Origin of the sequence: Streptomyces sp. ISL-43 (genome assembly GCF_018614195.1) — a bacterium.
Lineage (GTDB): Bacteria > Actinomycetota > Actinomycetes > Streptomycetales > Streptomycetaceae > Streptomyces.
This window is the reverse complement of sequence record NZ_JAGGOT010000029.1, coordinates 57672-114039: the sequence shown is the minus strand read 5'-3', so window position 1 is coordinate 114039 and position 56368 is coordinate 57672. Positions and strand designations below refer to the sequence as shown.

The following is a 56368-nucleotide window of genomic DNA, read 5'->3' as shown; positions in this document are numbered from 1 at the left end:
GCCCCGACGCCGGCGGGCTCGGCGTCATCGGCACCCTGGACCGGGCCTTCCTGCGCGGGATCGACGCCACGTCACTGACCGGCTCCGTGCCCACGGTCACCTTCGCGGTCTTCCACATGTCCTTCGCGATCGTCACCGTGGCCCTGATCGCCGGTTCCATCGCGGGACGCGCCAAGATGAGCGGCTGGATCGCCTTCGTCATCGCCTGGACCCTGCTGGTCTACATCCCCATGGCGCACTGGGTGTTCGACCCGGCCGGCTGGGTCGCCGAGCAGCTCGGCGCCGTCGACTTCTCCGGCGGCACGGTCGTGGAGATCGGCTCGGGCGCCGCCGGTCTCGCCCTCGCCATCGTCGCGGGCAAGCGGGCGGACTTCGAGCGCCAGGACATCCGGCCGCACAACCTGCCGCTCGTGGTCATCGGGCTGTCGCTGATGTGGTTCGGCTGGTTCGGCTTCAACACCGGTTCCTCGCTGGGGACCCCGGGCGGGGCCGCGATGGCCTTCCTCAACAGCCAGCTCGCGGCGGGCGCGGCGATGGCCGGCTGGGCGGTCACCAGCTGGTGGCGCACCCGGCGGGTCGGGCTGCTCGACATGTGCATGGGCGCCGTCACCGGCCTGGTCGCCATGACCCCGCTGGCCGGCGGGGTGAGTCCGGTGTGGGCCACCGTCATCGGTTTTCTCGCCGGTCTGACCTGCGCGTTCGCGATCAGCTGGAAGTACCGGCTCGGGGTGGATGACACCCTGGACGTCGTGGGCATCCACGGCTGGGGCGGCATCGTCGGCATGGTCATGGCCGGACTGTGCGCGACCGGAACCCTGACGGGCCACAAGGGCCTCTTCTACGGGGGCTCCTGGGACCTGCTCGGCAAGCAGCTCACCGCCACGGTGGTGCTCGGCCTGTTCTCGTTCGCGATGACCGCGCTGATCGGCAGGGTCATCGAGGCCACCATCGGGCTGCGCCAGCCCGGCGGAATGGTGGAGAAGGAACAGGCGTACTCCGAGGTCCTCTACGACAACCTCAAGGAGCTGACGACCGGCGACAGCCGGGCCCCGGGGAAGCACGAGGAACCGGAGAGCGCCTCCGCCCTGGTGGCCCGGCTGCGAGAGGTCCTGGTGAGCGCCCGGGCAAGCGGCGGCGAGTAGCGACCCGCGCCCGCACGGCGAAGACTCACCGAGCGCCCGCTTCGCCGCACCGGACTCCGTCGTCGAGGACGTACGGATCGACGTACAGGTCTTCGGTCCGAGGAGCGCGGACTCTGGTACCCCCGCACCCCGGCTCGGCGCCGGGGTGCGGGTGGTTCGCCCACCAGTCCGTCCCGGTCCCCTTCGCCGATCCCTACCTCACGCGCGGCGGGCGGGCTCGGCCCCGGTCAGCCGGTGAAGCCCAGGTCGCTCAGTGCCTTCTCGATCCGGGAGCGGTGCTGCTCCTCCCAGTCGTCCAGGGACTCCCCGGCCTCCTTGGCCAGCTTGGCCTGCGCGGTGAGGAGGATCTCCTCCTGGCGGGCGGCGGGGGTGACCACGATGCCCTCCTCGTCGGCGACCACGATGTCGCCGGGGTGCACGGTCACACCGCCGACCCGGACCGGGTCGCCGAGCGAGCCGATCCTCTCCTTCGTCCCCGGGATCGGGATGACACCCCGGGAGAAGACGGGGAAGCCCGCCTCGCGCACCTCGCCGAGGTCGCGGATGACCCCGTCGACCACGAACGCGGCGATGCCCCGGCGCTGGGCGACGGCACACACGTTTCCGCCGGCCAGGGCGTGGTCCACGTCGCCCGACTCCACGACGACGACCGAGCCGGGCTCCGCGCGGTAGATGGCGGCGTGCAGCATCAGGTTGTCGCCGGGCTCACAGCGCACGGTGTAAGCGGGCCCCGCGACGCGCGGCGAGTCCCACAGCGGGCGGATGCCGATGTCCATGACCTGCGCGCGGCCCAGGAGGTCGGCGAGGATGGTGGGCGGGACGTCCTTGAATGCGCTGTTCACATCGATCCTTACTCTTCCGGCTCGTCCGGGCCGCGACGGCTTCAGCGCCGGTCGCCGCTGTCGACCAGTACCTGGAGCAGCTTCCGCAGCGTCGTACTGGAGACGTGCATGGTGTAGGGGAGGTAGACGACCTCGACCCCCACCTCCGCGAAGTCGCGCTCCCATTGGGCGCCGCGGAGGGTTCCCTTCCAGTCCTCGCCCTTGAACAGGCGGTGGAAGCCGACCTGCCGCCAGGCCTCCATCTTTTCGAGCGTGGTGTCGACGACGGCCTCGTCGACGTATTTGACCGAGCTCACGATCTCCAGCCGCTCGTGGAGCGGTACGACCGGGGCGTGCCCCTTGTGGCCCGCTACCTCGTCGGTCAGTACGCCCGCCACGAGGTGGTCGCACTGGCCGCGGGCGTGCCTGAGGAGGTTCACGTGTCCGATGTGGAAGAGGTCGAACACGCCGGACGCATAGCCGACAACGCGAGACACGACACTCCCCCAGACCAGGATGACCTCCCCGAAGGCACGGGGCACCGCGATCGTAAGGCACGGTGGCGGCGACGGCACACAGTCGGTCCGGGGGTGGATCGACAGCGCCGTCCGCTATCCGGAATCTTGGTTCCGGTGAGCGCGCCGGCCGTGCCGGCCGACTCCTCGGGTGCGCCTCGGCCCTCCGCCGGCCGGGGTTCTGACACCCTGGGAGCATGGACGCACCCACCCGTGGCGCATGGCTCCGCGCCGGAATCAGCCGTGACAGCGGCCCGCTCCTGGAGACCGGGCACGTCGTGTGGATCCAGTCCGGCGCCTGCTACGCGGACAGCCGCGGATTCGCCGGGACGACCTCGTACGACGGCGAGCAGGTCACCTTCCACCACGACGTCGGCGAGCCCGGCCACGACGTCGCGACCCTGCGCGCCGAGGGCACCCGCATGATCGAGACCGGCACCAACCTCGACGGCAGCACCTTCCTCGAGGTCTGGACACCGCTGCCCGGCAGCGGCGGCCCGGACGGGTCCTGGACCACCGCCGGCACCCAGACCGTCCGGGTGGGCGACCAGGTCGTGCACGTCGACGCCGGCGGCCGCGGGACGCACTTCGTCCTCACCGAGGACTGACGACCGACGACAGGCTCCGGCCGCGCCGGGCCGAGCGAGCGGCTCAGAACGGCTTGGTCGGGAGGTACTTGCCGTCCAGGGTGATGACCGCGCGCTCGCCGCCCTCGGGGTCGGCGACCTTCTTCACGTCGAGCTTGAAGTTGATCGCGCTGATGATGCCGTCACCGAACTCCTCGTGGACCAGGGCCTTCAGCGTGGTGCCGTACACCTGGAGCATCTCGTGGAACCGGTAGATCGTCGGGTCCGTGGGGATGGAGCCGGGGAGGGAACCGCGGGTCGGGATGGTCTGCAGCAGCAGCGCGGCGTCGTCGCCCAGCCCCAGGATCCCGGCCGCGGCCTCGGCGGCGTCGGCGGGCAGCGGGTGCTGGCCCAGCAGGGCCGCGGTGACGAAGGCGACCGACAGGCCGGTCGGCTCGGCGATCTGCCGCCAGGTGAGGTCCTTGCGGGTCTTGGCCTCGACCGCGGCGATGGCCAGTGCCTGGCGGGCGGTGGGGTCGAACTGGGCGTGCGCCATGGGAGGTTTCCTTCTCTTACGTACTGACGGGGGGGGAGGTTGTTGCGTTCCGGTGGGGGCCGAACGCCGACGGGGGCTGGAGGTCAGCCCGCGTGGACGGGAGCGCGGCCGGCGGCGGTGGGAGCGAGCTCGGCGACCGTGCCGGTGGCGATGTCGTAGACCCAGCCGTGCAGGGTGACCGCCCCGGCGGCCAGGGCGCGGGCCACCGAGGGGTGCGTGGCCAGGTTCGCCAGCTGCGCCGCGACGTTGTCCCGCACCAGCGCGCTCACCCTGTCCTCGGATTCGACCGCGGCGGGGACAAGGGCGCTGTCGGGACCCGTGGGACCGGTGGGAGCCGTACCGGCCCGCGAGGCGCCCGCGTTGCGGAGCCAGTGTGCGACGGCCGGCAGGGCGGCGAGGTCGTGGCCCTCGGCCAGGGCGGTCATGGCGCCGCAGGCGGAGTGCCCGCAGACCACGACGTCGCTCACACCCAGGACGGCGACGGCGTACTCGATGCCGGCCGCGACCCCGTCGGAGCCGGGGGCGTAGGCGGGGACGAGGTTGCCCGCGGTACGGATGACGAACAGCTCACCCGGCTCGCGCTGGGTGATCAGCTCCGGCACGACGCGGGCGTCGGAGCAGCTGATGAACAGCGTGGTCGGGCTGTGCGTGGTCGCCAGGTGGGCGAAGAGCTCCGCCTTGGCCGGGAAGACGTCCTGCTGAAAGCGTGCGACGCCCTCGCTGAGGTCATTCATGGTCACTCCCTTCGTGGGTTCCGACCCCGTGGGGCCGACGTGTTCCACCATGCATGAGCTGCACTCATAGAGTCCAAGTCGCAGAATCCATGATCGCTATCGATGTCATCTATAGTCGGATCCATGGCACCGGAACTCCGTCACCTGCGCTATCTGCTCGCCGTGGCCGAGCACGCGAGCTTCACCCGCGCCGCCGAAGAGCTGCACATCTCGCAGCCCACCCTGTCCCAGCAGATCAAGCAGCTCGAACGGACGGTGGGGGTCCAGCTGCTGGACCGCACGGGCCGCTCGGTCCGGCTCACCGACGCCGGCGCGGTCTACGCCCGCCACGCCCGCCGCGCGCTACGGGACCTGGCCGCCGCCGAACGCGCCGTACTCGACGTCCACGACCTCTCGACCGGCACCCTGCGGCTCGCGATGACCCCCACCTTCACCGCGTACCTCATCGGCCCGCTGACCGAGCTGCTGTACGCACGCCATCCCGGAATCTCCCTGGACGTCAAGGAATTGACTCAGGATCAGATCGAGAACGCGCTACTGGCCGACGCCCTCGACCTGGGCATCGCCTTCAGCGGTCCCCACCTGCCCGGCATCACCGGCATCGAGTTGTTCACCGAGACCCTCGGCCTCGTCGTGGGCACCCCCCACCCCCAGGCGGGACGCACCGGGCCGCTCCCCCTGGCCGAGCTCGCCGACCATCCGCTCGCCCTGCTCAGCGGGGACTTCGTCACCCGCGCCCACATCGACGCGCACTTCGCCGCACACCGCGTGCGGCCCCGCATCGCGGTGGAGGCCAACTCCATCAACGCCCTCACCGAGATCGTCCAGCGCGCCCCGCTCGCCACCGTCCTTCCCGACGCGATCACCCACACCCACGCCCACCTCCACCCCGTCCCCCTCGAACCCGCCCTCCCCCCGCGCACCGTCACGCTGCTGCGCCGCGAAAGCAGCTACCAGAGCGCGGCGGCCCGCGCCTTCACCGCCCTCGTCCGCGAGTGGTCGGCCGCCGCCGGGACCGAAGCCTGAGCCCGCGCCCGTACCCGTACCCGTACGGGAAGACGGCCGCCGGCACGACGCGCTAGGCGCCCTTCAGCCGGCGGACCATCTCCTCGGAGACGCGTCGTTGCAGTTCGGCCAGCTGTTCCGGGGTGTAGGCGGTGAGGTCGCCGGGGTCTGCCGGGCTCGCGGGGTTCTCGGTCTTCTGTTTCTGCTTCTCCTGCTCCCTGCGCTGGAGTTCGCGCTCCTCCGGCGAGCCGGGCGCCGCGTACGCGCACCGGATGAGCGCTCCGTCGGCGGCCTTCAGGCAGGTCGCCTCGCGGCCGTCCACCTGGCCCCTGCCCTCCACCCGGTAGCGGATGTTCTGCTCGCTGCCGACCGTGGCGGTCCACGTGCTGCCGCCGGTGGGAACGACCTCGAACACCCTGTCGTCGTTGTAGCAGCAGACGTCCCGGTACTCCGCCTTGATCAGTGCGACGAGCGCCTTCGGCGACGACCACGTCGGACTGAGCCGGTGGACGGTCATCGGGGCGAGCCCGCCGCCCTGGTGGCGGGTCGGCACGGTCGATACGGCCACGACCGAGCTTGCCTCCCCCTGCGGGGTGAGGGGGGTGACGTACGCGCTGCGCCCGCTCGTGTCGCGGTACTGCAGGGTGAACTCCGACTCGTTGCCCTCGTTGGCACCGTCCTCGGACTCGTCCCAGCCGCTGCGCTCGAACCACCAGTCGGCGAAACTCCCGACCGCCGCGGTTCCCTCCCGCTGCCGGGCCGCGAGGCTCAGCGGATACGACGGGCCGGGCACCGCGGCCGTGTCGGTGGTGATCGTGAGTCTTCCGGTCCGTCCGTCGTAGAGCGCGAGTCCGGCGGGCCGTTCGGTCACCACCAGGACTCCGGTCTGGCGTTTCAGCGGGACGACCACGATCGGTGTGCCGTCCTCGCAGGTCACGTAGGCGTCGCCGGCGTCGAAGCGCACCCACCGCTTCAGCGCCGAGATCTTCCGGCCGAGGTTGTGGTTGAACCAGCCGCCGATCCGCGCGTCCGCCACCTCCACGTCGAACGAACAACGCTGCTGCGTACGGCTGTTGCCACCGAGCGGAATGTCCTGCACGAGGCCGACCTCGTATCCCGACAGCCAGCCGCGCCGTTCGACCAGGGTCGCGAACCGGTCCGAGTCCGGGAGGTAGGTGATGTCGGAGATCTCGCCGGTGACGTCACCCAGGTGGGGGGCGGCCTGCGCCTTGCCGACCACGTAGGGCGCCCTGGCCGCGAGCTCGGGCACCGCCTCGGTCACGATCCGCACGTCGTGCATGTACTCCCGGTCCTGGAGGTACGCGCCGTACACCAGCCACCAGACCGCCATGCCCAGGCCGAGGACTCCGCACAGCCATCCGAGGGCCACCGCCGCGCCGCCACCGCCGGCGTCGCGCCCCTTCCCGCGGATCCGTTTCACCAGCAGCCACAGCAGTGTGACGAGGCAGGCCCCCAGCAAGGGCGCGGCCAGCCACGAGAAGAGGTTGCGCGTCTCCCAGACCACGATGGTGGTGTAGTACGAGGCGTACCAGAGGACACAGCCCGCCAGAAGTACGGGTAACCCCACCCGCAGTGCCCGACCCATCCGCGCCCCCCGACGTCAGCCTGCCAAGGTCTGTACCCCGCCCCGGGACGGGTCAGACACGCCAAGCGGCACGGGGTTGCACACGTTCGGCCGGCCCCCGGCGGCCTGGTCGGCCGCCGGGGGCTGAGGCGCTCCGAGGGTCAGAGCCCGCCGGTGGACAGCAGCTGGTTCGGGCTGGTCTTGCTGACGTCGGTCAGAAGGTCCTTGGTGGCCTCGGATTCGATGAACTCGGCGATCTCCGACGGGACCGCCGCGGTGTGCGCGGCCTTGTAGAGGGCGACGACTGCGGCCACGTGCGGGGCGGCCATGGATGTGCCGTTCAGGGCGAGGGAGCCGCCGCCGAGCTTCGCCGAGACGATGGCCTCGCCGGGGGCGTAGACGGAGACGCACGCGCCGTAGTTGGAGAAGAACGCCTCCTCGTCCCACTGATTGCTCGCCGCCACCGTCAGCACACGGGACGCGGAGGCCGGGGAGACGAAGCACGCGTCCTTCGAGGCGTTGCCCGCCGCGATGACCGGCAGCACACCGGCGTCGGACAGGGCGTTCGCGGCGTCGTTCACGGCCTCGGACTTGTCCCCGCCGAGCGAGCCGTTCAGGACGGCGGGCTGCTTGGCGTTCTTGGCCACCCAGTCCAGGCCCGCGATGACCTGCGAGACCTCCCCTCCGCCGTCACAGCCGAGCACGCGGACGCTGACCAGGCTGACCTTGCGCGCCACCCCGTACGTCCTGCCGCCCACCGTGCCCGCGACGTGAGTGCCGTGGCCGTTGCAGTCCTGCCCCTTCGCCAGGGCGTCGACGGCGTCGTAGCCGAGGGTGGCGCGTCCCCCGAACTCCTCGTGGGCGTAGTCGATGCCGGTGTCGAGGATGTACGCCGTCACTCCGGCGCCGTTGCCCTCGGTGCTGAAGTCGTTGTCGAGCGGCAGGTTCTTCTGGTTGATCCGGTCCAGTCCCCAGGACGCGGACGGGGCCCGGGTCCCGGGCGCGGTGGCCTGCATCGGCGTGGCCTGGAACTTCGCGTCCTCCTCCACCGACTTCACCCCCAGGCTGTTGCGGACGATCGTCAGCTGGAGCGGAGTCATCGGTACCGCGAAGCCGTTCAACACGGAGCCGTAGACGAACGACGGCGTCAGTCCAAGCTTCTGCGCGGCCTTGGCCGCGTCCACCCCCTTCTCCAGGGTCACGATGTACTTGCCGGGCACCGCTTTCGAGGAGGTGTGCAGCGGCGCCGGGGTCGGTTCCGGGGCCGCGGCGGAGGCCGTACCGGCCGCGATCGGGGTCACGGTGATGAGGGCGGCGGTGGCCAGACGTGCGAGCAGGCGCATGAAAAGAGCTCCCTGAGGGGGACGGAGGGTCGGCATGGGTGAGCCGCCCCGCCACGGCTGGTGCCTGTGCGGGGGCGGCCCTCGTTCCATCGGTGCCGCCTCCGGCGCGGCTTCAACCGCCGACCCCGCCTGGCCGATCGTCCGACCATCGGGGTCGGGACGCCCTGTCGCACAAGCGGCAGAAAGGGTTATCCCCTCCGCCGTCAGGGCGTGGCCTGCTCCGCACGGCCCTGTGACCACCCCGACAAGATCACCCGTATGGACCGGTTCCCGCCGGCCGACGCCAGCAGCATCATCGCGCGGCGGTGCGCACCGAGCTGGTGCTGCTCCGGCGCACGATCTGCCGCAGTCGTTGCCCCCCTGGTCGGTCAGTCTGCGTACTCGTACCGGTTCCGCCATCGCTTCTCCCCTGCTGCTTGGACCAGCCACGTCCGAGCCTGGCGCGCGACTCGCTTAGCATCTTCTGCCATGAGCGATTCGGGGCCTCTTCTTGACTGGCTGCAGAACTGGTACGCGCAGCAGTGCGACGGCGAGTGGGAGCACGAGTGGGGCTTGAAGATTGCCACGCTCGACAATCCCGGTTGGACCATCGAGATCGATCTGGAGGAGACGGACCTGGAGGGACGCGAGTACCCCCGCCAGGACGTCAACCGCAGCACGCAGGACTGGGTCTGGGCCTGGACCGCTGAGAAGACCTTCCACGCCGCGTGCGGCCCCGGCAACCTCGCCGAGGCCCTCACTCTGTTTCGTACCTGGGCCACCTCGACCGCTCTCTGAGCAGGCGCAGAACCAACCTCTGGATCCAGACCCGAGTGGAAGAGCCGAGCCCGCAGGAGATGGAACGCCGCCTCGGCGATCCGGCGTATGCCAAAGCGATGGAGTACGTCCAAAGCGCCGACTTCTTCCCGGGCCGGGCCTCTCCGTCCGGGAGCAGGACCATGAAGTCGTCCCGCTCGTGATCGTCCGTGTCCCGTTGCCCGCGCTCGCGGAGCGAGGCGAGGGAGCGCGGCCTCTTCCGCAACCCCTGCGATCTCGTACGCACGGTCGGACGTACCGCCGCAAGGGCCGGGTCCGTCGGATGACGGGCCCGGCCCTTTCGGTCGTCGGTCGGTCGGATGTGGTGTGGTCCGTCAGACGCGGTCGGCCGCGATCAGGACGTACTGGAAAGAGCCGTCCTTGTAGGAGTTGATGAACGCCTCCTCGATGCCGGTGACCAGGCGGGACGTGGCCCGCAGCTCCCAGTAGGGCAGGGTCTCGGGAGTCAGGTCGATGACGGCCTGCGGTACGAGGCGGTTGTCGGCCATGGCGCGCAGGTACTCCCGGCGGGAGTGGATGTTGCACTCGAAGTGCGCGTTGATCTGGGAGACCCACTTGGAGGGCTGGCCGTAACGCGGGTTCCAGCAGCCGGTGATGGTGGCGTAGCGGCCGCCGACCTCGAGGATCCGGGAGTGCTCGGCGAAGAGGTCGTGCAGGTCCACGTACATGCTCGACTCGTTGTTCCACGAGGCCGCGGCCTGCCCGGTCTCGAAGGGCGTGCCGAGCATGTTGCAGACGCTGGCGCGGACGTGGTCCGCGATGCCGAGCTCGCGGGCGCGCTGGTTGGCGAAGTCGGCCTGCTTGGCCGACAGGGTGACGCCCTCGACCTTGCATCCGAAGCGCTGGTGGGCCATGACCATCGAGCCGCCGCGGCCGCAGCCGGCGTCCACGAGCGTATCGTCCTGCCCGATGGTGCCGAGGTGGTCCAGGAGGAGTTCGGCCTGTGCCGACTCCAGCCGGTGGAGCTCGGCGACCAGCTTCTTCTCGGATTCGCTGTCGTCGGCGTCGCCGAGGGCGGAGTGGTCGACGTCGCCGATGCCGTAGTGGTGGTGGTAAAGGCCGTCGACGTCGCCGAGGCGCAGGTTCACGGGCCTGGCCTCGTTGTTCCAGTAACGGGCGATGTCCCCCTGGTAGGGCGTCGCCGGGCCCGGGATGATCACGGAATTGCCGGCAGAGGTCACGGTGGTGGTGAGATCGGTGCTAGTCACGGATAAGTCCATCCTTACCAGAAGTCGGGCAGGCTGTAGCGATAGGTGTTGGTCTGGTGCCAGTAGTGGTTGCCGTCGACCCACACGGCCACTCCCCGCAGGAAGCGCAGCACGCTCGGGACGGGACAGGCGGCGGCCACGGCGGCGGCTTCGGCCTCGAAGGCGTGCATGAGGTCGTTGTGGACCTCGACCGCCTTCAGGTAGGCCTCCTTGTCGGAGGTCCCCTCGCGTTCGGCGATCACCACGGGCAGGTTCATGTGCCGTCCGGGGGCGGCGAGTTCCTTGGTGTACGAGTACAGGTCGTTGACGATGGTGGTGGCGTTCCCGGCGAGCGCGATGACCCGCTGCACGTCGGGCCGGGCGTGCAGGTCCGCCGGGAGTTCGTAGCCGCCGACGGTGTCGGTGATGGTGGGACAGGGGCGGAAGTTGTTGAACTGGCGCATCGACAGGTACTCCCACACCTCGGGGGCGTACTCCGTCTGGGCCCAGGCCGCTTCGGCCAGGTACCCGAGGTGCAGACGGGCCATGTCGTGCCGGAACCGGTCGGCCTGGGAGGGGGTGGACTGCCGGACGAAGTACTCCATGGCGGAGCGGTAGGCGCGCCGGGGCGCGTCCGAGTGGAGCGACCGCTCCCACTCCGGGTGGTACTCCTTCGTCGTGTGCAGGGGGTCGAGTGCGGTGTGCGCCAGCAGCAGGCGCCCGCCGAGTCCGATGGGCGAGCCGCCGTGGTCCTCGCAGTAGCAGTCGTCGACGGCGTTCTCGGCGACCATCAGCCGTGTGGCGAGCATCAGGTGCTCGGCGGTGGGGGCGTCCGGATGGCAGGCGACCATGTAGCGCCCGACGGAGAAGCCGTCGAACTGGTCCTCCCAGTCCTCGGGGTACAGCTCGACCTCGTCCAGCGCCCATGCCTTGATCCTGCGGCTGACCTCCTCCACCCGGACCGGGTCGGGCTCCGGGATCGGGTGGTAGTAGAGGCCCGGGATCGGATTTCCCGCTGCCGGCGGCGCCGGCGCCGCGGGTTCCACGGGCGCCGGCGGGTCCTCGTCCCGGGCCCAGTGCAGGCTCTCCGTGCCCAGACCGCTCGGGCCGCGCAGGATCCGTCGCAGGGCGGGGCGCGGCTGCCCGACCGCGACAGCGGCCTCGCCCGCCTGCCGCGCGACGTCGCCACCGGGGGCGCCGCCGGGTACGAGGACCTCTACGGGGACCTCTACCGGTACGGCCCGTGCGGGAAAGGCGGGCCCGGACGGCAGGGCGGACAGGCCGCGGGAGGCATGGGCGAGGGCGTTGCCGAGGACGTGGGCCCCGAAGTGGGCCGCGGCGCCAGGCAGGCTCGACTGCAGAGGGGAAGGCCCGGGATCGGGCATCCGTGACTCCTTGGTGAGGTGGGTGGGCTGTCCCGGATCCCGGGCATGCTCGGCAGGCCCGGGAAGGTCCGGGCGGTCGTGGCCGGCGCGGCGATCCCGGCCGTCACGACCGTCACGACCGTCACGACCACAGGGCGGGTCCTCTAGTGCTGCGACCGGAAAGGTCTACCGGGTCGCGGCGCCCGGCACGGCACCTCGCCGCGTTGTCGGACCACGGAAGTACGTCCAGTACGAGCCGCGGCCCTCCGCCTTGCGTTGCACCGCACCGAACACCGCGACCCGGCAAACCTTCCCGGCCACAGCACTAGTCGCTCCTGCGGGCGATCTGCACGTTCTCCAGCACGCCGAGCGCGTCGGGCACGAGGATCGCGGCGGAGTAGTAGGTGGTGACCAGGTAGGAGATGATCGACTTCTCGTCGATGCCCATGAAGCGCACCGACAGGCCCGGCTCGTACTCCTCCGGCAGACCGGTCTGGCGCAGCCCGATCACGCCCTGGTTGTCCTCGCCGGTTCGCATGGCGAGGATCGAGCTGGTGTTCTCCTTGCTGATGGGGATCTTGTTGCAGGGCAGGATCGGAACCCCGCGCCAGGCCGGGACCTGCTGCCCGCCGACGTCGACGTGGTCCGGGTAGAGCCCGCGGGCGTTCATCTCACGACCGATCGCCGCGATCGTCCGGGGGTGGGCGAGGAAGAGCTTGGTGCCACGGCGGCGGCAGAGCAGCTCGTCGAGGTCGTCCGGCGTGGGCGGGCCGGAGTGGGTCTGGATCCGCTGCTTGAAGGCGGCGTTGTGGAGCAGGCCGAACTCCCGGTTGTTGACCAGCTCGTGCTCTTGCCGCTCGCGCAGCGCCTCGATGGTGAGCCTGAGCTGCTCCTCCGTCTGGTTCATCGGCCCGTTGTAGAGGTCGGCGACCCTCGTGTGGACCCGCAGCACGGTCTGCGCGATGGAGAGTTCGTACTCGCGCGGCTTGGATTCGTAGTCGACGAAGGTACCCGGCAGCTCGGCCTCGCCGGTGTGGCCGGCCGACATCGCGATCTCGGCCTCACCGTGCCGGTTCTGCCGCTGCAGGGGAAGGGAGCTGAACTGCTCGATGTGGGCCTGGAGGTGCGGGGCCGAGGACAGGACGGCGGCGAAGTCGCCGCGGGAGAGCGTGAGCAGGGTGCCGGCGGTCTCGGCGGTGGCGGTGTAGTCCCACCTGGCGTCGGCGTCCAGCAGGGCGTTCTCACCGAACCGGTCGCCGTCCGCGAGCACCGCGACGGTGACGTCGTCGCCGTACTTTCCGATGGACGTCTGGCTGATCCGGCCGTGGGCGATCAGGTGGATCTGCTCGGCGGGGGTACCGCGCTCGACCACCACCTCGCCGACACGGAAGTCGCGCTGGACGCACCGGCCGGCGATCGCCGTCAGCACCTCGTCGTCGTCGAAGCCGCGCAGCAGGGCCAGTTCGCCGAGCTCGCGGGGGATGACCTGGACGTGGGCACCGTCCTGGACGAACTCGATGCGCCCGTCGCCGACGGTGTAGCTCAGCCGGCGGTTGACCCGGTAGGCGCCGCCCTTGGTCTCCACCCACGGGAGCATCCGCAGCAGCCAGCGGGAGGTGATCTCCTGCATCTGCGGGGCGGACTTGGTCGTGGTGGCGAGGTTGCGGGCGGCCGAGGTGCCGAGGCTGGACTGCCGAGGGGGCTCCAGCTGGGCTTCCGGGCTGGTGTCAACGGTCATCGGGCGAGCTCTCCTTCTTAAGGGCGGTGATCGGCGTGCGTGCGCGTCACGGTGCGAGAGGAAAAAGAGGGCGAAATCCGGGAATCCGTCCAGATCCGGGGGAACAGTAACGGCCGAAAGACCTTGTTGATCTTGAAAAAACGTTTTCGTTGCTTCGTTCCAGTGATCTTGTGCGTGCCGGGGTTTGACTGGGCGACCGACGACTTCCGGCCTGGTCGAGACCGGTCCGGTGTGGTTTCCGAGGCGCTCGCCAGGGGGCTGGAAGACTCGGTCCATGAACCCAGCCGCAGAGTCGCGGTCCGCCGGCGAAGCGTGGTCGCGCCGCGCGTGGGGGGACCTGTTCGCGATCCTGTCGGAGGCCGACCGGCACCAGCCGCTCGATCCCGACGACCTGGAGCGGCTCGCGCTCGCCGCGCACCTGACCGGGAGGGATCCCGAGAGCGACGACCTGTGGACGAGGGCCCACCACGCGTGGCTGACCCGCGGCGATGTGCCGCGGGCCGTCCGCTGCGTGTTCTGGCTGGGGCTGAACCTGGCGCTCGGCGGGAAGTGGGCCCGTAGCGCCGGCTGGATGGCGCGGGCGCGGCGGCTCCTCGACGACGCCGCGCAGCCCGACTGCGTCGAAGAGGGGTACCACCTGGCCCTGACGGGGCTCCAGAGCTATCTCGCGGGGGACGCCGAGAACGCCCGGGCCGTGTCCGAGCGGGCACTGCGCTCGCGACGCGGTTCGAGGATCCGGACCTGATGAATTTCGCCATGGTCGCCATCGGCGAGAGCCTGATCCGGCTCGGGCGGACCGGGGAAGGGGTCCGGCTGCTGGACGAGGCCATGGTCGGGGTGACGGCGGGCGAGGTGTCCCCGGTGGTGTCCGGACTCGCCTACCGTGCCGTGATCGCGGCCTGCCACGAGGTCTTCGACCTGCTTCGGGCCCGGGAGTGGACGGCCGAGCTGTCCCGGTGGTGCTCGGCGCAGCAGGAGCTGGTGCCGTACCGCGGCATCTGCCTGGCCCATCGGGTCGAGATCATGCGTCTGCACGGGGACTGGACGGACGCCCTGGACGAGGCGAACCGCGTGTGCGGTGGATGCGCTCGGTACCGGCGGCGCAGTCCGCCGACGCCGCCTACTACCAATACGGCGAGCTCCACCAGCTGCGCGGGGAGCGCGACGAGGCGGAGCGGGCCTACGGGGAGGCCGGCAGGCTCGGTCACACCGCACAGCCGGGAATCGCGCTGTCCCTGCTCGCGGCCGGGGCCGGGGAAGCCGCCGAGCGCGCCATCCGCACCGCACTCGACTCCGCCGGCGACCGGGCCTCCAGGTGCCGGATCCTGCCGGCGTACGTGGAGGTCATGCTCGCCGCGGACAAGGTCGAGGAAGCCCGCACCGCCGCGGAGGAACTGGCCGCGGCCGCCGAGGCCTTGAATTCCCCCCTGCTGGACGCGGTCAGCGGACAGGCGAGGGGCGCCGTGCTCCTGGCGTCCGGTGAGGCGCGCGGCGCCCAAGCGGTGCTCGGCCATGCGGTGGCGACGTTCCTGGACCTCGACGCGCCCTACGACGCCGCCCGGACCCGCCTGCTCATCGGCCTGTCGTGCCGGGAGACCGGTGACGAGATCACCGCACGGCTGGAGATCGAGGCCGCCACATCGGTCTTCCGGGAGCTGGGGGCCGTACCGGACCTGATCCGCGCCGAGGAGCTCGCGCTCAGGGCCACGCCCAGGACGGCGGGCCTGCTCACGGCCCGGGAGATGGAGGTGCTGCGGCACGTGGCGGTGGGCAAGTCGAACCGGGCCGTGGCGGACGACCTGTTCCTGAGCGAGAAGACGGTCGCCCGTCACCTCGGCAACATCTTCACCAAGCTCGCAGTGTCATCGCGTGCCGCGGCCACGGCATACGCGCACAAGCACGGCCTCGTCTGACGGCCCGGGAAGAATTACCCACGTCCAGGAGTGGACGTTCTGCGGACGCGGAGCGGCCCGCCCGCCGCCTAGCGTTTCTCCGTACCAACCCTTCGGTGCCGAGTGACAGCAGGTGACGTCATGACGAACCAGAACTACGACGCCATCGTGGTCGGGGCACGGTGCGCCGGCGCACCGACCGCGATGCTTTTGGCCCGCCGGGGCTACCGGGTGCTCGTCGTCGACAGGGCCGCCTTCCCGAGCGACACGGTTTCCACCCACCTCATCCACCCGCCCGGCGTCGCCGCCCTGGACAGGCGGGGACTGCTCTCCCAGGTGGTCGGGAGCGGCTGTCCGCCGATCGACACCTACCGCTTCGACTTCGGCCCCCTCACCATCGAGGGCTCGCCGGCCGGCGCCGGGTTCCAGGCCGCGTACGCCCCGCGACGTACTGTCCTGGACAAGATCCTCGCCGACGCCGCCCGGGAGTCCGGGGCAGAGGTGCGCGAGGGCTTCACCGTGGAGGACCTCGTGATCGAGGGCGACACCGTGACGGGAATCAGGGGGCACGGCGCCGGCGGGAGGAGCGTCACGGAGTACGCCCGCGTCGTCGTCGGCGCGGACGGCATCCGCTCGCTCGTCGCGAAGGCCGTCGGCGCCGTCGCGTACGCCGAGAAGCCGAAGCTCCAGTGCAGCTACTACTCGTACTGGACGGGACTGCCGATGAACGGCCGGTTCGAGACCTATGTCAGGCCCGACCGGGCCTTCGCCACGTGGCCCACGAAGGACGGCCGGACGGTGGTCATCTGCGGGCTGCCGATGCGCGACTTCGAGGCCAACCGGCCGGACGTCGAGGCCGACTACCTGGCCACCATGGCGCTGGTGCCCTCGTTCGCCGAGCGGGCCGCGTCGGCCACGCGCGTGGAGCGCATCGTGGGCATGGGGGTCCCCAACTTCTTCCGCAGGCCGTACGGCCCCGGCTGGGCACTGGTCGGCGACGCCGGCTACCTCAAGGACTTCATCACCGCACAGGGCATCCAGGACGCCTTCCGCGACGCGGAACTGTGTGCACGGGCACTCGATCAGACCTTCACCGGCAGGCGGTCCTTCGACACGGCCATGAAGGAGTACCAGGAGAGCAGGGACGGGCAGGTCATGCCGATGTACGAGTTCACCGCCCAGCTCGCCTCGATGGACCCGCCGCCGGCGGAGCTGCAGCAGCTGCTCGGTGCGGTGTCGCACAGCCGTCCGGCCATGGACGCGTTCGCCAGGATGGCGGCGGGCGTCACCTCGCCCGCGGAGTTCTTCTCGGACGGAAACCTGGAACGGCTCCTCAGGTGACCGGCTCGGGGGCCGGTACGGGCCCGGGCAGCGGGCCTGGCTGCGGGTACGGATCCGGTCGCGGGCCCGGCGACGGTTGCGGATCGGGTTCGGGCTGCGGTGGTGCCGGCGGCACCGGGTCGGGCCCGCCGGGAGCGGGCACGGGACCCGGCAGCGGTCCGGGCTGCGGCCCGGGCCCCGGACCGGGCGCCGGGGTGGGGTTGGGAGGCACGGGGTCGTTGGGCGGGGTGCCCATGGCCTCTAAGTTTAAATTCCTGGGGAACGCGGGCACCGCACGCGGGGTGGGGATCGGCGGCGGTTCGGGCATCGGGTCGGGTCCGGGGACGGGCCTGGGAACCGGCCTCGGCGTGTGGGGGTCGTTGGGGAAGGGGTGCGTGGGGGGCGCCGGCCTGCGGCCCTGCGGATCCCGCGGGAACGGGTTGGCGGGCGGCCCGGCCTTGATGTTCGTCATGAGTGGGTCCCTTGACTCGTAGGGGTACCCCCGGTGTCGATGGAGCGCCTGCCCGCTCCTGGGCGGCCGAATCCCCCTCGTCCCTCGGGGCGGGTACCGCGAGCGGAAGTGCGGGTCCGGTCAGCGGTCGTCGCTCTCCCGGTCGGGGCGGCGGCCCCGGGGATGGGGATGTATCTGCTCCTCGCGTCCGATGCCGGGGCGCTGCCGTTTGGCCGAGTGCCCTTCGAGGTCACGCCCGCCGGAGTCCTGCCGGTCGGTGTCCTGCCGGTCTTCGACGACGGCCCGGTCCGCTTCCCGTCGGGCCTCCTCGTCACCGCTCTCTCCGATCGCCTGCGACGGTGTGCTCCGCGGGTGGCGACCCGATCGGCCGTGCTCGCTCATGGCTCACTCCCTCGATCGTCCTGCCCCCTCCCGACCGCCTACCCCGCTCGGCCGCGCCCAGACACCCGGACGACCCGGCCCGGCCGGGTCACTCCTCGCGCCGGCGCGAGGAGTGATGCCCCCCTGCTCCGGGCAGGCACGTCTGAGGGGTTTGCTGGAAGGACGGTGAGCGCGATGGCACGTCCAGTCTGGGCGGGAGTCCTGAGCTTCGGGCTGGTCAGCCTGCCCGTCGGCCTCTACACGGCCACCGACAGCCACACGATCCACTTCCACCAGCTCCAGCGCGGCACGTCCGACCGGATCCGCAACCGACGGGTCAACGAACGCACCGGCAAGGAGGTCGACCTCTCCGACATCGTGAAGGGCTACGACGACGGCGACGAGTACGTTCTCGTCGAGCCCGAGGAGCTGGACGACATCGCCCCCGGGCGCTCACGGGCCCTCGACATCACCGGATTCGTCGATCTCGAAGACGTCGATCCGATCTTCTTCGACAAGACGTACTACCTCGCGCCCAAGGGCAAGGAGTACGCCAAGGTCTACAGCCTCCTGGAGCAGGCCCTCGACAAGGCCGGGAAGGCCGGCATCGCCACGTTCGTCATGCGCCAGCACGAGTACCTCGTCGCGGTCAAGGCGGAGAACCAGCTGCTCGCCTGCCACACGCTGCACTGGGCCGACGAGATCCGCGACCCCCGCAAGGAGATCGGCTCCCTGCCCGGAAGGGCGAAGTCCTCGGCGAAGGAGGTGCGAATGGCCGAGCAGCTCATCGACGCGCTGAGCGCGGGGCCCCGGCGAAGAAGCGGCTCGCGGCCGGCCGCGATGACCTGCGCGAGCTGACGAAGGCCGAGCTCTACAAGAGGGCCACCGCCGCGAAACTCCCCGGCCGTTCCACCATGACCCACGATCAACTCGTCGACGCGCTCACCGGGGCGTCTTCGGCCCCGGCGAAGGCGGCTGCCTGATTCCGCCGCTCCGCCGCCCGGCTCCGCCGCACTCATCGGGTCCGGGAGGTTTCGAGGGCACCGTACGGGTTACGCGCACCGGTATCGGAAGTTGTCCGCCGAGCGAACGGTGAGGTACTCCGTGACGCGTCCCGACCTGCACATCCCAGGGGGAGTCTCCCCACCGGCGCGGCCGAGCCACCCCGCCCCGGACGACGACCCGCTTCCGAAGGACCACACCCAGGCGATCCTGGAGACCACCAAACACGTGGCGGCGCTGCTCAAGGGCTCCGGGCTGCCCTTCGCGCTCGCCGGCAGCGTGGCCGCCTTCGCCCACGGGCTGCCGGCCCGCTTCCAGCACGACACGGACTTCTGTGTGCGGCCCGAGGACGCCGAGGCGGCGATCAAGGCCCTGGAGGCCGGCGGCATCACGATGCGCCGCGCTCCGGAGGACTGGCTGGTCAAGGGCAGTTCGGGCGGGGAGGAGATCGACCTGATCTTCGAACTGGCCCGGCGTCCGGTGAGCACGGAACTCCTGGAGCGGGCGACCGTCAAGGCGGTGGACTCGGTCTGGATGCCGGTCCTCGCCCCCACCGACCTCATGGACAGCCGCCTCGCCGCGCTCTGCGAGCACTACTGCGACTTCGGCGACCTGTTGCCCATGGCCCGGATGCTGCGCGAGCAGATCGACTGGGAGCGGCTGGACCGGGACCACCGCTCGGCCCCGCTGCCCGACGCCTTTCTCCACTTGCTGGAACGGCTCCGCGTCATCGACCGCGAGGAAAGCACGGAGGTCGGGCCATGACATCCGCCGAGAGCATCGAGTACCGCATCGAGCACCTGCGCGACCGGCTGGCCCGCGAGGACGTCGCCGAGCTCGGCCTGCGGATCGACACGCGCGGGGCCCGGGCCGTCGTCCGGGGTCGCGTGGCCGACGAGGAGTGCCGCGAGGCCGTCCTGCGGATCGCCGGGGAGGAGCTGGCCGGCGCGGACTGGTACGCGGACCTCACGGTGAGCCACCACGGGGCTCCCGACCACACCGAGGAGCTGTCGTGATCCGCGTCGCGGCCGTCGGGGACATCCACCTCGGCCCGGACAGCGCCGGACTGCTGCGGCCCGCCTTCGACACCCTCGGCGACTGCGCGGACCTGCTGCTCCTGGCCGGTGACCTGACCCGGCACGGCACCGCGCGGGAGGCCCGGGTGGTGGCCGGCGAGGTGGCAGCGCTGGCGGTCCCCGTGGTCGCGGTACTCGGAAACCACGACTACCAGAGCAACCAGGAGGAGGCCGTCGCCCGGGAGCTGACCGACGCGGGGGTGCACGTCCTGGAGGGTGACGGCGTGGTCCTCGATCTCGGCGGGACGAGGGTCGGAGTCGCGGGCACGAAGGGCTTCTGCGGAGGCTTCGCCGGCCGCAGCGGCAGCGAGTTCGGCGAACCGGAGATGAAGGCGTTCATGCGCTACAGCCGTACCCGCGCCGAAGGGCTCGCGAAGGCGCTGCGCGAACTCCAGGACGGCGGCAGCACGCTGCGCATCGCGCTCACGCACTACGCTCCCGTCCCGGACACCGTCGCCGGCGAGCCGCCGGAGATCTACCCGTTCCTCGGCAGCTACCACTTGGCGGAGGCGATCGACGAGGCCGGAGCGGACTTCGCCGTGCACGGGCACGCCCACCTCGGCACCGAGCACGGCATGACGGCGGGCGGTGTCCACGTCCGGAACGTGGCGATGGCCGTCATCGACCGTGCCTTCGCCGTGTACCACCTCTCCCCGGCCCTTCGGTGAGTACGCGGCCCCTCGGTGAGTACGCGGGCCTTCGGTGAGGAACGCGGACGTGAATGGTCTTGCCGCCGCTCGGGCGTACCCGCGCCCTTTCTGGGGAGACGCCTGAGGGACGGTGACACCGGCGGGGCGGTGTTCGAGCAGCCGCCCGCCCGGCCGCCTTCCCGGCCCGGGACCGTCGCCGCGCACAGAGAGGCATGAGCCATGACCGAGGAAGAGATGTGGGGCTACCACCAGGACGCGGGATACCAACAGGGGATCGACCTCGTCGGCTACAAGGTCGAGGCCACCGACGGCAGCATCGGAAAGATCGACAAGCACTCCGAGGACGTCGGCGCTTCCCACCTCGTGGTCGACACCGGTGTCTGGATCTTCGGTAAGCACGTACTGCTCCCGGCCGGCACGATCAAGCGCATCGACACGGCCGAAGAGAAGGTCTACGTCAACCGGAGCAAGGACCAGATCAAGAACGCCCCCGAGTTCGACGAGGCCAAGTACGGCGGCGGGCCCAGCTATCTGGAGCAGTTCGCCCGGTACTACAACCAGCCCCACATGTGAGCCCATGAGCACCGCGGGCGAGGGAGCCGCAAGCCACGTCCACGTCGGGGGCCTGTCGTGAGCTACGTGAGCGCCGGCGGCGCGTACACGCGTGACAGCCGCTACATCACCACCCGGATCACCGCCGACGGACGCGAGGGATTCCCCGTCGAACCGGGCCGCTACCGGCTGGTGGTCAGCCGGGCCTGCCCGTGGGCCGGGCGGGCGGTCATCGTACGACGGCTCCTGGGACTGGAGACCGCGCTGCCGATGGCCGTGGCCGGTCCGACCCATGACGAGCGCAGCTGGAGCTTCGACCTGGACCCGGGCGGCCGCGACCCCGTCCTCGGCATCGCGTTGCTCCGGGACGCCTACCTCGCCCGCGACCCCGGTGACGACCGGGGCGTCACGGTGCCGGCGATCGTCGACGTGGCCACCGGCGAGGTGGTGACCAACGACTTCGCGCGGATGACGATCGACATGTCGCTGGAATGGGCGGCGCACCACCGTGCGGGTGCCCCCGCGCTCTACCCGCGGGCACTGCGGCCGGAGATCGACGCCGTGGACGAGGTGGTCTACGGCGACGTGAACAACGGCGTCTACCAGGCCGGGTTCGCCGGATCCCAGGAGGCGTACGCCTCGGCGTACACACGCCTGTTCACCCGCCTCGACCTGCTCACCGAGCGTCTCAGGACGTCCCGTTACCTCGTCGGTGACACCATCACCGAGGCGGACGTGCGGCTGTTCACGACGCTCGTACGCTTCGACGCCGTGTACCACGGCCACTTCAAGTGCAACCGGCAGAAGCTTTCCGAGATGCCGGTCCTCTGGGGCTACGCGCGGGACCTGTTCCAGACTCCCGGATTCGGCGACACGGTCGACTTCGACCACATCAAGCGCCACTACTACCTGGTCCACCAGGACATCAACCCGACGGGCGTCGTGCCCGCCGGCCCGGACCCGTCGGGCCGGCTCGCCCCCCACGACCGGGCGTCGCTCGCCGGCCGCCCCTTCGGCGACGGGACCGCGCCCGGGCCGGTCGCGCCCGGGGAGGCCGTACCGGCCGGACACACACCGCTCGGGCGGACGTGAAGTAAGCGGAGGCAGAGCCTCCGAATCACACATTCCGGCGCCGGAACCGGGCAGAAGGCGCTTGGGAGATCAGATCGGAGAGAATCATGATCGCACTCGGAATCGTCCTGTTGATCGTCGGCTACCTCCTCGGAATCTCGATCCTGTGGACCCTCGGAATCATCCTGGTCGTCATAGGCGTCGTCCTGTGGATCCTCGGCTCCGTCGGACACGCGGTCGGAGGACGGCGCCACTATTGGTAGGCGCACCGCGTCCCTTGGCGAGCCGGCGGAACACACCGCCGGCTCGCCTCTTCGCGTCGGACCGAGCCGGCGCAGAGGGGCCACCCCTCGACGGTTGCCGCTCGGCCGATCGGGTAGCCGCTTCGATGACATCCACGAACGCTCCCTGGGGAGGCGGTTTCATGATCCAGGTATCGATACCGCTGATCCCCGCGGACGACGGCATGCTGCTGATCCCCGCCGATCACGTCACCGCCCTGCTGCGCCGCCTCGCGGGCGACTGGCTGGAGACGACGGACGCCGGAGAGATGCGCGGCGACGAGCAGACCGTCCTGGACCTGGCGGGCGTGCTGACCGAGCTCGCCGATCAGATCGACGTCGAATGCATCGGCTTCACGTCCGCCCCGAATCTGCAGGGCGACCGTTAGGGCGGCGGTCCTGGGCTGCTCCCGCCACCTGACCGTCCGGACGCGCTCCACTACGGGTCGCGGCGGGCCCGCGAGTACCGTGGGAGAGGCCCGGGTCGCATGAGGCGAATGAGGTTGGTCGGCGTGTCGACATCAAGTCACGAGACATTCGGTGCACCGTGCTGGGTCAGTCTCATGACCCGCGACCTCGGTGCCGCTCAGGAGTTCTACGGAGCGGTCCTCGGCTGGGATTTCCGCCCGGGCCGCCTAGGAGACGGCTACTGTGTCGGTTTCCTCGACGGGGTCCCGGTGGCCGGCCTCGGTGCCCTGGACCAGGCGCTCTCCATCCCGGTGGCCTGGACACCGTATTTCGCCGTCGACGACGCCGATGTCGCGGCCGCGCGGATCCGCGAACGCAGCGGAACCGTCGCCGTCGGCCCCCTCTCCTTCGGCACCGGCCGGGTGGCGCTCGCCTCCGACCGCGACGGGGCGGCCTTCGGGATCTGGCAGGGAAGCTCCATCCCCGACTGGGGTATCGGCGACGAGGCCGCTCCCGCCTGGCTGGAGCTGCGCACCAGGAACGCCTTCGACGCCGCCATCTTCTACGGCGAGGTCCTGGAGTGGGCCTGTGACCACGCCGGCTGCTGCGAGGTCGCCTACGCCGAGGAGGACGACCGCATCCTGCTGCGCCACGCGAACCAGACGGTGGCCCGCCTGCGCGGCGGGGCCCTGGCCGAGGCCCCCGACCCGCACGTCCGGCCCCGCTGGGACGTCCACTTCCGGGTCCCCGACCTCGAAACCGCCGTGAAGACCGCGATCACACTGGGCGGCAGCAGCCTCTCCGGCGCGGACCCCGATCCCCTCACCCGCGAGGTCACCTTGCGGGACGCCGACGGCGCCGTGTTCGCCATCGCGGGTCCGGACGGGCCCGGACCCTCCTCCTGACCGGCTTTCGCCATGCTGCGGCGCCGCGGTGCGGTTAGCCGCCGAAGCGGAAGGCGAAGGCGGACGCCGGAGGAGAGGGGCTTCGTGATGGACGGGTCCGAGCTCTCCCGGCAGGAGCGGATGACTCTCGACGGCATCGTGAGGAGTCCGCCCTGCGCGCCCACCTGCCGCCGCGGGCCGGGTCGGGGATCGTGGGGGCATGAAGCCGCAGTCGGACACCTGGGCGGCGGGGGACGCCTACGAGCGGTACATGGGCCGGTGGAGCCGGCTGGTCGCGGACGGGTTCGTGACCTGGCTCGAATGCGCGGACGGCCTGCGTTGGCTGGACGTGGGCTGCGGTACGGGGGCGTTGACCGCGATGGTGGCCGCCCGGTGCCGGCCCCGGAAGGTACTGGGGCTGGACCGGTCCGCCGGGTTCGTGACCACGGCGCGGGCCGCGGCTCCCGCTCCGGCGTGCTTCGCCGTGGCCGACGGGCTGTCGCTGCCGGCGCGCGACGCGGTGTGCGACGTGGCCGTCAGCGGCCTGGCGCTCAACTTCTTCCCCGCCCCGGGTGCGGCGGTGGCCGAGGCGTCCCGCGTCGTGCGGCCGGACGGGCTGGTCGCCGCGTACGTGTGGGACTACGCGGAGGGCATGGGGTTCCTGCGCCACTTCTGGGATGCCGTGATCGCGGTGGACCCGTCCGCCGCCGCCGTGGACGAGGGCCGCCGGTTCCCGGTGTGCCGTCCGGATCCGCTCCGGTCGCTCTGGACGGGGGCGGGGCTCGTCGACGTGGACGTCGTCCCGGTCGAGGTGGCCACCGTCTTCTCCGGCTTCGCCGACCTGTGGGAGCCGTTCCTGGCCGGGCAGGGCCCCGCCCCCGGCTACGTCGCCGCCCTCGCCCCCGCCGCCCGGGACCGCTTGCGTGACGCGCTCCGCGCGAGCGTGCCGACGCGGGCGGACGGGTCGATCGCGCTCACCGCCCGCGCGTGGGCGGTCCGGGGCCGGAGGCCGCTCCGCGCCGGCACCTGACGGCGCCGGGTGCGCGATACCGGTTTCCGAGTGTGCGATCCGGTTGCCCGGGATGAGGCGGCGGGCGGCCCTCCGGGCTCGGCCGCAAGCCCGGGCCCTTTGGACAGAGGCGTCAGGCCGGGTGGCCGGGCTCCAGGTCCCGCACGTCGCTGTACCGGAGCAGCGCGGGCACCGTGCCCTCGGGGGGTCCGCATCCCCCGGCGGGCGCAAGCAGGAAGCCCACGTGGTCCCCGCCCTCGATCCGCTGCTCTATCCGGCCGGTGAACCAGGTCCGGACCTCGGTCAGTACCGGCCCTCCCGCCCCGCCCTGACGCCAGTCGACGCGCGCGAACTTGTCCACGCGGTCGCCGCTCTCGCCCCCGAAGAGTTCCGCGAGCTCCCGCTGCCCGTGGCCCAACGCGTGCACGGTGAGGTACGAGGCTCCGCGCGCGACCCGGTAGGTGTGGTTGGCGACGGACAGCCAGACCACGAACCGGGGCGGGTGGATCGAGCACTGCGAGGCGAACCCCACCAGGCAGCCCGCCCGCTCACCTCCGGCCGCGGCGGTGACGACGTACATCGGGCCGTCGTACACGCCGTCCAGGACATCGGGCTCTGCCATGGCGACTCCTCGTGACCTCGGCGGCCCGGCGCCCGATCGGTACCGGTGCCATCCGGCGACTACCCGCACACCGGCGGGGGAACCCGGCTGCGTGATCCCCGCCGGAACGGGCAGGCGCGGGATGCGGCGTGAACGCCGCAGGGCGTTCGCCCGGGGTTCGAAGGACGGCCACAGGGCCTGACAGCCGGGTGATTCGTCCCAATTGCGGCCTGCCGATCGCTGACGCATGGTGGTCAGCAGTACCCCCTCAGGAAGGAACGACCTCGTCATGAGCAAGGCAAAGGCAAAGGCGAAGCAGCTCAAGGGAAAGCTCAAGGAGAGCGCCGGCAGCGCGATGGACGACAAGCGCATGCAGGCGGAGGGCCGCGCCGAGGAGATGGGCGGCAAGGCCGAGGAGATGATGTCGAAGACCGAGGACAAGGCGAAGAAGGCCAAGGGCCGGCTCTGAGGATCCGCTGATCCACCCGGAGCCCGGTTCCGCGCGACCGCGCGTCCGAACCGGGCTCCGGGGCGGAGCAGGTCCACTCCCGGCCGCACGAGGACGGGCAGGCCGGCCTTTTCACGAGGCCGGCCGTACGAGTCCACGGGGGGCCGGGACGAAGGAGCCAGATGCCCGAGCAGCAGGATCCCGCCCAGCAGCCCCCCTCGGGCCCGCCCCCGGAGACGGTCGTGGTCCGCCTGACGGGCGAGATGGACATCGGCCGGGTCTCCGAAGTGCGCGCCCTGCTGCTCGAAGCGGTGACCCGCGCCGAGGGACCCGCCGAGACCGTCGTGGACCTCAGCGGCCTCACGTTCTGCGACTCCGCCGGGCTCAACGTCCTGCTCCGGGCCCGCCTGCAGGCCGTCGAGTCCGGTCACACCCTGCGTCTGGCCGCCCCGAGCGGCCAGATGCTGCGCTTGCTGGAGGTGACCGGATCCCTCGGTCTCTTCCCCATCGACCCGGAACCGCCCGCCTGACACCGATGCCCGTGGTGTAGTCACCCACATGGCCGGGTGCAGTCGGCGCGGCGGCAGTAGAAGCGTGCGGGTCGCCGCTCCCGCGGCCCCGCGCACGGCGTGTGCGACACGGCCCTCCCTCGCGGGTCCCCGCAGCACGGCTCCGGCCAGGGCCACCGCCAGGCCCGCCGGCCGGACACTTCCACCGTGCGGGTTTGGTGGCGTGCGAGGGGGTAGGCGCGAAATGTGTCGGGATACGAAACATGTGAAGGGGGTGTGTGATGCCGACGGCGGACGATGGCCGTTTCGCGGTCGAAGTACGGCCCGTCGGGGGTGCCACCGTCCTGGCGTTGGCCGGTGAGCTCGACCACGACACCGCCGAGCCCTTGCGGGAGGCTCTCGAAGCCGCCCGGGCAGGCGGAAGGCAGCGGCTGCTCGTCGACTTCAGCCGGCTGGAGTTCTGCGATTCCACGGGTTTGAACGTGTTGCTGCACAACCGGCTCGCGATCCAGGAATCGGGTGGCAGCCTTGAACTGATCGGCCTCCATCAGCCGATCGAGCGCATGTTCCACATCACAGGTGCGGACGGGCTCTTCCCGCTCCACCCCGATGTGGAGGCGGCGCTGGCGACACACCAGCGCGCGTAGCGGAGGAGCAGCGATGAGCGAGCGCCGGCAACCGGAGCGGACCCGGCGCCTGGTTCTGCACGACACCACGGATGCCGTCAGCCAGTGCCGTGACTTCACCCGCCGGGCCCTGACCGAGTGGCAATGGCTGCCGGGGGCCGGGAGCGGGAGCGGCGGCGCGTACGAGACCGCCGACGACGCCCTGCTGCTGGTGTCCGAGGTGGTGGCCAACGCCTGCATGCACGCGGGCGGGCCCAGCTCGCTCCTGCTGCGCTGCACGGGTGATCGGCTGCGCATCGAGGTCACCGACGCAAGTCCGGTCGCGCCGACCGTCAGGCATCCCTCCGACCCGGCCCGGCCCGGAGGCCATGGGCTGCTCATCGTGGAGCGGCTGGCCCGGGAGTGGGGCTCGGAGCCGGTGGACGGCGGGAAGTGCGTATGGGTGGAGCTCGACGCGCCGCCGGTCCTGCGGCAGGGCGACGGGACGCTCTCCGGGTGGCGGGACGGGTTCCCGCACCCCGCCTGAGCCCGGCCGCACCACCGAGCCGCGCCCCCGCCCCCCTGAGCCCCGCCCCCTGACGCCCGGACCCGGGATTCCGGTCAGCCCGCTGCCGAGTCCGCCCGCGCCCTCGCGTCCTCGTGCCGGTGTTCGTGCCGGTGTTCGTGCCGGTCTTCGTGCTGGTCTTCGCCCTGGTCCTCGTCGGCGTCCTCGTGGGCGTCCGTGAGCATTCCGGCCCGCAGCCTGGACATGATCCGGGCCAGCAGCCGCGAGACGTGCATCTGGGAGAGGCCGAGCCGGTCGCCTATCTCGGCCTGGGTCAGCTCCTCGCCGAAGCGCAGCGAGAGGATCAGCCGGTCTCGGTCGCCGAGCGTGGCGAGCAGCGGTTTCAGCGTCTCCAGGCATTCGATGCGGTCGTACGCGTCCTCCTCCGCCCCGAGCGGCCGCTCGCGGGGACCGGTGTCCGCCTCCTGGCCCACCGGGGCGTCCAGGGATCCGGCGGTATAGCCGTTGGCCGCCTGGAGGCCTTCGGCCAGTGCGGCGGTGCTGATCCCGAGGCGCTGCGCGAGCTCGCGGTCGGTCGGCCGCCGCCCCAGGCTCTGTTCCAGGGCGTCGTACGTCTTGGCGATGTCGAGCCGGAGCTCCTGGAGGCGCCGCGGAACCTTCACGGACCAGCTGGTGTCCCGGAAGAACCGCTTCATCTCGCCGGTGATGGTGGGGATGGCGAACGTGGTGAACTCGACCCCGCGCTCGACGTCGTACCGGTTGATGGCCTTGATCAGGCCGATCGTGCCGACCTGGACGATGTCTTCCAGTGGCTCGGAACGGTTGCGGAACCGCCGCGCCGCGTACTTCACCAGGCTGAGGTTCAGCTCGACGAGCGTGTTGCGCACGTACGAGTACTCGGGCGTCCCCTCGTGCAGCCGGTTCAGGCGCCGGAAGAGCGCGACGGACAGGGTCCGCGCCTCGGCCGTGCCGACCGCGAGCGGATCCTCGGGGACATCTGGCAGGTCGGGCACCTCGGAGACGTCGGGAATCTCGGCGTAGGGCTCGGCAAGGAGCGGATCCGCGGTGCCGCGAGAAACGGGTGACATGAGCTTCCTCCGACGGGTGTATGGCTTCCGGCCGGCCCGGTCGGGCGGCGGGAACCGTCGTGGTCTTCCCGAGGGGATATTCCCCACGCGGGGCCGTCTGACCCTTCTCATGGCACAGTGGATCGCAGTGAGGTCAGATATGAATGATTCCGACCAAATACTGGAAAAGCTGCTGGCCGGGCTCACCGCAGTACGGGACGGGGATCTCAGCACCCGGCTCCCCGACGACGCCGCCGGCCTCCCCGGCGAGATCGTGGCCGTCTACAACGGAATGGTCGACCAGCTGTCCCTCGTCACGTCCGAGGTCACCCGGGTGGCCCAGGAGGTCGGGGGCCAAGGCCTGCTCGGCGGACACGCCCGGGTCCCCCGCACCGGCGGCGTCTGGCGGGAGGTGACCACCGGCGTCAACAGCATGGCCGACAACCTCACCTCGCAGGTGCGCAACATCGCGCAGGTCGCCACGGCCGTCGCCCGGGGCGACCTCACGCAGAAGATCCGGGTGGACGCGAGCGGTGAGATCCTCGAACTCAAGGACACGATCAACACCATGGTCGACCGGCTCTCGGCCTTCGCCGAGGAGGTCAGCCGGGTCGCCTTCGAGGTCGGCACCGAGGGGAACCTCGGCGGTCAGGCGACCGTCCGGGGGGTCTCGGGCACCTGGAAGGACCTCACCGACAACGTCAACTCCATGGCCACCAACCTCACCAACCAGGTGCGCAACATCGCGCAGGTCACCACGGCCGTCGCCCGCGGCGACCTCACGCGCAAGATCGACGTGGACGCCCGTGGCGAGATCCTGGAGCTCAAGACCACCATCAACACGATGGTCGACCAGCTGTCCTCCTTCGCCGCCGAGGTCACCCGTGTGGCCCGCGAGGTCGGCAGCGAGGGCCGGCTCGGCGGCCAGGCCGAGGTCGAGGGCGTCTCGGGCACCTGGAAGCGGCTGACCGAGAACGTCAACGAACTGGCCGGCAACCTCACGCGGCAGGTACGCGCCATCGCCGAGGTGACCAGCGCGGTCGCCGAGGGCGACCTGACCCGCTCGATCACCGTGGAGGCCCCGGGCGAGGTCGGGGAGCTCAGGGACAACATCAACGCCATGGTCGAGTCGCTGCGCGCCACCACCCGGGCCAACGAGGACCAGGAGTGGCTGGCGTCCAGTCTCGCGGGGGTCTCCCGGCGGATCCAGGGCATCCGCGAACTCCCCGCCGTGGCCCGCCTGTTGATGCGGGAGGTACCGCCGCTGGTGGATGCCCAGTACGGCAGCTTCTTCCTGGCCCAGGAGCGGTCCGACGGCATCGAGCTGGTGGCGATCGCCACCTACGGGCTGCCCGACGCCCCCGACGCGGGCCCCCGCCGGTTCCGGATCGGCCAGTCCCTGGTCGGCGAGGCCGCCGCCGGCCGGCGCGCGATCATCGTCGACGACCTCCCGCCCGGCTACGCGGTCATCGCCTCCGGCACCGGAGCCGCCGACGCGACCACCCTGGTCGTCCTGCCGATCGTCGCCGAGGACCAGGTGCTGGGCGCCGTGGAGCTCGCCTCCGTCCACCCGCTGCACCCCCTGCACCGGGACTTCCTCGAGCAGTTCACCGAGATGCTCGGCGTCAACGTCAGATCACTGATAGCGAACGCCCGCACCGACGAACTACTGGAACGCTCCCAGGATTTGACGGCCGAACTGCGCTCCCGCTCGCAGGAACTCCAGCACGGACAGCAGGAACTGCAGCGCTCCAACGCCGAACTGAAGGAACAGGCGGCCCTGCTGGCGGAACGCAACCGGGACATCGAGAGCAAGAACCTGGAGATCGAGCAGGCCCGCCAGGAACTGGAGACCCGGGCCCAGCAGTTGTCCCGCACCTCGATGTACAAATCGGAGTTCCTGGCCAACATGAGCCACGAACTGCGCACTCCGCTGAACAGCCTGCTGATCCTCGCCCAGCTCCTCTCGCAGAACCCGGAAGGAAACCTGACGGAGAAGCAGGTCGACTACGCGACCGTCATCCACTCGGCGGGATCCGATCTGCTCCAGCTGATCAACGACATCCTCGACCTCTCCAAGGTCGAGGCCGGGAAGATGGACGTGCACACGGAAACGGTGTCGCTGCGCCGGCTGCTCGACTACGTGGACGCCGCCTTCCGGCCGGTCGCCGACGAACGCGGGCTGGAGTTCACGGTGGCCGCCGCCCCGGCCGTGCCCGACGACCTGACCACCGACGAGGCCCGGCTGCGCCAGGTCCTGCGCAACCTGCTCTCGAACGCCCTGAAGTTCACCGAGACCGGCAGGGTCTCCCTGCGCGTGACCCTGGCGGCCCCCGACGAACTGCCGGCCACGCTGAAGGAGAGCGGCCCGGTGGTCGCCTTCCAGGTGATCGACACCGGAATCGGCATCCCCGCCGACCGGCTGGAGTCCGTGTTCGGGGCCTTCCGGCAGGGTGACGCGACGACCTCGCGCGCCTACGGCGGTACGGGCCTCGGGCTGTCCATCAGCCGTGAGGTCGCCCGGCTGCTGGGTGGGGTGATCGTCGCGCAGAGCACGGAAGGCCAGGGCAGCCGCTTCGCGCTGTACCTCCCCGTGCGCGACGGCCGGGCCCCGGCCGCCTCCGTCGCCGCGGAGGCGCCGCTGTCCGCGGGCAGGCCGGGCGAGCCGATGCCCGATCTGGGCGGGCGGACCGTGCTGGTGGTCGACGACGACGCCCGCAACGTCTTCGCCCTCACCGCCATGCTCCAGACCGCGGGCCTGCGCGTCCTGGCCGCCGACAACGGCGAGACCGGCATCACGCTGCTGGCCGGCCGCGGGGACGTGGACCTCGTGGTGATGGACCTGATGATGGCCGGGCTCGACGGGTACGCGGCCACCCGCACCATCCGCCGGATGCCCGGCTACAGCGACGTACCCGTCATCGTGGTCACCGCCAAGGCCATGCCGGACGACCGCGCGGAGGCCCTCGCCGCGGGAGCGACCGACTACGTGACCAAACCGGTGGACCCGCAGAACCTGATCGCCGTCATCCGCGCCTGCCTCGCCGAGCGCGAGAGCGGCCCCCGCCCCGGCCGGGAACCCGACCGCGACCGCTGAGTCAGGGCTCCCGTCCGGCGACCCGTACGACCACCAGGCTCGTGTCGTCGTCGGTGTCCCCGCTCACCTCCGCCATCAGCCGCTCGGCCTGCTCGTCCGGCTCGGCGGCCGCAAGCCGCTGCGCCGCCCCCCGCAGTACCGCCAGGCTCTCGTCCAGCCCGGAGTGCCGTCGCTCGATCAGACCGTCCGTGTAAAGGAGCAGCGTGTCGCCCGGGCGCAGCCGGGTGACCTTCTCCTCGTACCGGGCTCCGGGCAGGGCCCCCAGCAGGATGTTGTGCGGGCTCTCCAGGAAAAGGGCCCGCCCGTCGCGCAGCAGCAGCGGCGGCGGGTGCCCGGCGCCGGTCCAGCACAGCGTGTGGTCGGCCGGGTCGTACAGGCCGCACAGGGCGGTGGCGGTGGGCTGGCCGGACGTGTGCAGGGCCACCTCGTTGAGGCACTCCATGAGCCGGCCCGGGGTGCACCCGGTGAAGGCCAGGCCGCGCAGCGCGTTGCGCAGCGCCACCATGCCGTTCGCGGCGTCGATGCCGTGCCCGGCGATGTCCCCGACGGTCAGCAGTACCCGTCCGCTGGGCAGCGGCTGTACGTCGTACCAGTCCCCGCCGACCCGGTACTCCTGGGCCGCCGGCCGGTAGCGGGCCGCGATCCGCAGTCCGGGGGTGGCCTCCAGCGCGGGCGCCTCCGGCACGATCGCCTCCTGCAACTGCCGGACGACCTGGTTGCGCAGCTCCGCCTCCGCGTGGGCGGCGTTGAGCCGGTCGAAGCTGGCGGTCAGTGCCATTTCGGTGCGGTACTGGGCGGAGACGTCCTGGTACACGCCTGCCAGGCCGGTCAGCACCCCGGCGTTGAGGACGGGCTCGGCCGCGATGCGCACGTGGCGCACGCCGCCGTCCTCGCGGACGACCCGTACCAGCGCGTGCGCCCCCTCGTGCCGCTCCGTGAGGGCGGACATCAGATCGCGCAGCGCGCCGGTGTCGTCCGGGTGCAGCCGTGCGGCGAGCAGGCGCAGGGGCACGGGCTCCTGCGTGTGGTCCATGCCGAAGATGGAGTAGGCCTTCTCGCTCCACAGGGAGCGGCCCGTCAGCAGATCGTCGTCGAAGGAGGCCAGCTGCTCCAGCCGGCCCAGTACGCGGGCGAGGACCGGGCTGTCGTCGGCGCAGTCCCACAGGACCGCGCTGCGGGAGCGGCCCAGCGGCAGGACCTGGACGTGCGCCATGGAACCGGGCGCCGACAGCGGCGATTGCGGCCCCCGCACGGGCAGGCTCTGCTCGTACCGCGGCCCCGCTCCGGTCGCCGCGGCCGAGAGCATCCGGACGAGGCCCTCATGGGCGTACGGGAACACCTGCGCGACCGGCCGCCCGACCGGGTCGCGCACCGCGCCGAGGGCCCGGCGGGCCGCGCTGTTCACGTACTCGACGACTTCGAGGCCTTTGGCGGGCTCCTGCTCCGCGCCCAGGACGACCGCGGCGGGCTGCTGGAGCAGATCGAGCAGCCCCGCCACGATGCGCGGGCCCCCCGGCTCCTCCGCGTCCCAGTCCAGGACGCGGGCCGCGGGCTCGCACAGTTCGACCAGGGCCCCGCGCAGCGGCTCCTCCAGCGGGTCGGGCCCGTCCCAGGTGGCCAGCAGCAGCCCGGCGACCCGCCCCTGGTCCCGTACGGGCATCAGCGCGCGGGCGCCGTCCGCGGCGGCCCCGGGAAGCCGCGGCCGGCCCGCGGGGGTGCCCTCGGGCAGCCAGACGGGTGTGCCGCCCGCCATCGCCTCGTGCAGCGTGCCGCCGGCCTCCGGCGGGACCCACTGCCAGTGCACGGCCTCCTGGCGGCTGGCCCCGGCCTGCCCGACGAGGGCCAGGCAGCCGCTCTCCGTGAGCCGCCAGAGGAACACCGAGCGCACGCCGAGAGGCCGCAGTCCCCCCTCCAGCAGCGTATCGACGGCCTCGCCGGCGCTGTCGGCGGCCAGGGCGGCCGCGGTGCTGCGGCGTGCCCGCCGGGCATGGGAAGCCGTCGGGACCTGACCTTCGGGGGCGGCGACGACGACGGCACCGACGGCGGCGTTGACGATGTCGGCGGCCAGGTCCACCGCTCCCAGCCCCGTCGAGACGGCCAGCCTCAGCAGGTGGTCCGCGGCTTCGGCGGGCGTGGTGGCCAGCTGAACGGTCAGGACGCCGGTGGCGAGATCGAGCAGCCGCCGCCGGGCCCGGTCGTGCTGCATGGCGCCGACCTCGGCGGTGAGGGCGGTGACGGCTTCGGCCAGGGCGTTGTCGCCCGGCCCGTGACCCGGTCCGGGTCGGGGTGGTCCGGACGCACCGGTGTCAGGGGTCGTCATGTCGGCCCATGCCCCTCGATGTGGGCACACATACCCATACTTCGGATTCTACGGTTCACCCGCGGCCGGTGGCCCAAGCCGTCTACGCCGTCTCTTTCGCGTCCGGGACATGGATGTCCAGGACGCAGATGTCGTCGCGGCTACTCGTGCACAGGGCGGCGAGCGTCCGGGCGAGTGTTTCACCGCCGCCCTCGCGCAGGAGTCGCAGGGTGGCCGCGGCGAGCCGTTCGAGTCCGATCTCGATGTCCTCGCCCGGTTCTTCCACGAGTCCGTCGGTGTAGAGCAGCAGGTGGTCGCCGGGCAGGAGGTCGAGGACGGCCTGCCCGTACGAGGCATCGAAGGTGGCGCCGAGGAGCCTGCCCTGCGGCTGATCGAGGAAGTTCGCCCGGTCGCCCCGGATCAGCAAGGGGGGCAAGTGTCCTGCCCGTACCCAGATCAGGCGCCGGTCCCAGGGCTGGTAGCGGGCCATGACCATGGTGGCGGTGGCGGTGGCGGCCGGGTCCGAAGCGGTGTGGAGCAGGAGGGAGTTGAGCCGGCGCAGGACGTCGGGGAGGGCCGAGCCGGTGACGGTCATGCCCTTCGTGGTGAACCGCAGCTGGGCCATGGTGCCCACGGCGGCCAGACCGTGGCCGGCCACGTCTCCGACGACGAACAGGGCGCTCTTGTCGGGGAGTTCGATGGCGCTGTACCAGTCGCCGCCGACGTTGATCCCCCTGTCGGCGGGGACGTAGGCGACGTCGATGCACAGGCCGGCCAGTTCCAAGGACTGCTCGGGGATCGGCAGCAGGGTGTCCTGGAGGCGGGCGGCGAGCGCCCGTTCGGCCTGGAGCATGCCCCGCTGGAGGAGTACGGCGCGCTCGCTCTCGAGCAGCGCGAGCTCGGCCGCACGCTGCGCGCTGAGGTCCTGGAAGAAGCCGTGCACCTCGACCGGGGTGCCGTCGGCGTCCGTCTGGGCCTCGGCGACGATCCGCAGGTGGCGGACGCCGTGCACGGTGGCGATCCGGAACGGCTGGTCGATCGGCTCCCCCTCCCTCAAGAGCCACTGGACGGCCGTGCCCAGGCTCGGAAGGTCGTCGGGGAGAAGGTGCTGCGGCAGTTCCTCCAACGACATCGGCCCCTCGCGGGGATCGCGGTCGAAGATGGCGTAGACCTGATCGGACCAGGTGATGGTGTCCGTGGCCAGGTTCCAGCCGGCCCAGCCGAGGTTGCCCAGGCGCTGCATGTCGGCCAGCCGCCGCGCCTCGCGCTCGCTGGTGTCGTGGCGGATCCAGGACACGACCAGGTGGTCTCCCAGTCTGGACGCCCGGACCGAGTAGACGGACTGGTGGGGAACGCCGGAGAGCACCTCCTCGTAAGTGAAGGGCTCTCCCTCGTACCCGGTTCCCGTGGTGAGCGTCTCCAGGTACCCCTCCCACAGCGCGGTGCCCGCCACGGTCGGGTACGTCTCCAGGATCCGGCGGCCCACGAGCTCCTTGCCGCGCCGCCCGGCCACGTCCACCGACTCGGGCGCGGCCGCGTCGATACGGTAGTCCTCCACCTCGCCGGTCTCCGAGCGCAGCGGTGTGAGCAGGATCGCGGATCCGACCAGCGCTTCCAGGATCCGCTGGACGGATGCCACCTCGGCGCTGTCCCGGGCCCCCTCGTCGGCGGCGTCGCGGGGCCGCTCCGGCGTCGCCAGCGGACCTTGGCACAGCCGGGCGGCCTGGCGCAGCAGCGCCCGGGTGTCGGCGGCGAAGGGGCCCGGCCGTGCGCGCAGGAACCCGATGGCCGCCTTCGCGGGTCCGTCGCCGGGTACGGGCAGCCAGGCGCGGGCGGGCCACCGGTCCGGCGGGTCCCCGATCAGCAGGTAGCGCCGGGCGTCCTGCTCCGGGTCCTCGAGCCACAGGGCCCGGCGCCCGGCGATCGCCTCGTGGGCGGCGACACCGCTGAGCGGGGGGACGTGGCGCCACCGCTCGGCCAGCGCCTCGCCGATGCCCGCGTGGCCGGTCAGCTCCAGGCTTCCGGCGGCGGTCAGAGAGTAGATCATCACCGCGTCCACGCCGGCGGCGCCGCCGAACACGCTCCGCAGCAGCTCCGCGATGTCGTCGCCGCCGTGTGTCGCCGTCAGGCCGGCGGCGAGCCGGGCCAGGAGCGGACGCAGTGCGGCGTCGGCGTCGCGGCGGCCGACGAGATAGCGCCGGCGGCTGAAGGCCGAGCCGGCCGGCTCCTTCCGGTCTCCCGTGGGCGCGGTGGTGGGCGGGGAGGGTCCGTCGGTCGCGGGCGGCGGGTGGGGGCGGACCTGCCCCAGGGCGATCCAGCACTCCTCCAGGACGGTGTGGCCCCGCACGCCGGCTCGGTCGAGGAGCATCTCGTACGCCGCTTCGGCGGAGACTCCCGCCCGGGCCATCAGGACACCCTTGGCCCGTTCGACGACGGCCGCGGTCGCGGCGATGCCCTCCAGATCGATGACTTCCGATCGCAGTCTGGCCACCACCTTGGCGAGCGCCAGCACCTCGGGTGCGGCGCCCTCACCCACCGGCGCGGCATCGCCCTTCACCCTTCGAGCATGGCACGCCCCTTCCCCACCCGCCTAGGTCGCGTCGGCCCCACCGCCGACCCACCGCCGGCCGGCGCGGACGAGAGGGCTGCCGGACGCCGGGTTAGGCTCGGAACAGGCCGCGAAGGGGATGGTTCCATGTGCCGATGGCTCGCCTACTCGGGTTCACCGATGCTGCTCGACGCCGTGCTCTACCGTCCGGAGCACTCACTGATCAACCAGAGCCTGCACGCCCGGATGGGCGTCGAGACGACGAACGGCGACGGCTTCGGCATCGGCTGGTACAGCGGGAACGGTGACGGCACACCGGCCGTCTTCCGGGACATCGCCCCGGCCTGGAACAACCGCAACCTGCGCGAGCTGGCTGCGCACGTCCGCTCGCACCTGTTCTTCGCGCACGTGCGCGCCTCGACGGGATCGGCCGTCCAGCAGACCAACTGCCACCCGTTCCGTCACGGCCGGTGGCTGTGGATGCACAACGGGGCCATCGCCGACTTCCACCGGCTGCAGCGAGACCTGTGCCTGGCCGTCGACCCGGCGCTCTTCCCGTACATCGAAGGGTCCACCGACTCCGAAGTGATGTTCTACCTGGCGGTCACCTTCGGGCTCGACCAGGACGTCCCCGGCGCGGTGGCCAGGATGGCCGGGCTCGTCGAGCGGCTCGGCAAGGAGCACGGTGTCGAGCACCCCCTCCAGATGACGTGTGCGGTCAGCGACGGCGAGCGGGTCTGGGCCTTCCGCTATTCCAGCCAGGGCGCGTCCCGGTCACTCTTCTACAGCAGCCGTGCGGACACCGTCCGCCACCTCCACCCGGAAGTGGACTTTCTCCGCGAGATCTCCGACGAGTCCCGCATCGTGGTCTCCGAGCCGCTCGGAGACCTGCCCGGCGTGTGGAACGAGCTTCCCGAGGCCACGTACGTGGTGATCCCCTCAACCCTGGAGAAGGACTACCTCCCCTTCGTTCCCGAATTCGCCTGAGGCTTGGATCGGGAACTCCGCTGACGGCTTCGTCCCCGAGCCCCGCCGACGGCTCCGTCCCGGGGCCTACTGACGGCCCGCCCCCTGCGTGAGCGGCGATCCGAGGGGTATGCGCCCTTCAGCAGCGAGTCCCAAGCCGAGCACGTGATCGACCGCCCGATCCAGCACGCGATCGACCCTCGCGACCGGCCACGATGGACGGAGGGGCCCACCGATGTCACTGACCGTATCCCCACGTTCCGCCGGACGTGACGGCGCAGCCCGCGCATCAGCCGCGCCGCTGGAGGACGGCCCCGGCCGGGTCTCGGCGCTGACGATGGGCGTCGAGGAGGAGTTCCTGCTCGTCGACCGCCGCAGCCGGGCCCCGGTGGGGCGTGGACCCCGCGTCATAGAAGCCGCCGCGCGGACGCTCGGCCCGCTGGTGCAGGCGGAGTTCTTCACCGCCCAGGTGGAGGTGTGCACCGATCCCACGGCGAGCCCCGCCGACCTCAGGGCGCAGCTGGCCCGGTTGCGGGCCGAGGTGATCCGCGCCGCGGCCGCCGAGGAATGCCTGCTGCTCGCCACCGGAACCCCGGTCATACCGCCGGAGCGTCCCTTGACGATCACCCCCGACGAGCGGTACCGGAGGATGGCTTCGCGCTTCGCGTCGGTCCTCGGTGACTACGACCAGGTGGTGTGCGGATGCCACGTCCACATCGGGGTGAGCAGCCGGGCCGAGGCCCTCGACCTCGCCAACCGGATGCGCCCGTGGCTGCCCTCGCTCCAGGCGATCGCCGCCAACTCCCCCTTCAACCGGGGCAGGGACTCCGGCTACGCCAGCTGGCGAGCCGTCGAGCACGCGCGCTGGCCCACCGTGGGCCCCTCCCCGATCCTCGACGAGGCGGCGTACGAACGCTTCGCCGACGAGCTCGTCCGCAGCGGAGCCGTGCTCGACCGGCGGATGATCTACTGGTACGCCCGCCCGTCCGAGCACGTGCCGACCGTGGAGATCCGCGTCGCCGACGTGAACGCCCGGATCGACACCGTCGTCCTCCTGGCCGTTCTCGTACGGGGCCTCGCGGCCACCCTGCGCACGGAGGCGGCCGACGGCAGCCCGACCCCGCAACCGCGGCCGGCGAGGCTCCGCGAAGCCCACCGGCGCGCGGCCGCCCACGGCCTGGACGGCGACGGCCTCGACCCGGTCAGCGGTGCCTCCCTGCCGGCATGGGCCCTGGTCGCCCGGCTACGGGAACGGGTGGCCCCGGGGCTCGCCGCCTCGGGCGACCTGGGCCTGGTCGACTCCCTCCTCGACCGTGTCCGAACCGACGGCATCGGGGCGGCGCAGCAGAGGGCCGCCCACCGGAGTCACGGGCGGCTGAGCCATGTGGTGGACAGCCTCGCGGAAGCCGTGGCCGCAGCCTGACCTGTACGGCGAACGCCCCCGGCCCACCCCTGATTGAGACGTGTGTGACGGGGCAGGCGCCGGGGGTGCGCGCGATCCCTCGCGCACCGGCCCCGTGGACGCGCACGGGAAGGAACTCCGAGGTGAAGCGCATGGAACGGAGCACCGAACCGCGGCCCGACGGCCCCGGGCCCACGCCCGAGAGCCCGGATCCGATACCCCGCGATCCCGGACCCCCGAGTCCCGGACCCGGCGGACCCGACCCCCTGGGTCCCGACCCCGCGCCCCACGACCCTCCGGCTCCCGACCAGCCCTCGCCCAGCGAACGGCCGGTGGTGCCGGAACCCCCCGACTGAAGGAGGCGAAATCGGTGCGCATCGCCTTTCTGACCGCGCCCCAAGGCGTGGAGGAGATCGAACTCACGGAACCCTGGAAGGCCGTGGAGGAGGCCGGCTGGAGTCCGCAGCTGGTCTCGACGGCACCCGGGCGGGTCCGCGCGTACCGCCATCTCGAAAAGGCGGGCAGCTACCCCGTCGATCACGTCCTCGCGGAAGACGGCTCGGACGCCTTCGACGCGCTCGTCCTGCCCGGAGGGGTCGCCAACCCCGACGCGCTGCGCATGAACGAGCGGGCCGTGGCCTTCACCCGCAGCTTCTTCGAAGCGGGCAAGCCCGTCGCGGCGATCTGCCACGCCCCGTGGATGCTCGTGGAGGCGGACGTCGTCCGCGGCCGCACGCTGACCTCGTGGCCGAGCCTGGCCACCGACATCCGCAATGCCGGGGGCACCTGGGTGGACGAGCCCGTACAAGTCTGCGACGCGGCGCCCGCGACGCTCGTCACCAGCCGGAAGCCGGACGACCTCGACGCCTTCTGCACGGCGCTCGTCAAGGAGTTCCGCACCGGGCAGGCCTGACGGGCCGGCACACCGGTTCCGGACCGGGGCCGACCGGGACCGACCGGGGCGGGGCGGGGCGGGGCGGGGCGGGGCCGCCAGGCGTACCCGGGCGTTCCAGCGGGCAGGCGCCTTCCCGCACGGATCAGGCCTTGGATCGGAGGAGAACCATGAACCGGACCGAGCGGCCGAGGGACCACGGGGGATCCCGGGAGACCGAGGACCCCTGGCAGCATCTCCAGCAGGTCCTGCGTGCGATGGACCGCCTGCTGGAGGTTTCGCCTGCCGGCCCCTCCCGACGCGGTGAACCGACTGGTCCCGGTCCAGGGGAGCGAGGCAAGGCAGGCATGAGATGACCGCCACGAAGGTGTCCGACCACATCCTCGAACGACTGCGCGCCTGGGGGGTCGCCCATGTCTTCGGCTGCCCCGGCGAGGGCATCGACGGGCTCCTCGCGGCCTGGGCCCGGGCGGGCGACGAGCCGCGCTTCGTACGGGCCCCGCACGAGAAGTCGGCGTCCCTCGAGGCGGTCGGCTACGCCAAGTTCTCCGGCCACGTCGGGGTCTGCGCGGTCGCGTCCGGTCCGGGCGCCACCCATCTCCTGAACGGGCTGTACGACGCGCGGCTCGACCACGTCCCGGTCGTGGCCATCATCGGGCAGCCCGGGGGCGGCACCGTGGGCGGTGCCCACCAGCAGGAGGCGGAACTGCGGCGGCTGTTCGAGGACGTGGCCGCCGCCGGCTCGGAGACGGTCAGGGTGCCCGGACAACTGCCGGACGTGCTCGACCGGGCGATCCGGACCGCCTACGCCGATCGCGCGCCGACCGCGGTCATCGTCCCGGCCGACGTGCAGGACCTCGCCTATCCTCCGACCGGCCAGGCCCACAAGCTGGTCCCGTCGAGCCTCGACGCGAGCGGCGGGGCCCCCGTGCCGGACGACCGGTCCGTCGTGCGGGCGGCCGAGATCCTGAACGCCGGTGACCGGGTGGCCCTCCTGATCGGCCAGGGCGCCGCCCAAGCCGCCGCCGAGGTCGCCGAGACGGCGGAGCTGCTCGGCGCGGGAGTGGCGAAGTCCCTGCTCGGCAAGGACGCCCTGTCGGACCTCCTGCCGTACGTCACCGGCTGCATCGGCCCGCTGGGAACCCGGCCCTCGTACGAGCTGATGCGGGACTGCGACACGCTGCTCACCATCGGCTCCGGCTTCCCGTACTCGGAGTTCCTTCCCCCGTACGGGCAGGCGCGGGCCGTGCGGATCGACATCGACCCCCATCCGGTCGGACCGCGCTATCCGTACGAGGTCGACCTGGTCGGCGACGCCGCCGCCACACTTCGCGCGTTGCGGGACCTGCTCCGCCCCGTCGGGGACCGCTCCTGGCAGGACGGCGTCGTCCGGGGCGTGCGGCGGTGGAGGACGGCCATGGCGCGCCAGGCCGGACTCGGCGGCAATCCCGTCAACCCCGCGTACGTGGCGCACACGTTGGACCCGCTCCTCCCCGCGGACGCGATGATCACCGTCGACTCCGGTCCCGTCGCGACCTGGTACGCCCGGCACCTCACGATGCGCGACGGCATGCGCGGCACGCTGTCCGGCACCCTGGCCACCACGGGCTGCGCGGTCCCCTACGCCATGGGCGCGAAGTTCGCGCACCCCGACCGGCCCGCGGTCGCGCTGGTCGACGACGGGGAGATGCGGGCGAACGGGCTCACGGAGCTGGCCGCCATCGCCGAACACGCCGGCGAATGGACGGATCCCCGCCTGATCGTGGCGGTGTGGAACAACCGGGACCCCTACGCGGACTTCGCGCGCTCGCTGGGCATGGCCGGGATCCACGTGACCGACCCGGGCCGGGTCGAGGACGCCTGGCGGGCCGCCCTGTCTGCCGACGGCCCGACGGTCCTGGACTTCCGTACCGACCCGGCGGTGTCGCCGATTCCGCCGCACGCCTCCTGGGACCGCTTCGAGACGACGGCCGGCTCGGCCCGCGCGGGAGCCACGACCTAGTCCAGCTCGAAGCCGAGTTGCGAACCCAACTCCCCGAACCCCGATCCCGCCGCGACGCGCCGGGAGGCGAGCGGGCGGGCACGCCATTGCGGCAGCCGTCCGGCCGCGAGCGTGTGCGAGACCGCCGCCGAACCCGTCGACCGGGCCAGCCCCCGCCCCCGTGCTTCCGGCGCGGTCAGCACGCTGATGTGTGCGGTCCGGCTCGGCCGCGTCCTCAGGCGCGGATGGCGGTCTCCTGCCGGCTCCGGCCGAGGGCATCGGCCGCGGTGATCGCGTCGGCGACCATGCCGGTGTCGACGCCGAAGGGTTCGTTGTGGATGGTCTCGCCCTCGGCCGTGGCGCGTGCCGCGATCTGGAGGATGCTCTCCTTCTTCGCGTCGCCCAGGCCGAGTTCGGCGAGCGTCACCGGGAGCCCCACCGTGGTGCAGAAGTCGAGGACGGAGCTGATCTCGCCGCTGGGCGCGCCTTCCAGGACGAGTTGGGTGAGTACGCCGAAGGCGACTTTCTCGCCGTGCAGGTAGGAGTGGGTTTCGGGGGCGGCGGTGAGGCCGTTGTGGACCGCGTGCGCGGCGGCGAGGCCGGACGACTCGAAGCCGAGCCCGGACAGCAGGGTGTTCGCCTCGATGAGGCGTTCCACGGCCGGGGTGACGACCTGCTGCCGGACCGCGTTCAGGGCGTCGGGGCCGTCTGCCAGGAGCGTGCGGTGGCAGAGTTCGGCCAGCGCCGCGGCCGCCATCGTGGACGCTCCGCCGCGCATGTTGCGGACCCGGCCGGCCACGCAGGTCCGGGCCTCGAACCAGGTGGCCAGGGCATCGCCCATGCCGGCGGAGAAGAGGCGTGCCGGGGCCTGCACGACGACACTGCTGTCCACCAGGACGAGTGCCGGGTTGCGGCGCACGAGCTGATAGGCCTCGAACCGGCCCTCGTCGGAGTACAGGACGGAAAGGGCGCTGCACGGGGCGTCGTTGGAGGCCGCGGTCGGACAGCTGACCATCGGGAGGCCGAGGTCGTCCGCCGCGGCCCGCGCCGCGTCGAGGGCCTTGCCGCCACCCGCCCCGACGATGACCGCGGCGCGCTCGGCCGTCGCGGCCCCGGTGATCCGGGCGATCTCGGCGCGGCTGCACTCTCCACCGAACCGATGGACCGCGTACGTGGTGCCGGCTGCCGCGAAGGTCTCCTGCCAGACCTCGGCCAGCAGGCGTTCCGCGCTCGGGGAAGCCACCATCAGGACCGGTCCGGCAAGACCCAGCCGGACCATCTGCGGGCCCAGGGACGCGGTGGCGTCGCGGCCCTGGACGTAGTGACCGGGGGAAGAGAAGACGCTGAGCATGGCACCCCTCCGCTATCGAATCCTTACGGCGGGCAGTCTCCCGTGGATCGTCATCGCGGACCACTCCCCCGGCTCGGTCATGCGCGGAGGAGAAAACCCCGCGCACAGGGTTCTCTCAGCCGGCCGCGCTCCGCGGGAGGGCGCGGCGCTCTCCTGGGGCGGCCGGCGCGGGGTGGGGCGGCCGGGGTGGGGGCAGCCGGGGTGGGGGGCGGCGCGCAGTCTAGGCAGGCGCACGGCCGGGCTGTCCAGATGTCGATCGTCACACCGCCCGCCCTAAGACATCTCGGCCATGTGGCGTCACTTCAACTCCCTTGCAGAGATGACAAATCTGCAAAGTGTGCCCGAAATATCCCCTCCATCCGCAGGTTGGGACGGCTTGACGTGAAGCCACAGCAGGGACTTAGGTACGCCTTGCCTAACTATTCATGGAAAGAATTGAGCCATGCCGAGACCCGTGCTCCCCTCGCAGCGCGCCCTCCCGTTCGCCCACCGCCTCGAAGGCTGACCGGTGACCCTCCTCTCCGACGCGGTCGTCGCCCCGCCCGTAGCACGGCCCGCCGAAGACCCGGAACGGCCCACACCCCTGTGGGTCCTGGCCTCACTCGGCGTCCTGAGCTCGGCCGTCCTGACCGGCGCGTGCTGGACGGCCGGCCACGTCCAGGCAGGCGCCACGCTCCAGACCGCGGCCCGCTTCTTCCACGTCGCCGCCCTCGTCGTCGGGCTGGGCGCCGTCATGGCCGTCGACTGGTTCGCGCTCCTGTGGCTCCTCGGGCGCCGCCGGCTGTCCGAAACCCTCAGCACCGCCTGCACGCTGCAGATCCCGATCTGGGCCGGCCTCGCCGGGCTGACCGTCACCGGCATGTTCCTCCGCCCGGACATGAACTCGGCCCTCACACTGGTCAAGCTCGGCCTCGTCCTGGCGATCACCCTCAACGGTCTGTACGCGCACTGGCTCGGCCAGCGCCTCGACCGGTACGGGAGGCTCCCCGTGCCGCGCCGCCTGCTCGTCCAGTCGGGGCTGGCCGCCACCGTCAGCCAGACCGGCTGGTGGGGTGCGAGCCTCATCGGCTTCCTCAACAGCCAGTCCTGACCCGGGCCGCCACCGGTCTGCTGCGACACCGCAGGGCAGTGGCCGGCGCCCACCTGCTGACAGGCACCGGACCGGTGAATCACAATGGGTGGATGGCGAGGGCCGCACCCGTGCTGGCCGAACTGCGAGAAAGGCTCGGCCGCGAACTGTTCTCCCGCGTAGCCGGACCCGCGGGAGCGGCCAACCGCGCCCGCATCCACGGCACGCCCGGCCCGCGCTGGTTCGGGCCGGACCGGCCGGTCCGTGTCGTCCACGGCGACGCCTCGATGTTCATCGGGGGACTGCGGGCGCTGCTGCTGCAGTCCCTGCACCCGCTGGCCATGGCCGCGGTGTCCGGGCACTCGGGGTACCGCGGGGACCCGTGGGGGCGGCTGCAGCGCACCAGTACGTTCCTCGCGGTCACGACGTACGGCACGGCGGAGCACGCACAGCACGCCGTCGACCGGGTACGGGCGGTCCACGACCGCGTGCGCGGAACCACCGCCACCGGCGAGCCCTACGATGCCTCGGACCCGCGGCTACTGGCCTGGGTCCACATCGCCGAGATCGACAGCTTCCTGCGCGCCCACCAGCGGTACGGCGCCCGGCCGCTCGACGGACCGGGCTGTGACGCGTACATCGCCGACACCGCGCGAGTGGCCGCCGCGCTCGGTGTGCCGGATCCGCCGCTGGACCGGGCCGCTCTGGCCGCTCGGCTCGCCGCCTACCGGCCGGAGCTGCGCGGCACTCCCGAGGCCCGGGACGCCGCCCGCTTCATCCTGCTCCGCCCGCCCCTTCCTCCGGCCGCCCGCGCCCCGTACGCCCTCCTCGCCGCGAACGCCGTGAGCATGCTCCCCCGCTGGGCCCGCGCGGAGCTCGGGCTGCCCTGGCTGCCGCCGCTCGAGAGGGCCTGCGTACGGCCCTCCGGGCACGCCATGACCGCGGCCATCCGCTGGGCGATGGCCGCTCCGACGCCGACGCCGGACCCGCCGGCGGCAGGGGCCGGGCCGAGGTCCGCGGTGCCGCCCGCCCGGCCCGCCGCCGGCTGACCGGCAGGCGGCGGAACCGCCCGGCCGCGCGCGCGGTGTATCGCGTGCTTGGACGTTTCGACCGGGGGAAGACGCCAGGAAGACGCCCCGGCAAAGCAGTGGGCGTCGGGCGTCACGCACCGTTCCGGCACATGCCGTGAACAGAGCGTGACGAGGCGGCGGGGAGTGTCACGAACCTTCGTCGGGAGGTCTGCGATGGCCCGCACACATCGCTTCCACGTGGATCTGGAGGGGCACTCCGTCACGGTCGTCCTCGAATGGCCCGGGCACGAGATCGAGGTGCTGGTCGACGGCAAGGTGGTCGCCCACCGACGCAAGCCCGCCAGGAACGGCACTGTCCTTCGGGCGGAACTCCCCACCGATCCGCCGCAGCCCCTCACGGTCCTCATCGAGGACATGGGCAGCACCCCCTTCTGCTCCCTGATGACCCCCGATGCCCGCTACCGCCGCTTCCTCATGCCCGAGGTGCCCTTGACGACGCACGAGAGCCGGGGGGGGACAGCCGGGGGTTTCACCCTCGCGGGCCGCTGCGACGACTGGCCCGACAGCTGCTGCGGCGACCGCACCGACTCCTGCGCCGCCTGCGCAGGTGACTACGGACTGTTCGGGGCAGGGAGTGGACGCCATGACGCCGGAAGACATCAGGATCCCCGTGGACGGATCGGCGCTGTCCGGTGACCTGGTGCTGCCGTCGGCGGGGCCTGTGGTCGTCTTCGCGCACGGCAGCGGAAGCTCACGGCACAGCCCGCGGAACCGTGCCGTCGCCGCGGAGCTGCGGCGAGCAGGGCTGGGAACGCTGCTGCTGGACCTGCTGACCGCGGATGAGGAGCGGACCGACCTGCTGACCGCCCGGTTCCGCTTCGACATCGGACTGCTGAGTGACCGGCTCGTCCGTGCCGTCGACTGGCTCGCCGCCCGGGAAGATGCCGCACCGATGCCCGTAGGCGTGTTCGGGGCGAGCACCGGCGCGGCGGCGGCGCTGCGGACGGCGGCCGAGCGCCCGGGACGCGTACAGGCTGTCGTATCCCGGGGCGGCCGGCCGGACCTGGCCGGCGACAGCGCTCTTCGCCGTGTCCAGGCACCGGTCCTGCTGATCGTCGGTGGCGACGATCAGGAAGTGCTGCGGCTCAACCGGGAGGCGGCCGAGCTGCTGCACGTGCCGAACCGGGTCGAGGTGATCCCCGGAGCCACGCACCTCTTCGAGGAGCCCGGCGCGCTGGAAGAGGTGGCGCGTCTCGCCCGGGAGTGGTTCCTGCACCCGGGGAGCGACGGGCGGTGGGAGGAGCGATGAGCGGTGTCACGCCCATCAGGCGGAAGAACGTTGCCGTACCACTCCCCCGTCGGCCGTCAACGTCGTGAGCGCGCCGAGCTGGGACCTCGCGCTCGTGACCGCCTCCTTGAAGCCCTGCCGTACCGCGTCCGCCAGGGCCCGGCGGACGACGGCCTCGGCCGCTTCCCGCTCTCCCAGGGCGCTGAGCGCCTCGCCCCGGCCGAGCCTCAGCAGGGTGTGCCTCATCGCGATCAGACCCGTCGGCGCTCCCGCTCCGCCCAGGGTCAGCGCGTACGCCGTGCACCGCTCCGCCGCCACCGCGTCACCCCGGACCAGAAGCTGGCGGGTGCGGTGGCTGAGCGCGAGGAGCTCGGTGAAGATGTCCTGGGCCTCACGGGCCAGTTCGACCGCGCGGCTCACGTGCCGCAGGGAAACGTCGGTGACCCCGTCGCGGTCGAGCGCCACGGCCAGGTTGACCAGGGCGGTCGCCTCGCTCGACGGATCTTGCGCGCGGGCGGCGAGGGCGGGCGCCAGTTCCAGCTCGACGAGCGCCTCCGCCAGCCGTCCCTCCCGGGTCAGCACCCAGCCGAGGAGTGCCCGGACCCGGGACTCCGCGTCGGGATCGTCCAGCCGCCTGGTCGCTTCCAGGGCCTGTTCGAGCATCGGCACCCAGCCGTCGCGGACGTGCCACACGACGTGGGGCCATTGCAGGACGGCCAGCCGCCAGGCCCGGTCGTCGTGGCCCGCGGCTCGGGCCGCCGCGACCGCCGCGGCAAGGTTGTCCCGCTGTGCGGCATACCAGTCGAAGGCTGCGTCGCGGCTTTCGAACTCCCGTACCGCGGAGGGGGCGTGGAAGTCCGCGGGCAGCGTGCAGCAGGGCTTGTCGTCGGGCTCGGCGGCCGCGGACGCCGCGAGGGCGGCGACCGTGTAGGAATCGAGCAGCCGCAGCAGCGCGCCTTCGTCGGCGCGGAGACCGCGCGCGTAGAGCCGGACCAGGTCGTGCAGGGAGTAGCGGCCGGGTGCGTACTCGGTGATCAGGTGCGCGCCCGCGAGCCGGTCGAGCGCCTCCGCGGCCACGGCGGGGCTCCGGTCCAAAAGCGCGGCGGCGGCGTCCCGGTCCAGGTCGGGCCCCGGCAGCACCCCGAGCTGGGCGAAGAGTCGCAGCGCGTCGTGGGGCAGACCCTGCACCGTGAGCCGCAGCGCCGCCGCGACGCCCGCGTCCTCGCAGTCGTCCAGGGAGAGCAGGGCGAGCCTGCGCTGCTCATTGGCGAGTTCGGAGGCCAGGTCCGCGAGCCGCCAGCGCGGCCGGGCCGCCAACTGGGCTGCCGTGATGCGCAGCGCCAGCGGCAGCCCGTCGCACAGCCGTGCGAGCTGGGCGGCGGCGGCTGGTTCGGCCGCCACCCGGCCGCCGCCGACCGCCGCGGCGAGCAGCTCGGTGGCGGACTTCGGCCCGAGCACGTCGACCTGCACGGGCCGGGCCAGCTCTTCGACGATCAGCCCGCCGAGGCGCAGCCGTGAGGTGACGAGGACGGCCGAGGACGGCCCGGCGGGCAGCAGGGAGCGGACTTGGTCCGCCTTGCGGGCGTTGTCGAGGACGACGAGGAGCTCGCGTTCCTCGGTGAGCGTGCGGTACAGAGCGAAGGCGGCGGCCGCGGACTCGGGCATCCGGCGCGCGGGCACCCCGAGGGCGAGCAGGAACTCCCGCACGATCTCCACCGGCTCGACCTGGGCGCCGCCGAAGCCACGCAGATCGGCGAACAGCGTTCCGTCCTGGTAGCGCGCCTGCCCGCTGTGCGCCCATTGGAGCGCGAGTGCGGTCTTGCCGACCCCGGCGGGGCCGATCACGAGCGCGATGGCCCCGTCCCGTACGCTCCGGTCGATCTCCAGGAGTTCCGTTTCCCTGCCCAGGAAGCCCCGTACCCCGCGCGGCAGCAGGCGCGGAACGGGGCCATCCGTCGAAGAGCGCGGCCCGGAGGACATCTGGGCGCTTTCCGACGCTGCCCGGTCCGCCGTGGCCGTCGCCGCCGGGTCCGCTCGCACGAGGGCCGTCCCGGTCCGGTCCGCCCGGACGAGCGTGTCCGGCGGCGACGGCTGGACCGTAGGCTCCCCGCGCAGGATCGCCTCGTACGCGCCGCGCAGTGCCGGACCCGGGTCGATGCCCAGTTCGTCGGCGAGCAGACCTCGGGTGCGGTGGTACCAGTCGAGCGCGTCGGACTGACGGCCCGCCTGGTACAGCGCGAGCATCAGGGACGCCGCCAGGGACTCGCGCAGCGGGTGCGCCACGGCCTCGGCCTGCAGTACGGCAGTGGCTCCGGCTCGGTCGCCGAGCCGCCCGTAGGCGTCGGCCAGGTCCTCGACGACGACCAGCCGGGTTTCCTCCAACGCGTGTGCGGCGGCGAGCAGCGAGGCGCTGCGGACCGTTCCGGTCAGTGCCGGCCCGCGCCACAGGGCGAGCGCTTCGCGCAGCGTGGCGACCGCCTCGGCGGGCCGCTTCTGCTGCTTCGCGAGCCGGGCCAGTTCGTCGAAGCGGTGGGCGTCCAGCAGTTCCTTCGGCATCTCGAACACGTACGAGGGGCCCTGGGTGACCAGGCGCACGCCGGAGTCACCGGCTTCGGGCAGCAGCGCCCGCAACCGTGAAACGTGCCCCTGGATGACGGTACGGGCATGCGCGGGCGGGTCCTCGTCCCAGAGCGCGTCGATCAACTGCTCGATCGGGACGGCCGAATTGGCCCTCAGGAGCAGCACGGCGAGCACACTGCGCCGCTTGGCGGGCCCGAGCGGCAGTTCGCTCGACCCCGCGACCGCGCACACCCCGCCCAGCAATCGGAACTCCAACGGAGACCCCCCTTGTCTCGGAAAACGCCGAGCGCCGGGGCGGCTCGGGCTTCCGGCCGCCTCGCCCCGCTCTGCAGTCCGGCCGGCAGGCCGGATCCCAGGTGCGGCCGAGTCGGTCAGGCCCGGAATATCGCACTCTAGAACGACAATCCTACGAGGCCCGTGGAGTGCCCCGTTCCTCCCCCCACCCCACCCACGCCCCCATCGGCCCTCCTGAACCGGGCGGGCGGAGCCGTCCGTTCCTCCGGGTACCGGTCGCCATCGGCGCGACGGTGCCGATCGGAGGACGCTGTGGGCCGGGGCGAGGAGAGCGGGGGGACGGACGAGGTCGCTGCGAGCGCCCGGCCGTCCCGGTTGTACCGGTTGGGTGGGCAGGACGATCCGGGATGGAGCCTCGCACCCGAATACGGGACGGTGGCGCGGGCGACCACCTGGCGGGCGCGGGAGGTCGCGTCTGTGCCCGTGCCGCCTTCGGCGCAGCAGCCGTCTTCAGCGCAACAACCGTCTTCAGCGCAGCAGCCATCTTCAGCGCAGCAACCGTCTTCGGCTCAGCAGCCGTCATCGGCGCAGGTGCCGGACGGTGGAGAGGGCGCCACTGTGGCCGCCGGACCTGCCGGACTTTCCGGGGCGTCCCCCGCGCCTGCCCTGGACGCTGCCGCCCCGGCCGAACCGTCCTCGGGCCGATCGGCCCGGGGGCCCCGCCGGGGCCTGCGCCGGTTCGGCGGCCTCCTCGGCTCGCGGGACGACCCGGACCGGCTGCGGACCGTACGCACCACCCCGCTCCACGGCTGCCACCGGATCGCGGTGATCGGCCTCAGGGCCGGATCCGGCAGGACGACCACCGCGGCCGTACTGGGCTCCGTACTCGCGGAGGAACGCGCCGACCGGGTCATCGCCGTGGACGCGGACCCCTCCTCGGGCACCCTGGGCCACCGGGTCGGCCGGGAAACCGGTGCGACCGTCCGCGACCTGGTCGGCGAACTGCCGCGGCTGAACACGTACACGGACATCCGCGGGTACACCTCGCGGATGCCGGGCGGGCTGGAGGTTTTGGCCGACGGCCCCGGCCGGGCGGCCTCCCGCACCTTCGACGACCGCGAGTACCGCGGGGTCATGGACCTGCTGGGCCGCCGGTACCCGCTCGTCCTCACCGACACGGGCCCCGGGCTGTCGAACAGTCCTCTGCCCGGGGTCCTGGAACTCGCCCACCAGCTGGTCCTCGTCGCCACGCCGGGCGTGGACGGCGTCACCAGCGCGAGCACGGCGCTCACCTGGCTGGAGGAGCACGGATTCCAGGAGCAGGCGCGCCGCTGCGTCACCGTGATCTCGGGTGTCCGAGAGCCCGGACGGATGCTCCGAGCCGACGAGCTGGTGGCCCACTTCGAGACCCGGTGCCGCGGCGTGGTGGTCGTTCCCTACGACGAACACCTGGCGGTCGGAGGCGAGTTGGACCCGGATGCGCTGCGGCGCAGAACGCGGGCGGCCCATCTCGAGCTGGCAGCCCTGGTCTCCGAGGGCTTCACCCGGGCGGAATCACCGCCCGCGACGTCGACGCCTGGGCCGTGAGCTCCGGGCCGGGTCACGGGAGTTCAGTGGAAGGCCGCCACTCCCGCGCCGAGGTGGAAACGCTCGGCCTCGACGGCGCGCCGGTCCCCGGGCGGGATCCGGTCCCGGCTTTCGAACCACGCGGTCAGCCTGTCGTGAGCCTGCTGGTCCCGTAGGCCGGCGGCGCCCCCTTCGGGGGGCGTGGCCTCGGCCTCGGCGAAGGAGACCTCGCGCAGCAGGACCCGGGCGGGCAGGCCGGTCCCGTCGTCACCGGGGAGTACCGCGAGCACGGAGTAACGGGTGCCGGGAGCGAAGACGACCTCCGGTTCGGCCGCGGTCGAGGCGAAGGCGGCAGTGCGCCGCCCGGTGGTCGACCAGATCCCGAATTCGACGGACGCCCCCAGTTCGACGTCCTGCGCCACCACGCCGGCGACCGGGGCGGGCTCCGCCACGAGGCTGCCGGGACGGTACCCGCCGAGCTCGGTCCGCTGCGCAGACGCGCCGACCAGGACGGCTCCGTGGTGACTCGGCAGCCTCCGCAGGCCCGAGCCGAGGCAGCGCAGGTACGGGGCGAGCGGCCCGCTGGTCGCGGCCCGGGCCGCGGCGACCAGTTCCGCGCGGGTGGCGGGGTCGCCGCTGTCGGCCTGGTGCAGCAGGACCGCCACCAGGTCGGGCTTGAGATCGTCTCCCTGCGAGGAGCGCAGGCCGGGCAGCTTGGCCGCCACCATCTCGGCCTTGCTGGCGATGAGGTGGTACCGCTTGCCGAGCAGGACCTTCATCCCGTCGCGGTCCCGCTCGCCGCTGGCGCAGGGGGAGGCGGCCGGTGCCGGCCCGGGGCCCGGGCGCACGGGCACCGGGCCCGCCGCCGGCGCTGCCGCCGCGTCCGGTCCGCTTACGGGCTCCCCCACCGCGACCGGCGCCACGGCCACGGCCGGGACAGGTTCGGTCTCCGGCTCCGGTGCCGGAGTCGGAGTCGGTGCCGGTGCCGGAGTCGGTGCCGGTGCCGGTGCCGGTGCCGGTGCCGGAGTCGGTGCCGGTGCCGGAGTCGGTGCCGGTGCCGGTGCCGGTGCCGGTGCCGGAGTCGGTGCCGGTGCCGGTGCCGGTGCCGGTGCCGGTGCCGCCGGTTCGGGTAGCGGGTCGCCCGCGGTCGTCGGGTCCGGGGGCACGGTGGACGGCTCTGCGCTGATCCACTCCACCGGGTGCCGTCGGCAGAGGAACCGCCCGACGGCCTCCGCGTCCTCGTCTCCCCGGCCGGCCAGGACCAGCCCGAAGGGCTCGCCGCCGAGTGCGGGCAGGGCGGCCAAGACCTCGTCGAGATGGTCCCAGACCTCGCCGCCCAGCTCCTGTCCCGGCTCTCCGACGATCAGGTGCGGACGGTGGTACGCGGCCGGGCGCATGCGGGGTTCGTCGTCGTGCGGCGCAGCCTCGGGGCGCAGCCACAGCCCGGCCGGTACGGCCTCCAGTACCCAGCCGTCCCAGGCGCTGAAGACGGCGGGCCCCGCCGGGGGCAGTGGAGGGAGGCCGTGCCAGCCCGAGGCGACGACGCGGCCCAAGGACGCCGAGGCGGTGAGCTCGGCGATGACGGGCTCCCATGTGGGACGGCCCTCGGCGTCCAGGAAGGTGGTGGTGCAGTGGTCCGCGCCCCGCACGGGCAGGCCCACGGCGGTCCGGACGTCCTGGCCGAAGTGGCCGGCCAGCGCGGCAGCCATCTCGGCCAGTGCGGCGGGCTCGGCCCAGGGGGCGCTGAGCAGCAGCCCCGAGGGTGCCAGGTCCAGGGCCGCCACCCGGCGCAGGAGCTCGGCGACGGGCAGGTGCGGCTCCTGCGGAGAGCCGACGACCAGCACCAGGGTGCCGGAGTCGGCGGCGGCCAGCGCGCACGCCCGGTCCGGACGTCCGGGCGCGGCCAGCCAGAATCCCTGGCCGATCGGGTCGGCGTCCGGACACACCGGCCCCCGCTCCCCCGGCACCGCCTCCTCCCCATCCGTCGCCCGGGGCTCGGCCTCCGTCGCGCGGGGCTCGGCCTCCGTCACGCGCGGCTCGGCCTCCGTCACGCGCGGCTCGGCCTCCGTCGCCCGCGGCTCGGCCTCCGCGTTCGGCGGCCACGACGGGCCGAGGTCCTGCGGCTCCTCGTCCGGGTCAATCAGCCACCACGAGCCGTGTCTCGTGGCACCGGGCACCGTCACGCGCAGCCCGCCATCGGGCTCGACCGAGACCAGACCGTCGGGTGCGATCACGGGGAGCCCGGCGGTCCGGGCGAGTGCTTCGGCCGGGCGGTGGCCGTCCGCCGCCGACGCCGCCGCCAGGCCCGAAGCCGCGAGGGCCAGGGCCGAGGCACCGCGCTCCCGCGCGAGCCCGGCCAGCCGCCCGAGGGAGCTACGCAGCACTGGCGCGGCGTCGGCCGCGGCGGCCAGCACGAGCAGGGCGTCCGGGGCCGGCGGCAGCCCTGCCAGGGCCGCCGCGAGCGGGCCGTCGTCCGCGTCGGCGGGGGCTATGACGAAGTGCGCGCCGAGGGGGCGGAGTTCGGATTCGCCCTGGCGGCCGGGCGGGCCCGGGGTTCCGGGAGTGCCTGCGCTCATCGGTTGGTTCCCTTCCGCCTGTTCGTCCCCGCCGCCTTCATTCGCCACTGCCGCCACCGCCCTCGCCGTCCCCGTCGGCCCCGTCGGCTCCGACGGCCGCCGCGTACAGCCCCGTCTGGACCTGGACCGTGCGGCGCCGGGTGATGTGCAGACCGCGCCCGACCGGAAGCACCTTCGGCTTGACGTTGCCGAAGAGAATGCCCTCCGACGGCGGGCAGGACAGCAGCAGCGCGGGGGTGTTGACCTCTTGGAGCTTGCGCATGAGCGGGTCGACCAGCCCGCGTCCGGCGTTGTTGGCCGAGCGGGCGACGATGAGGTGCAGGCCGATCTCGGTGCCCTGCGCGAGATAGTCGAGGACCGGCGCGAAGGGGTGGGTTCCCGAACTGCCGATGAGCTCGTAGTCGTCGACGACGATGAACAGTTCCGGCCCCTGCCACCAGTCCCGCAGGCGCAGCCGGCTCGGTGGGATATCCGCCGACGGCACCCGGTTGACCATGGCCTTCGCGGCGCCGTCGACCATCTGCCGCAGCGCGTCCGCGGCGACCGCGTAGCCGAGCCGATGGGTCTCGGGCACCGTCTCGTAGAGCTCGCGGCGGAAGTCGACGAGCATGATGCGGGCTTGGGCCGGGGTGTAGGCGCTCATGATCTGAGTGGTGATCAGCTTCAGCAGGTTCGTCTTGCCGGACTCGCTGTCACCGACCACGATCAGGTGCGGATCATGGTCGAAGTCGTGCCAGAGCGGCTGGATCTGCTGGTCCTCCAGACCCAGCGGGATCTGCAACGCACCACGCGGCGCCGGGAGTTCGGCCGCGTCGAGGAGCAGCGGAAGCATCCGTACCGCGGGAGCGCGGGCGCCCGTCCAGTGATCGGCGATCACGTCGGCGAGGTCGGCCACTCCCTCGCTCAGGTCGCCGGAGGTGCCGCGACCGTCCATCCGCGGCAGGGCGGCGAGGAAGTGCATCTCGTCTCCGGTCAAGCCCCGGCCGGGGATCTGCGGGACCTTGGCGGCTGCGCGCATGTTGACCACCGAGTCGATCGGGTCGCCGAGCCGCAGTTCGATTCGCGTCTGCAACTGGTCGCGCAGGCCGCTGGTCACCTCGCCCCATCGGGTGGTTCCGATGATCAGGTGGATGCCGTAGTTGAGGCCGCGCTGCGACATCAGGGTGAGCTTCTGGACCAGGTCCGGGAACTCCTGGCGCAGCGTGTTCCAGCCGTCCACCACCAGGAAGACGTCGCCGTACGGGTCGTCGGCGAACTCGCCGGCGGCCTTGCGGCGGCGGAAGGAGACGATGGAGTCGACTGCCTCCTCCGCGAAGTACTTCTCGCGGCGCGCGATGATGCCGTCGATCTCGGCGACGGTCCGGTTCACCCGCTCCGGATCGTGCCGTCCGGCGACACCGCCCACGTGGGGCAGCCCGCGCAGCGAGGTGAGCGCGCCACCACCGAAGTCCAGGCAGTAGAACTGCACTTCGGCCGGCGTGTGGGTGAGGGCCAGGGCGGCCATCACGGTCCGGATCACGGTCGACTTGCCGCTCTGCGGGGCGCCCGCGACGCCCATGTGGCCGCCCGCGCCCGACAGGTCGACCATGAGCAGGTCGCGCATCTGCTGGAAGGGCCGGTCGATCACGCCGACCGGCACCTTCAGGGTGCCGCGTACGGAACCGCTCTCCACGGTCAGTCCGTACTGCGGGTCGGGAGCCAGTGGCGGGAGCAGTTCGTCGAGCGTGGGCGGTACGTCGAGCGGCGGCAGCCACACCTGGTAGGCGGGCGGTCCGGCGTCGTAGAGCCGCTCCGTGGCGATGTCGAGGAGCGCCCGGACCTCCTCGGGCTCCTCCTGAGCGGGTTCCTCGACCTCGGGCAGCGCGGGCGGGGCGACGTACTCGGTGCTGTGCTCGACCACTTGGCCGGTGAGGGCCGCCAGCCGTCCCGCGCGTCGCTTCGGCTTGTACGCGCCCGAGACGTACGCGGCCTTGAAGCGGCTCAGGGTGGAGATGTCGCTGCGCAGGAAGCCGTTGCCGGGCTGAGAGGGCAGTTGGTAGGCGTCGGGCACACCGAGCACGCCCCGGCTCTCCATGGCGGAGAAGGTGCGCAGGCCGATGCGGTAGGAGAGGTGTGACTCCAGGGCGTGCACGCGGCCCTCGTCCAGGCGCTGCGAGGCGAGCAGCAGGTGGACGCCGAGTGAGCGGCCGAGTCGGCCGATCATCACGAACAGGTCCATGAAGTCCCGGTGGGCGGAGAGGAGTTCGGAGAACTCGTCGACCACGACGAACAGGGTGGGCATCGGGTCGAGGGGGGTGCCCGAGGCGCGCGCCGTCTCATATTCCAGGAGCGAGGAGTAGTTGCCGGCCGCGCGCAGCAGTTCCTGCCGGCGCATCATCTCGCCGTGCAGGGCATCGCGCATGCGGTCGACGAGGGCCGCCTCGTCGGCGAGGTTCGTGATGACCGCCGAGGTGTGGGGCAGCTTGTCCAGGCCGAGGAAGGTGGCACCTCCCTTGAAGTCGACGAGAACGAAGTTGAGGATCTCCGAGGAGTGGGTGAGGGCCAGGGCGAGGACCAGGGTGCGCAGGAGTTCGGACTTCCCGGATCCCGTCGCGCCGATGAGCATCCCGTGCGGTCCCATGCCGCCCTGGGCGGATTCCTTGATGTCCAGGGCCACGGGGGTGCCGTCGGCGCCGACGCCGAGGGGGACGCGCAGTTTGTTCGACTGGTTGCGCTGTCCCCACTGCTGCTGGACGTCGAAGGTGTGCAGGTCGTGGATGCCGAGGAGCGAGGTCAGGTCGAAGTCGGCGGCCAGCGGTTCCCCGGCGTCGACGGAGTCGCCCAGCCGGTAGGGGGCCAGGAGCGTCGCGAGTCGGCGTGCGGCGGCGGGAGGCATGGTGTCGGGGCGTCCGAGGACGGTGACCTCGTCCTTGCGGTTGCGGTCCGCGCCGACCATCTCCAGGTTTCCGTCGGTGATCCGCAGCCGCAGCGTGACCCGGGAGTGCTTCCACTCCAGTGCGCCGGCGAGGTCGATGAGTGTGGCGTTGCGGTATCCGGCGAGCACCGCGCGGTGCGGGCCGGCCACCTGGGCGCCGTCGAGCACGATGACCGTGTACGGCTCGTCGCGGCTGGGGGTCGCGTCGGGCTCGTAGGGCGGCCGGGCCGCGAACTCCTCTCCGAGCAGTTGCTCGACCTCACCGATGGTGGCCGCGACCAGTCGTACGGGACCGGCGCCGTCGGTCTCGACGGGATGCAGGGCGTGCGGGAGCCACTTGGTCCAGTCCCAGTGCGCTCGGCGGTCGGGGGCGGTGACCACGGCGATCCGCAGTTCGTCGGGGGCGTGCAGGGCCGCCAGTTGGGCCAGCACGGAGCGGACCAGCGAACGGGCGCGCTCCTCGCCCTCG

49 protein-coding genes and 1 pseudogene (2 of these 50 only partly in view) are annotated in these 56368 nt (G+C 72.3%); 31 read left to right on the top strand and 19 right to left on the bottom strand.

Translation table 11 applies throughout. The features are described 5' to 3' along the window. A protein-coding gene (locus J7F03_RS16610; RefSeq protein WP_214950170.1) for an ammonium transporter crosses the window boundary here: on the top strand, window positions 1-1142 show its 3' portion. It extends 238 nt beyond the left edge of the window; only the last 1142 of its 1380 coding nucleotides appear in the window; its start codon lies off the left edge, out of view; the stop codon is at window positions 1140-1142. Window positions 1143-1369: 227 nt separating this feature from the next. On the opposite strand, the gene J7F03_RS16605 is transcribed toward J7F03_RS16610, so the two are convergent. Further along, entirely contained in the window at window positions 1370-1990 is a 621-nt protein-coding gene (locus tag J7F03_RS16605) for an RraA family protein (RefSeq protein WP_308379671.1), read from the bottom strand. 35 nt (window positions 1991-2025) lie between these two features. Then, entirely contained in the window at window positions 2026-2460 is a 435-nt protein-coding gene (locus tag J7F03_RS16600; RefSeq protein ID WP_214950169.1) for an adenylyltransferase/cytidyltransferase family protein, read from the bottom strand. Between the two features lie 215 nt (window positions 2461-2675). Here J7F03_RS16600 and J7F03_RS16595 point away from each other — a divergent pair, with 215 nt between their 5' ends. Then, window positions 2676-3086 carry a hypothetical protein gene (locus J7F03_RS16595; RefSeq protein ID WP_214950167.1) on the top strand — a complete coding sequence of 137 codons (411 nt, stop codon included), beginning with the start codon at window positions 2676-2678 and terminating at the stop codon, window positions 3084-3086. Between the two features lie 43 nt (window positions 3087-3129). Here J7F03_RS16595 and cynS read toward each other — a convergent pair whose 3' ends face one another. Next, a complete protein-coding gene (gene cynS / locus J7F03_RS16590) occupies window positions 3130-3600 on the bottom strand; it encodes a cyanase (RefSeq protein WP_214950166.1) in 471 nt (156 codons plus the stop codon). Window positions 3601-3683: 83 nt separating this feature from the next. Next, window positions 3684-4334, bottom strand: a complete 651-nt coding sequence (locus J7F03_RS16585; RefSeq protein WP_214950165.1) for a carbonic anhydrase — start codon at window positions 4332-4334, stop codon at window positions 3684-3686. Between the two features lie 123 nt (window positions 4335-4457). Between J7F03_RS16585 and cynR the strand changes: the two genes are divergently transcribed. Next, window positions 4458-5360 carry a transcriptional regulator CynR gene (cynR, locus tag J7F03_RS16580; protein WP_214950164.1) on the top strand — a complete coding sequence of 301 codons (903 nt, stop codon included), beginning with the start codon at window positions 4458-4460 and terminating at the stop codon, window positions 5358-5360. A 52-nt stretch (window positions 5361-5412) separates the two neighbouring features. Here cynR and J7F03_RS16575 read toward each other — a convergent pair whose 3' ends face one another. Both J7F03_RS16575 and J7F03_RS16570 read right to left on the bottom strand, forming a co-directional pair. Next, window positions 5413-6945, bottom strand: coding sequence for a hypothetical protein (locus tag J7F03_RS16575; RefSeq protein ID WP_214950163.1), 1533 nt, complete (start codon window positions 6943-6945; stop codon window positions 5413-5415). Window positions 6946-7085: 140 nt separating this feature from the next. After that, entirely contained in the window at window positions 7086-8267 is a 1182-nt protein-coding gene (locus J7F03_RS16570) for a S8 family peptidase (protein WP_214950162.1), read from the bottom strand. A 468-nt stretch (window positions 8268-8735) separates the two neighbouring features. Between J7F03_RS16570 and J7F03_RS16565 the strand changes: the two genes are divergently transcribed. Beyond that, window positions 8736-9044: an immunity 53 family protein gene (locus tag J7F03_RS16565; protein ID WP_214950160.1), complete on the top strand. Its 309-nt coding sequence runs from the start codon at window positions 8736-8738 to the stop codon at window positions 9042-9044. 353 nt (window positions 9045-9397) lie between these two features. On the opposite strand, the gene J7F03_RS16560 is transcribed toward J7F03_RS16565, so the two are convergent. The 3 genes from J7F03_RS16560 to J7F03_RS16550 all read right to left on the bottom strand — a co-directional run bounded on the left by J7F03_RS16560 (window position 9398) and on the right by J7F03_RS16550 (window position 13372). Beyond that, complete coding sequence (locus tag J7F03_RS16560) at window positions 9398-10303, bottom strand: geranyl diphosphate 2-C-methyltransferase (RefSeq protein ID WP_214950159.1); 906 nt, start codon at window positions 10301-10303, stop codon at window positions 9398-9400. Between the two features lie 2 nt (window positions 10304-10305). Further along, window positions 10306-11655, bottom strand: a complete 1350-nt coding sequence (locus J7F03_RS16555; RefSeq protein WP_214950158.1) for a family 2 encapsulin nanocompartment cargo protein terpene cyclase — start codon at window positions 11653-11655, stop codon at window positions 10306-10308. Between the two features lie 304 nt (window positions 11656-11959). Beyond that, window positions 11960-13372, bottom strand: a complete 1413-nt coding sequence (locus tag J7F03_RS16550) for a family 2B encapsulin nanocompartment shell protein (RefSeq protein WP_214950157.1) — start codon at window positions 13370-13372, stop codon at window positions 11960-11962. 274 nt (window positions 13373-13646) lie between these two features. Here J7F03_RS16550 and J7F03_RS16545 point away from each other — a divergent pair, with 274 nt between their 5' ends. The 3 genes from J7F03_RS16545 (at window position 13647) to J7F03_RS16535 (ending at window position 16605) form a co-directional block, all read left to right on the top strand. Then, window positions 13647-14117, top strand: a complete 471-nt coding sequence (locus J7F03_RS16545) for a hypothetical protein (RefSeq protein WP_214950156.1) — start codon at window positions 13647-13649, stop codon at window positions 14115-14117. A gap of 337 nt (window positions 14118-14454) precedes the next feature. Then, window positions 14455-15285, top strand: a complete 831-nt coding sequence (locus J7F03_RS16540) for a LuxR C-terminal-related transcriptional regulator (RefSeq protein WP_214950155.1) — start codon at window positions 14455-14457, stop codon at window positions 15283-15285. A 120-nt stretch (window positions 15286-15405) separates the two neighbouring features. After that, complete coding sequence (locus J7F03_RS16535; RefSeq protein ID WP_214950154.1) at window positions 15406-16605, top strand: NAD(P)/FAD-dependent oxidoreductase; 1200 nt, start codon at window positions 15406-15408, stop codon at window positions 16603-16605. Window positions 16606-17176: 571 nt separating this feature from the next. Here J7F03_RS16535 and J7F03_RS16530 read toward each other — a convergent pair. Beyond that, window positions 17177-17437 (bottom strand): hypothetical protein, encoded by a 261-nt coding sequence (locus J7F03_RS16530; RefSeq protein WP_214950152.1) that lies wholly within the window; start codon window positions 17435-17437, stop codon window positions 17177-17179. 174 nt (window positions 17438-17611) lie between these two features. Here J7F03_RS16530 and J7F03_RS16525 point away from each other — a divergent pair, with 174 nt between their 5' ends. The 10 genes from J7F03_RS16525 to J7F03_RS16480 all read left to right on the top strand — a co-directional run bounded on the left by J7F03_RS16525 (window position 17612) and on the right by J7F03_RS16480 (window position 24370). Continuing rightward, a complete protein-coding gene (locus J7F03_RS16525) occupies window positions 17612-18274 on the top strand; it encodes a Ku protein (protein WP_251072024.1) in 663 nt (220 codons plus the stop codon). Window positions 18275-18520: 246 nt separating this feature from the next. After that, window positions 18521-19183 (top strand): nucleotidyltransferase family protein, encoded by a 663-nt coding sequence (locus J7F03_RS16520; RefSeq protein ID WP_308379618.1) that lies wholly within the window; start codon window positions 18521-18523, stop codon window positions 19181-19183. Next, window positions 19180-19434, top strand: a complete 255-nt coding sequence (locus tag J7F03_RS16515) for a hypothetical protein (protein ID WP_214950150.1) — start codon at window positions 19180-19182, stop codon at window positions 19432-19434. The genes J7F03_RS16520 and J7F03_RS16515 overlap by 4 nt, the downstream gene beginning before the upstream one ends. Then, window positions 19431-20162: a metallophosphoesterase gene (locus J7F03_RS16510; RefSeq protein WP_214950149.1), complete on the top strand. Its 732-nt coding sequence runs from the start codon at window positions 19431-19433 to the stop codon at window positions 20160-20162. Before J7F03_RS16515 ends, J7F03_RS16510 begins: the two co-directional genes overlap by 4 nt. A gap of 201 nt (window positions 20163-20363) precedes the next feature. Beyond that, window positions 20364-20717, top strand: a complete 354-nt coding sequence (locus J7F03_RS16505) for a PRC-barrel domain-containing protein (protein ID WP_214950148.1) — start codon at window positions 20364-20366, stop codon at window positions 20715-20717. A 66-nt stretch (window positions 20718-20783) separates the two neighbouring features. After that, a complete protein-coding gene (locus J7F03_RS16500) occupies window positions 20784-21788 on the top strand; it encodes a glutathione S-transferase family protein (protein WP_214950488.1) in 1005 nt (334 codons plus the stop codon). An 86-nt stretch (window positions 21789-21874) separates the two neighbouring features. Further along, on the top strand, window positions 21875-22030 hold the full coding sequence (locus J7F03_RS16495) for a DUF6131 family protein (RefSeq protein ID WP_214950147.1): 156 nt from the start codon (window positions 21875-21877) through the stop codon (window positions 22028-22030). A gap of 161 nt (window positions 22031-22191) precedes the next feature. Continuing rightward, window positions 22192-22437 (top strand): DUF6213 family protein, encoded by a 246-nt coding sequence (locus J7F03_RS16490; protein ID WP_214950145.1) that lies wholly within the window; start codon window positions 22192-22194, stop codon window positions 22435-22437. Window positions 22438-22611: 174 nt separating this feature from the next. Beyond that, window positions 22612-23361, top strand: a complete 750-nt coding sequence (locus J7F03_RS16485) for a VOC family protein (RefSeq protein ID WP_214950143.1) — start codon at window positions 22612-22614, stop codon at window positions 23359-23361. Window positions 23362-23560: 199 nt separating this feature from the next. Further along, window positions 23561-24370, top strand: coding sequence for a class I SAM-dependent methyltransferase (locus J7F03_RS16480; RefSeq protein WP_214950141.1), 810 nt, complete (start codon window positions 23561-23563; stop codon window positions 24368-24370). Window positions 24371-24482: 112 nt separating this feature from the next. Here the strand turns inward: J7F03_RS16480 and J7F03_RS16475 are convergent, their stop codons facing one another. Then, window positions 24483-24971, bottom strand: a complete 489-nt coding sequence (locus J7F03_RS16475) for a flavin reductase family protein (RefSeq protein WP_214950139.1) — start codon at window positions 24969-24971, stop codon at window positions 24483-24485. 268 nt (window positions 24972-25239) lie between these two features. On the opposite strand from J7F03_RS16475, the gene J7F03_RS16470 reads away from it, so the two are divergent. From J7F03_RS16470 to J7F03_RS16455, 4 genes are all read left to right on the top strand, one after another. Continuing rightward, a complete protein-coding gene (locus J7F03_RS16470; protein WP_214950136.1) occupies window positions 25240-25419 on the top strand; it encodes a CsbD family protein in 180 nt (59 codons plus the stop codon). 161 nt (window positions 25420-25580) lie between these two features. Further along, window positions 25581-25928, top strand: coding sequence for an STAS domain-containing protein (locus J7F03_RS16465; RefSeq protein WP_214950134.1), 348 nt, complete (start codon window positions 25581-25583; stop codon window positions 25926-25928). 260 nt (window positions 25929-26188) lie between these two features. After that, window positions 26189-26554 carry an STAS domain-containing protein gene (locus J7F03_RS16460; protein WP_214950131.1) on the top strand — a complete coding sequence of 122 codons (366 nt, stop codon included), beginning with the start codon at window positions 26189-26191 and terminating at the stop codon, window positions 26552-26554. Between the two features lie 13 nt (window positions 26555-26567). Further along, window positions 26568-27059: an ATP-binding protein gene (locus J7F03_RS16455; protein ID WP_214950129.1), complete on the top strand. Its 492-nt coding sequence runs from the start codon at window positions 26568-26570 to the stop codon at window positions 27057-27059. Between the two features lie 74 nt (window positions 27060-27133). Here J7F03_RS16455 and J7F03_RS16450 read toward each other — a convergent pair whose 3' ends face one another. Next, window positions 27134-28126 (bottom strand): SigB/SigF/SigG family RNA polymerase sigma factor, encoded by a 993-nt coding sequence (locus J7F03_RS16450; RefSeq protein WP_214950128.1) that lies wholly within the window; start codon window positions 28124-28126, stop codon window positions 27134-27136. Window positions 28127-28235: 109 nt separating this feature from the next. On the opposite strand from J7F03_RS16450, the gene J7F03_RS16445 reads away from it, so the two are divergent. Further along, entirely contained in the window at window positions 28236-31202 is a 2967-nt protein-coding gene (locus J7F03_RS16445; protein ID WP_374104347.1) for a HAMP domain-containing protein, read from the top strand. A gap of 1 nt (window position 31203) precedes the next feature. Here the strand turns inward: J7F03_RS16445 and J7F03_RS16440 are convergent, their stop codons facing one another. Further along, window positions 31204-33522 (bottom strand): SpoIIE family protein phosphatase, encoded by a 2319-nt coding sequence (locus tag J7F03_RS16440; protein ID WP_214950126.1) that lies wholly within the window; start codon window positions 33520-33522, stop codon window positions 31204-31206. Between the two features lie 82 nt (window positions 33523-33604). Continuing rightward, a complete protein-coding gene (locus J7F03_RS16435; RefSeq protein ID WP_308379615.1) occupies window positions 33605-36058 on the bottom strand; it encodes a SpoIIE family protein phosphatase in 2454 nt (817 codons plus the stop codon). A 138-nt stretch (window positions 36059-36196) separates the two neighbouring features. Between J7F03_RS16435 and J7F03_RS16430 the strand changes: the two genes are divergently transcribed. From J7F03_RS16430 to J7F03_RS16415, 4 genes are all read left to right on the top strand, one after another. Continuing rightward, window positions 36197-37036, top strand: a complete 840-nt coding sequence (locus tag J7F03_RS16430) for a class II glutamine amidotransferase (RefSeq protein ID WP_214950125.1) — start codon at window positions 36197-36199, stop codon at window positions 37034-37036. A 214-nt stretch (window positions 37037-37250) separates the two neighbouring features. Continuing rightward, on the top strand, window positions 37251-38438 hold the full coding sequence (locus tag J7F03_RS16425; RefSeq protein WP_214950124.1) for a glutamate--cysteine ligase: 1188 nt from the start codon (window positions 37251-37253) through the stop codon (window positions 38436-38438). 349 nt (window positions 38439-38787) lie between these two features. Then, on the top strand, window positions 38788-39330 hold the full coding sequence (locus J7F03_RS16420; protein ID WP_214950122.1) for a type 1 glutamine amidotransferase domain-containing protein: 543 nt from the start codon (window positions 38788-38790) through the stop codon (window positions 39328-39330). A 331-nt stretch (window positions 39331-39661) separates the two neighbouring features. Then, a complete protein-coding gene (locus tag J7F03_RS16415; RefSeq protein ID WP_214950120.1) occupies window positions 39662-41311 on the top strand; it encodes a thiamine pyrophosphate-binding protein in 1650 nt (549 codons plus the stop codon). Here the strand turns inward: J7F03_RS16415 and J7F03_RS16410 are convergent. Beyond that, a pseudogene (locus J7F03_RS16410) lies at window positions 41308-41517 on the bottom strand (GNAT family N-acetyltransferase); the annotation flags it as partial. The gene J7F03_RS16415 and the pseudogene J7F03_RS16410 overlap by 4 nt on opposite strands. Window positions 41518-41525: 8 nt before the next feature. After that, window positions 41526-42641, bottom strand: a complete 1116-nt coding sequence (locus tag J7F03_RS16405; protein WP_214950118.1) for a glycerol dehydrogenase — start codon at window positions 42639-42641, stop codon at window positions 41526-41528. A gap of 508 nt (window positions 42642-43149) precedes the next feature. Between J7F03_RS16405 and J7F03_RS16400 the strand changes: the two genes are divergently transcribed. The 4 genes from J7F03_RS16400 to J7F03_RS16385 all read left to right on the top strand — a co-directional run bounded on the left by J7F03_RS16400 (window position 43150) and on the right by J7F03_RS16385 (window position 46050). Continuing rightward, a complete protein-coding gene (locus J7F03_RS16400) occupies window positions 43150-43731 on the top strand; it encodes a hypothetical protein (protein WP_214950116.1) in 582 nt (193 codons plus the stop codon). Between the two features lie 92 nt (window positions 43732-43823). Beyond that, window positions 43824-44759 carry an oxygenase MpaB family protein gene (locus J7F03_RS16395; RefSeq protein WP_214950114.1) on the top strand — a complete coding sequence of 312 codons (936 nt, stop codon included), beginning with the start codon at window positions 43824-43826 and terminating at the stop codon, window positions 44757-44759. Window positions 44760-44954: 195 nt separating this feature from the next. Continuing rightward, window positions 44955-45437, top strand: coding sequence for a hypothetical protein (locus J7F03_RS16390; protein ID WP_214950112.1), 483 nt, complete (start codon window positions 44955-44957; stop codon window positions 45435-45437). Continuing rightward, window positions 45385-46050, top strand: a complete 666-nt coding sequence (locus J7F03_RS16385; RefSeq protein ID WP_214950110.1) for a dienelactone hydrolase family protein — start codon at window positions 45385-45387, stop codon at window positions 46048-46050. The genes J7F03_RS16390 and J7F03_RS16385 overlap by 53 nt, the downstream gene beginning before the upstream one ends. A gap of 15 nt (window positions 46051-46065) precedes the next feature. Here J7F03_RS16385 and J7F03_RS16380 read toward each other — a convergent pair whose 3' ends face one another. Beyond that, a complete protein-coding gene (locus J7F03_RS16380; RefSeq protein ID WP_214950108.1) occupies window positions 46066-48864 on the bottom strand; it encodes a BTAD domain-containing putative transcriptional regulator in 2799 nt (932 codons plus the stop codon). A gap of 597 nt (window positions 48865-49461) precedes the next feature. On the opposite strand from J7F03_RS16380, the gene J7F03_RS16375 reads away from it, so the two are divergent. Next, on the top strand, window positions 49462-50430 hold the full coding sequence (locus J7F03_RS16375) for a MinD/ParA family protein (RefSeq protein ID WP_214950106.1): 969 nt from the start codon (window positions 49462-49464) through the stop codon (window positions 50428-50430). 23 nt (window positions 50431-50453) lie between these two features. Here J7F03_RS16375 and J7F03_RS16370 read toward each other — a convergent pair whose 3' ends face one another. Beyond that, the gene (locus tag J7F03_RS16370; RefSeq protein ID WP_214950104.1) at window positions 50454-52985 is read right to left on the bottom strand and encodes a hypothetical protein; all 2532 of its coding nucleotides are present in this window, start codon (window positions 52983-52985) and stop codon (window positions 50454-50456) included. Window positions 52986-53022: 37 nt separating this feature from the next. Next, window positions 53023-56368: the 3' portion of a type VII secretion protein EccCa gene (eccCa, locus tag J7F03_RS16365; protein WP_374104345.1), read on the bottom strand. The gene runs 662 nt beyond the window's last position; only the last 3346 of its 4008 coding nucleotides appear in the window; its start codon lies off the right edge, out of view; its stop codon occupies window positions 53023-53025.

What these genes read in the sequence shown, in the direction of transcription:
- J7F03_RS16595 (WP_214950167.1), top strand. Translation starts at nt 2,676, where the DNA reads ATGGACGCACCCACCCGTGGCGCATGGCTCCGCGCCGGAATCAGCCGT.
- cynS (WP_214950166.1), bottom strand. Translation starts at nt 3,600, where the DNA reads ATGGCGCACGCCCAGTTCGACCCCACCGCCCGCCAGGCACTGGCCATC.
- J7F03_RS16585 (WP_214950165.1), bottom strand. Translation starts at nt 4,334, where the DNA reads ATGAATGACCTCAGCGAGGGCGTCGCACGCTTTCAGCAGGACGTCTTC.
- cynR (WP_214950164.1), top strand. Translation starts at nt 4,458, where the DNA reads ATGGCACCGGAACTCCGTCACCTGCGCTATCTGCTCGCCGTGGCCGAG.
- J7F03_RS16575 (WP_214950163.1), bottom strand. Translation starts at nt 6,945, where the DNA reads ATGGGTCGGGCACTGCGGGTGGGGTTACCCGTACTTCTGGCGGGCTGT.
- J7F03_RS16570 (WP_214950162.1), bottom strand. Translation starts at nt 8,267, where the DNA reads ATGCGCCTGCTCGCACGTCTGGCCACCGCCGCCCTCATCACCGTGACC.
- J7F03_RS16565 (WP_214950160.1), top strand. Translation starts at nt 8,736, where the DNA reads ATGAGCGATTCGGGGCCTCTTCTTGACTGGCTGCAGAACTGGTACGCG.
- J7F03_RS16560 (WP_214950159.1), bottom strand. Translation starts at nt 10,303, where the DNA reads ATGGACTTATCCGTGACTAGCACCGATCTCACCACCACCGTGACCTCT.
- J7F03_RS16555 (WP_214950158.1), bottom strand. Translation starts at nt 11,655, where the DNA reads ATGCCCGATCCCGGGCCTTCCCCTCTGCAGTCGAGCCTGCCTGGCGCC.
- J7F03_RS16550 (WP_214950157.1), bottom strand. Translation starts at nt 13,372, where the DNA reads ATGACCGTTGACACCAGCCCGGAAGCCCAGCTGGAGCCCCCTCGGCAG.
- J7F03_RS16545 (WP_214950156.1), top strand. Translation starts at nt 13,647, where the DNA reads ATGAACCCAGCCGCAGAGTCGCGGTCCGCCGGCGAAGCGTGGTCGCGC.
- J7F03_RS16540 (WP_214950155.1), top strand. Translation starts at nt 14,455, where the DNA reads ATGCGCTCGGTACCGGCGGCGCAGTCCGCCGACGCCGCCTACTACCAA.
- J7F03_RS16535 (WP_214950154.1), top strand. Translation starts at nt 15,406, where the DNA reads ATGACGAACCAGAACTACGACGCCATCGTGGTCGGGGCACGGTGCGCC.
- J7F03_RS16530 (WP_214950152.1), bottom strand. Translation starts at nt 17,437, where the DNA reads ATGAGCGAGCACGGCCGATCGGGTCGCCACCCGCGGAGCACACCGTCG.
- J7F03_RS16525 (WP_251072024.1), top strand. Translation starts at nt 17,612, where the DNA reads ATGGCACGTCCAGTCTGGGCGGGAGTCCTGAGCTTCGGGCTGGTCAGC.
- J7F03_RS16515 (WP_214950150.1), top strand. Translation starts at nt 19,180, where the DNA reads ATGACATCCGCCGAGAGCATCGAGTACCGCATCGAGCACCTGCGCGAC.
- J7F03_RS16505 (WP_214950148.1), top strand. Translation starts at nt 20,364, where the DNA reads ATGACCGAGGAAGAGATGTGGGGCTACCACCAGGACGCGGGATACCAA.
- J7F03_RS16495 (WP_214950147.1), top strand. Translation starts at nt 21,875, where the DNA reads ATGATCGCACTCGGAATCGTCCTGTTGATCGTCGGCTACCTCCTCGGA.
- J7F03_RS16490 (WP_214950145.1), top strand. Translation starts at nt 22,192, where the DNA reads ATGATCCAGGTATCGATACCGCTGATCCCCGCGGACGACGGCATGCTG.
- J7F03_RS16485 (WP_214950143.1), top strand. Translation starts at nt 22,612, where the DNA reads ATGACCCGCGACCTCGGTGCCGCTCAGGAGTTCTACGGAGCGGTCCTC.
- J7F03_RS16480 (WP_214950141.1), top strand. Translation starts at nt 23,561, where the DNA reads ATGAAGCCGCAGTCGGACACCTGGGCGGCGGGGGACGCCTACGAGCGG.
- J7F03_RS16475 (WP_214950139.1), bottom strand. Translation starts at nt 24,971, where the DNA reads ATGGCAGAGCCCGATGTCCTGGACGGCGTGTACGACGGCCCGATGTAC.
- J7F03_RS16470 (WP_214950136.1), top strand. Translation starts at nt 25,240, where the DNA reads ATGAGCAAGGCAAAGGCAAAGGCGAAGCAGCTCAAGGGAAAGCTCAAG.
- J7F03_RS16465 (WP_214950134.1), top strand. Translation starts at nt 25,581, where the DNA reads ATGCCCGAGCAGCAGGATCCCGCCCAGCAGCCCCCCTCGGGCCCGCCC.
- J7F03_RS16460 (WP_214950131.1), top strand. Translation starts at nt 26,189, where the DNA reads ATGCCGACGGCGGACGATGGCCGTTTCGCGGTCGAAGTACGGCCCGTC.
- J7F03_RS16455 (WP_214950129.1), top strand. Translation starts at nt 26,568, where the DNA reads ATGAGCGAGCGCCGGCAACCGGAGCGGACCCGGCGCCTGGTTCTGCAC.
- J7F03_RS16450 (WP_214950128.1), bottom strand. Translation starts at nt 28,126, where the DNA reads ATGTCACCCGTTTCTCGCGGCACCGCGGATCCGCTCCTTGCCGAGCCC.
- J7F03_RS16445 (WP_374104347.1), top strand. Translation starts at nt 28,236, where the DNA reads ATGGCACAGTGGATCGCAGTGAGGTCAGATATGAATGATTCCGACCAA.
- J7F03_RS16440 (WP_214950126.1), bottom strand. Translation starts at nt 33,522, where the DNA reads ATGACGACCCCTGACACCGGTGCGTCCGGACCACCCCGACCCGGACCG.
- J7F03_RS16430 (WP_214950125.1), top strand. Translation starts at nt 36,197, where the DNA reads ATGTGCCGATGGCTCGCCTACTCGGGTTCACCGATGCTGCTCGACGCC.
- J7F03_RS16425 (WP_214950124.1), top strand. Translation starts at nt 37,251, where the DNA reads ATGTCACTGACCGTATCCCCACGTTCCGCCGGACGTGACGGCGCAGCC.
- J7F03_RS16415 (WP_214950120.1), top strand. Translation starts at nt 39,662, where the DNA reads ATGACCGCCACGAAGGTGTCCGACCACATCCTCGAACGACTGCGCGCC.
- J7F03_RS16405 (WP_214950118.1), bottom strand. Translation starts at nt 42,641, where the DNA reads ATGCTCAGCGTCTTCTCTTCCCCCGGTCACTACGTCCAGGGCCGCGAC.
- J7F03_RS16395 (WP_214950114.1), top strand. Translation starts at nt 43,824, where the DNA reads ATGGCGAGGGCCGCACCCGTGCTGGCCGAACTGCGAGAAAGGCTCGGC.
- J7F03_RS16390 (WP_214950112.1), top strand. Translation starts at nt 44,955, where the DNA reads ATGGCCCGCACACATCGCTTCCACGTGGATCTGGAGGGGCACTCCGTC.
- J7F03_RS16385 (WP_214950110.1), top strand. Translation starts at nt 45,385, where the DNA reads ATGACGCCGGAAGACATCAGGATCCCCGTGGACGGATCGGCGCTGTCC.
- J7F03_RS16370 (WP_214950104.1), bottom strand. Translation starts at nt 52,985, where the DNA reads ATGAGCGCAGGCACTCCCGGAACCCCGGGCCCGCCCGGCCGCCAGGGC.